Source organism: Elusimicrobiota bacterium (assembly GCA_016182905.1).
In the GTDB taxonomy this organism is placed as follows: Bacteria; Elusimicrobiota; Elusimicrobia; order UBA1565; family UBA9628; genus GWA2-66-18.
Genome location: JACPFR010000006.1, coordinates 1 through 44,334, shown reverse-complemented (window position 1 = coordinate 44,334; position 44,334 = coordinate 1). Strand labels below are relative to the sequence as shown.

The window sequence follows — 44,334 nt, the reverse complement described above, 5'->3', positions numbered from 1 at the left end:
GCCGCCCAGTCCCGCGCCGCCGCGCGGCCGGCCGCGGGAGCCGCGTCCGCCGCGGCCGAGACCGCCGCGCGCAGCGCGTCCGCGTCGGGCTCGCCCCGGAGGAGCGCGGCCAGGGCGTCGAAGGCGGCCTGCGGGCCGGCCGGGACGACGAGGCGGGGCGTCGCGACGGGCACGACCGCGAGGAGCGCCGGCGCGGGCGCCCAACCCGAGGCGGTCACGGCGTCGCGCAGGGCCTCGGCGGGCGGAAGGGGGGAGGGAAGCGCGGCGGAAACGGCCCGGATCCTCGGAGCGACGGCGGCGAGGGCGGGGGAGGCCCCTTGGAATGCGAGCGCCAAGGAGAGGGCGCACGCCGTGAGCCGGCGCGTCGTCCCGGGACGGGATTCTCGGCGAGAGGGGTATCCCATTGGACCTAAGCGTAGGCTCCAAAGACCTATATCCACAAGGAGCCTGGGGCCTATACTAGCATGGGCCGTTCGGCCCCGTCAAGTGCCTGATGTTAAGTCCTCGCTCACCGTCGGCAGATTAATCTTTAAAGCCTGGCACCATGTGTCGGATGTGTTAATATCCCCGAACTTATCCACCTATTCACACGCGCCCCGCGTACGTCTCAAAACGGCCCGCCGGAGCAGGGCTCAGCCCGTCGCGGACCGTTGGGCCTACGACGGCGTTCCGGTTTAAGTCCGGCTCATAATAATGCTAAACTCGGCCCGATGGAAACCCCGTCCACCGCCGATCCGGTCGAGCGCCTCTGGAAAACGGCGCGCTACCTGCCGCAGACCGTGCGTCTGCTCGGGACGCGCTACCGGACGCTCTTCCTCGCCCACGCCCAGCGCTGCCGCCCGCGCGGGCCGGCCGCCGTCGTCGCCGACGCCCTGGCGTTCGCGGATTATCTCTCCAAGCAGGAGCGCGTCGGGCTCCTCGCGCCGGAACGCACCGCGCTGCGCCGCGACGCGCGCGCGCTGCGCCGCCGCTTCCGCCTGCGCCGCGACGGCGACGAGGTCGAGGCGATCGAGAAGTGGAAGATACTGCAATGGCTGAGGCTCTGACCATGGCCCATCAAGGCACGACGGAATCCGGCTACCGCACCAAGCCCCTGCTCGACTTCGTGACGCGCACGATGTCCCGGGAGCGCGCCGCGCTGCGCGAGATCCGGGAGACGACCGAGGCGAAAGGCCTGCCCGCGATCAGCGTCGGACCCGACGAGGGCCGCCTGCTCCATTTCCTCGTCTCCGCCTGCGGCGCGAGGAAGATCGTCGAGGTCGGGACGCTCGCCGGCTACTCGGCGTGCTGGATGGCCGACGCCCTGCCGCAAGGCGGGATGCTCCACACGATCGAGTACGAGCCCAAGCACGCGAAGGTCGCGAAGGAGAACGTCGCGCTCGCGGGCCTGACGGCGAAGGTGACCGTCCACACTGGCCCGGGCATGACCGTGCTCCCGACGCTCGAGAAGCACGGCCCTTTCGACCTCGTGTTCATCGACGCGGACAAGACCGGCTACGGCGACTACGCGCGCTGGGCCGCGAAAAACGTCCGCTCCGGCGGCTTCGTGATCTGCGACAACGCCTACCTGTTCGGGAACCTCCACCGCGACGACCTCGCGGCGGACCACGAGGACAAGCCGAAGGTCGCGCCGATGCGCGCCGCGTTATCGATGCTGGCGGACGAGGCCTTGTTCGCGTCCTGCGCGATGATCCCCACCGGCGAGGGCATGGCCGTCGCCGTCCGGCGCTGAGCATGCCCGTCGCGACGCGGAAAGGCTCCGCGCAGGTCCGGAAGGTCGAGGACCCCGCCGACGCCGAGCGCGATCACGGCTGGAACGTCGTCCTCTTCAACTGCGACTGCCACACGTTCGACCAGGTGGAGGGGATCCTCCTCAAAGCCGTGCGCTGCTCCCTCTCCCAGGCCCGCGCCTTCTCCTGGGAGGTGCACTCGAAAGGCTCCGCCGTCGTCTATCAGGGCGCCCTCGAACGCTGCGAGGCCGTCGCCGACGTCATCGCCTCCATCGGCCTCCAGGTCAAGCTCTCCCAATAACGCGACGACGCGGGGTCCGACCCCTTTTTTGCTAGATTATCGGGAATGAAGGCGAGCGAGGCGTCGCTGAAGCTGCCGCACCGGCCGCTGGGCAAGACCGGGCTGTCGATCTCCGAGATCGGCTTCGGGGGCTGGGGCATCGGCAAGTCCATGTGGGGCCCGACGGACGACCATGAGTCCATGGCCGCCCTGCACGCCGCCCTCGACTCGGGCATCAACTACTTCGACACGGCCTACGCCTACGGGCACGGGCACTCCGAGCGGCTCATCGCGCGCCTCTTCAAGGAAGCGGGCCGCCGCGCCGTCGTCTCCACCAAGGTGCCGCCGAAGAACATGGAGTGGCCCGGCCATCCCCGCTCCCGGCTGGCGCTCGTGTTCCCGCCGGACTGGGTGCGCCTCAGCGTCGAGAGGTCCCTGCGCAACCTCGGCACGGACGGCGTCGACCTCTACCAGTTCCACGTCTGGCACGACTCCTGGCTGAAGGACCCGATGTGGCCGGCACTCGCCGCGGAGATGGCGAAGCTCAAGGCCGAGGGGAAGGTCCGCAACTGGGGCGTCTCGATCAACAACGACGACCCCGAGTCCGCGATCGAGCTCGTCTCGACCGGCCTCGTCGGCGTCGTGCAGGTCCTCTTCAACATGTTCGACCAGCGCGCGGCCGACAAGCTCCTTCCCTTGTGCCGGGAAAAGGGCGTCGGCGTGATCGTGCGCTGCCCGTTCGACGAGGGCAGCCTGACCGGGATGCTGACGCCGGAGACCCGCTTCGCGCCCGAGGACTTCCGCTCGCATTATTTCGGCGGGGAGCGCCTGGCGGAGACCTGCCGCCGCGCCGACCAGCTCGCGCGCGTCGTCATAGGCCCCAAGGCGGAGACGCTCGCGGCGGCCGCGCTCAAGTACTGCCTGAGCTTCGACTCGGTCACGACCGTGATCCCGGGCATGCGCCGCGTCTCCCACGTCACCTTCAACGCCCGCGCCTGCGACGGCAACTACTTCGACGCGGCCGAGCTGGCCGCGATCGCCAAGCACCGCTGGATCCGCGACTACTACCTTTAGAAGGCGCATTTAGCCTTGAATTTGTAACACGTTCCCGGTACTCTCCTCATGTTGATGCCCTCACGATCGCTCGCGACGACCCTCGCGGCCCTCGTCTTTTTGGCTCCGCCCCTGCTGGCGGCCGATAAAGGCGCGGCCCGCCGTCTTCTGATCGAGGGCGACGCGCTGTACCGCCGCGGCGACTTCAAGGACGCGATGCGCTCCGTCAACGAGGCGCTGCTGGCCGACGCGCGCAACGGCGACGCCTACGAGCTGCGCGCGCGCCTGTGGCACGCGGCCGGCGACCTGACCCGGCAGAAGGCGGACGCGGCGAAGGCGCTCGAGCTCCTCGGCGTCGGCACCGGCTCGCTGGCGGTCGACGAGCTCGTCGCGCAGGGCGGGGCGCAGTTGCTCCTCGGCCGCGTCGACAAGGCGCTGGAGAGCTTCAACGCCGCGCTGAAGGCCGACCAGAAGACGCCGAAGGCGCTGTACGCCCGCTCCCGGGTGTGGCGAGAGAAGGGGGACTGGGCCAAGTGCCTGGCCGACCTGAACGACGCCCTCAAGCTCGAGCCCAAGACGGCGCTGTGGCTGTTCTCCCGGGGACGCACCTACTACGACAAGGGCGACGACGCGAAGGCGGTGGCGGAGCTGACCGCGGCGCTGCGCTCCAACAAGAATTTCACGATGGCGTTCGCGCTCGTCGGCTCGGCGATGGCGCGGCAGGGCGACCTCAAGCGCGCGGCGAAGGCCTACGACCGTGCGATCTCGATCGATCCGGAGTACTCGTACGCGTACCTCGGCCGGGCCGCGCTGAAGCTGCGCAAGGGCGACGAGGCCGGCGCGCTGAAGGATTTCGAGGAGGCCGTCCGCGCCGACGCGCAGGATTACGCGCCCTACTTCAACCGGGGCGAGCTGCATTGGCGCGGCGGGAGACGCGAGCAGGCGCTCTCGGACTACCGCAACGCGATGACCTCGGCGAAGCTCACGCCCGAGGCCGCGGTCGCGATCGGCGACCGCTACCAGTCGCTGCAGCTCTGGAAGGACGCCGTCGCCTCCTACGGGCGCGCCTACGACCTCGGGTCCGGCGTCCCGGCGCTGAGCCGCCGCGCGCGCGTCTTCGAGGCCGACAAGGACCTCAAGAAGGCGCTCGCCGACCTCGACGCGGCCGTCAAGCTCGAGCCGGAGAACGCGCAGGTGATCGCCGCGCGCGGAGGGCTGCTCGCCCGCATGGGCCAGGACGCCCACGCGCTGCAGGACCTCACCCGCGCCGTGCGGCTGGACCCCGTCGACCCCGAGATCCTGGTCGCGCGAGCGAGCTTCTACGCCCGCGTCGACAAGCCGTCGCTGGCCCTCGAGGACTTCACGAAGGCGATCAGCGCCGACGGGAAGCACGCCGAGGCCTACAACGGGCGCGGCGCGCTGTACGCCAACGCCCTCAAGGAGCCGGAGAAGGCGCTGCAGGACGTGATGAAAGCCGTCGCGCTCAAGCCGCGCGAGCCCGGCTACCATTACAACCTCGGCTCCCTGCGCCTGCGCAACCGCCTGTACCTGAAGGCGATCGACTCCTTCAACACCGCCCTCGCGCTGAAGGGACCCGCCGCGCGCGTCCTCGAGCGCCGCGCCGACGCCGAGTTCCAGATCGGCGACCATTCCGCCGCCATGCGCGACATCGAGGCCGCCCTCGAGAAGGACCCGCGCAACGCCTCGATCTACGACACCCTCGGCCACATCCGCCTGCGCCAGCGGGACTACGAGCAGGCCGTGCGCGACCTCAGCCAGGCGCTGCAGCTCGACAACAAGCTCGCGGGCGCCTACCAGCACCGGGGGCTCGCCTACGCCTCTCTGAACCAGCTGAAGGCGGCGACGGCCGATTTCAAGAAGGCACTCGAGCTCGAGCCTCGCTCGAAGGACACCTGGACCCACCTCTGCCAGGCGCGCCGCCTCGCGAAGGACCCGCGCGAGGCGCTGAAGTACTGCGAGCGCGCCATCGAGATCGACAGTCAGCACGGCCCCGCCTATCTGCAGCGCGCGCTCGCGAAGTTCGCGCTGAAGCAGTACCCCCGCGCGATCGAGGACATCGACACCGCCTGGGCGCTCGGCACGCGCCGCGCCGAGGGCCTGATCGCGAAGTCCATCTCCCACGCCGCCGCGCGCCAGTACAAGGAGGCGCACCGCGCGTATCTCCAGGCCGTCGGCATGGACGCCTACGTCCGCAGCCCCCACATCGGCTTCTCCGCCGGCCATCCCGAGGGGGACGACTTCCTCTCCGCGATCGTCGACCTCGACGCCCAGATGATCAAGGACCTCGGCGACCCGTACGTGTTCATCCTGCGCGCCGACTCGCTCCACAACTCCGAGCAGTTCGACAAGGCCGTGCTCGAGTACACGAAGGCGATGGAGATCGACGGCTCGATCGCCGACGCCTACGTGGGCCGCGGCGTCGCGCTGACCGCGCAGGACGCCCTCGAGGCCGCCCAGCAGGACCTGATCCGGGCGCTCGAGCTCGAGCCCAACGACGCGGGCGCGCGCGTGAAGCTGGCGATCGTGCTGACGATGCGCCGCAACTACCGGGCCGCCCTCGGCGAATTAGGAAAAGCTTTGCAAGTCGACCCAAAAAACGCCGAGGCCTACCTGCGCGCCGGCAACGTCCACTACTTCCTCAAGGATTACCCGAAGGCCCTCGAGAACTACTCGCTGGCGGTGAAGAACGACCCGCTCGACCCGAACGCCCTCAACGGCCTCGGCCTCGGCTACTTCGCGCTGAAGCGCCAGGACGAGGCGCTCGAGGCCTTCTCGCGCGCGATCGCCGCGAACTCCCTGATCGACCGCTTCTACCGCAACCGCGCCTCGGTGTGGACCGCCTCCCAGAAGTTCGGCAACGCCGCGGGCGACTTCAAGACCGCGAGCATGGTCAACACCGACCCCACCGTCATCGACGAGTACAAGCGGCTGATCGAGGAATCCGAATCCCGATCGGCCAAAGGAAAGTCGTCTTAGCGGGATTCGGATCCGGGCCCGGGGCGTTCTCGTTCGGCGGGACCGCCAAGCGGCCTACATGGACTTGTCATAAAAGCGACGCGCCGCCGACATTTGGTAATATCAGCGGAGTGCACGACATCTCCGAGCTGTTCGGCAAAGGGCGCCCGCTCTTCTCGTTCGAATTCTTCCTGCCCAAGGCGCCGGAGGACCTCGACAAGTTCATCGCGGACGTCAAGGAGCTCAAGGGCCTCGATCCGGACTACGTCTCCCTGACCTACGGCGCGGGCGGCTCCGGACGGGGCCGCACCGTCGAGGCCGCGGGCCGCATCCAGAACGAGACGGGCCTCACGACGGTCTGCCACCTGACCTGCATCGCGCACACGCGCGACGAGATCACCGCCGTGCTCGCCCGCCTGGAGGTCCTCGGCATCCGCCACCTCGTCGCGCTCCGCGGGGACGCGCCGAAGGACCAGCCCGTGGCGCCGCCCGGAGAGCGGGACTTCGGCTACGCCTCCGACCTCGTCGCCTTCGTCAAGAAGCGGGGGGGCTTCAAGATGGCCGTCGCCGGCTACCCCGAGACCCACCCGGAGGCGAAGTCGCCCGAGGACGACCTCGCCCGCTTCGCGCGGAAATGCGGCGAGGGCGCGGACTGGGCGCTGACCCAGCTCTTCTTCGACAACAAGGACTACTTCGCGTTCGTCGCGCGCGCGCGCGCGGCCGGGGTGACCGCGCCGATCGTGCCGGGCATCATGCCCGTCACCGCGTACGCCCAGCTCAAGCGGTTCCAGTCGATGTGCGGCGCCAAGATCCCCCACGAGCTCGAGGAGCGCATGGCCAAGGTCCAAGGCGACGCCGAGGCCGTCCTCCGCGAGGGCGTCGAGTGGGGCGCCCGGCAGTGCCGCGAGCTGCTCGACCGAGGCGCGCCCGGGATCCATTTCTACACCCTGAACCGCTCGCACTCGACCTCCGAGATCCTGGGGCGTCTCCGGCGCCGATGAGGGCCGCCGGCCTCACTGCGGCCGCGGTCCTGCTCGCCCTTCCCGCCGCCGCCCACGAATCCCCGGGGTACCCGTCCGAGGCCCCCGGGGCGAACATCGCCGAGATCCGGATCGAGCGCGTCAACGTGTTCGATCCGACGGTCCCCGGCGAGGACTGGTGGCCGTTCCGCCTCGCCAACAAGATCCACTACCCGACGCGAGAGTCCGTCATCCGGCGCGAGCTCCTGTTCGCGCCCGGCGAGGTCTGGGACCCGCTGCTGGTCATCCAGTCCGAACGCAACCTGCGCGCGAACGGGTCCTTCCGCCGCGTGGACATCATCCCGGTCAAGCGGCCCGGCGGGGAGGTCGACGCGGTCGTGCGCAGCCAGGACAGCTGGACCACGAACCCGCGCTTCGCGGCGGGCACGGAGGGCGGGGAGAGCTTCTTCGGCGTCGGCCTCGAGGAAGGCAACATCCTCGGCTACGGCAAGAGCCTCGCCTTCGACTACGGGCGCACCGGCAGAAAGACCACGAGCTCCTACAGCTACGGCGACCCGCGCTTCATGGGCACGCGCCTGGCGCTGAACGCCGGGTACTCCCGCGGCACCGCGGGCGACGCCGGCATCGCGTCGCTGACGAGCCCCTTCTACTCGCTCGACTCGCCGCGCGCCTCGGCGGTCTCCTGGCAGCGCTCGGTGTCGGAGAGATCCGTCTACCGGGACGCGGAGGAGTACACCGAGTTCCGCGTGCGCCGCCGCGTCGTCGAGGGCTCTCTCGGCCGGAGGCTCGAGGCGGACAAGATCTTCGTCCAGCGCGTCGAGGGCGGCTGGTACAGCGACCGGGCGCAGTACGAGAGCATGAGCGGCGCCGCGCCGGGGACCGTCCCCGGCACTTTGCCCGACAACCGGGAGCTGTCGGGCCCGACGATCGGCTACTCGTGGGTCCAGCCCGACTACATCAAGGAGAACTACATCGACCGGATGGAGCGCGTCGAGGACTTCAACCTCGGCAACGAGCTCTCCGCCCGCGCCGGCTGGATGTCGGCCAAGACGGGCTCCGACCGCGACCGCGTCATCTTCAGCGCCTCGAACCAGCAGGGCGTGAGCTTCGCCCCCGGCCGCTTCGCGATCGGACGGGTGGCCCTGACCGGGCGGACCGTTGCCGGGCGCTGGGAGAACTCTCTGGCGAACGCGGACCTCAACTTCTTCTGGAAGACGAACTGGCGCGGGGACCACACCTTGGTCGGGCATCTCGAGGGCGCCTTCGGGAAGTACCTCGACCGGGACAACGCGATCGCGCTCGGCGGCAGCACGGGCCTGCGCGGCTACAAGAACAACAGCTTCGTCGGCGGCCAGGCCGTGCTCGTGAACTTCGAGGACCGCTTCTTCTTCCCCGGCGAGTTCTTCCATCTCGTGCGCCTGGGCGCGGCCGTCTTCGTGGACAGCGGCGTCGTCGGCCGCGAGGGCGACGACCTCACGCTGCGGAACATCAAGTCCGACATCGGCATGGGCCTGCGCGCGGCCTCGACGCGCTCGCGCAGCGGCGGCGTGGGCCGCGTCGACGTCGCCTACGCGCTCAACCGCGGCCCCGGCGGCGGCTCCCGCTGGGTCATCTCGATCAAGGGCGGCCAGGCCTTCAACCTGTTCAACAGCGCCGCCCGCGGCGTCGAGCCCAGCCCTCCCTCGCGCCTCAACTGACCTCTCCCGTCCGCCCGATTTTGCTACGATAGCCCCCCATATGAGGAATAAGCTGCTCCTCGCGGCCGCCTGCCTCGCCTCCACGGCCTGCGGCTCCATCGACCGGTACGCCGTGCGCACGACCGCCTCCATGCTCGAGCGAGGGCGCAAGGCCGCCCTGGAGGAGCCCGATTACCAGCTGGGCCGCGACGCCGTCGCCTCCCAGCTCAAGCTGATCGAGGCGATGCTCGTCTCCGACCCCGGCAACGTCACCCTGCGCCGCCTCGTCGCCGAGGGCTTCGGCGGCTACGCCTTCCTGTTCGTCGAGGACGCCGAGCCGGAGCGCGCGAAGGGGCTGTACCTGCGCGCGCGCGACCACGCGCTGGCCGCGCTCGGGCAGAAGGCGGTCTTCCGGGGCCTGAAGGACAAGAGCATCGAGGACCTCGAGAAGGCGCTGAAGTGGGCGAAGAAGGAGGACGTGCCCGACCTGTTCTGGGCCGGCTTCGGCTGGGGGGGGTTCGTCAACCTCTCCAAGGACGACTCCGCCGCCCTCGCCGACCTGCCCAAGGTCACCTTGCTGATGAAGCGCGTCTACGAGCTCGATCCGGCCTTCCATTTCGGCGGGGCCGACCTGTTCTTCGGCGTCTATTACGCCTCGCGGCCGCCGATGCTCGGCGGCGACACGGCCAAGGCCAGGACCCATTTCGAGTGGGCGCACAAGATCACGCGCGGGAACTACCTGATGACGCACGTCCTCAACGCGCGCTGGTACGCGGTGGCGACGCAGGACCGGGAGCTGTTCAAGCAGCTCCTCGCGAAGGTCCTCGAGTCTCCCGCGGGCGTGCTGCCCGACGCTCGCCTCACGGACGAGGCCGCGAAGAAGAAGGCCGCTCAGCTCATGGAGAAGATCGATGATTTCTTTTAGATCCCTGGCTCTGACTTTCATCTTGGCGGCGCCCGCGGCGGCGCAGACCACGGTGATCAAGTTCGCGACGCTCGCCCCGGACGGCTCCACCTGGATGAAGGTGCTGACCGAGCTGTCGAAGGACCTCGAGAAGGAGACCGCGGGCAAGCTCAAGTTCAAGTTCTACGCCGGCGGCGTCTCCGGAGACGAGAAGGACGTGGTCAAGAAGATCCGCATCGGGCAGCTGCACGCCGCGGGCTTCACCGGCGTGGGCCTGGGCGACATCGCCCCCGAGACGCGGCTGCTCGACGCCCCGTGGCTGTTCCGCTCCCGCTCCGAGCTCGAGGCGGTGCGCGCGAAGCACGCCAAGGAGCTCAACGCCGCCGTCGAGAAGGGGGGCTTCGTCCTGCTCGGCTGGACCGACCTCGGCTCGGTGTTCGTGTTCACCAAGAACCCGATCGGCTCGCCCGACGACATGAAGAAGGAGAAGATGTGGGTCTGGGAGGGCGACCCCATCGCGCAGGCGGCCTACAAGGCCCTCGGGGTCAACCCGGTGCCGCTGTCCATCGTGGACGTCATGCAGTCCCTGCAGACCGGCATGATCAACGGCGTGTACGGCCCGCCGCTGGGCGTCGTCGCGCTGCAGTGGCACTCGAAGGTCAAGCACATCTACCCGGTGCCGATCGCGGAGTCCACGGGCGCGGTGCTCGTCTCCAAGAGGTTCTACGACGCGCTGCCCGCCGACCAGAAGAAGACTCTGTCCGACCTGTCGGCCAAGCACCTCAAGCGTCTCAACGACCTCACCAACGCCGAGAACGACAAGGCCCTCGAGGCGCTGAAGAAGCAGGGCCTCGACCTCGCCCCGGACCCCGGCCCCGCGACGCGCCGCCGGTACGAGGAGCTGGGCGCGGCCGCGCGCAGGGAGCTCGCCGGGAAGCTGTTCTCCGCCGAGCTGCTCGGGAAGTTCGAGAAGGAGCTCGCCGCCCTCCGTGCGCGATCAGCTAAGAAAAGCTGAGGCGAGTCTCGTCGCCGTGGAGGGCGCCGTATTAGTGGCGCTCCTCGCGGTCATGGTGACGCTCGCCTTCGCCCAGGTGGTCCTGCGCCATTTCGGCCTCGGCCTATTGTGGGGGGAGACGGTCCTCAAGCATCTGGTCCTCTGGACGGGCTTCCTCGGCGCCGCGCTCGCCGCCGCCTCCGAGAAGCACTTCGCCTGGGAGGCCGCGCACGTCGGCGCGCCGGAGAGCTGGAGGCCCTGGCTGCGCCTGACGGCGAACCTCGCGGGCGCGGCGATCACCGCGCTCCTGCTCCGGGCCTCGTGGACCTATTTCATCGACGACCGGGCCAACCCCTCCGAGCTCCTGAACGTCGGCGGGCTGGCGGTCCAGTCCTGGGTCGCGGCGGCGGGCATCCCCGCGGGCTTCGCGCTGGTGCTGATCCACATACTGTTCAAGAGCGCCGACGCCGCCGCCGAGGCGGCCGGGAAATGACGGCGCTCGCGCTGGCCGGCTTCGCCGCCCTCGCGCTGGCCGGCGTCCCCGTGTTCGCGCTGATGGGCGCGCTGGCGCTGTGGCTGTTCGACGGCGCCGGGATCCAGTCGTCGGCGGTCATCATCGAGCTCTCGCGCCTGGCCTCGCTGCCGTCCTTGATCGCCGTGCCGCTGTTCACCTTCGCGGGCTACCTGCTCGCCGAGTCCAAGGCGCCGCAGCGCCTCGTGGCGCTGGCCGAGTCGATGTTCGGCTGGCTGCCCGGCGGCGTCGCGGTCGCCGGGCTGTGCGCCTGCGCGCTGTTCACCGCGTTCACCGGAGCCTCGGGGGTGACGATCATCGCCCTCGGCGGCCTCATCTTCCCGCTGCTGCGCCGGCAGGGCTACCCCGAGAGCTTCTCGCTGGGCCTGATCACGACGACGGGGAGCCTCGGCCTCATGTTCCCGCCGAGCCTGCCGATCATCCTCTACGCCCTCGTCGGCAAGATCTCGATCGACAAGCTGTTCGCCGCGGCCGCGGTCCCGGGGCTCCTGCTGCTCGCGGCGCTGTCGCTCTACGCCTTCGTCGTGGCGAAGCGGGAGAACGTCAAGCCCATCCCGTTCTCCTGGCGGGCGCTGCGCGAGGCGGCGCACGCCGCCGCCTGGGAAATACCGCTTCCGCTCATCGTGATCGGCGGCATCTACGGCGGATTCTTCACCGCGTCCGAGGCCGCCGCGGTCATGGCCTTCTACGTGATGATCGCCGAGGTCCTGATCTACAAGGACGTGCCGTGGCGGAAGCTCCCGGGGATCGCCCGCGAGAGCATGATCCTCGTCGGCGCGATCCTGATCGTCCTCGGCTGCGCGCTGGGCCTGACGAGCTACATGATCGACGCGGACATCCCGGGGCGAATCTTCGCGTTCCTGCACGAGCACGTGAAGAGCCCGTGGGGCTTCCTCGCTCTGCTCAACGTCTTCCTGCTCATCGTGAACATGGTGGAGATCTTCTCGGCCATCGTCATCGTCGTGCCGATCATCGCCCCCGTCGCGACGCAGTACGGCATCGATCCCGTGCACCTCGGCGCGCTCTTCCTCCTCAACCTCGAGATCGGCTACATGACGCCGCCGCTCGGCCTGAACCTCTTCCTGTCGTCGCGCCGCTTCGATCGCCCGCTCCCGGCGCTGTACCGCGCCGTCCTTCCCTTCTGGATCCTGCTTGTCGGGGCCCTGATGGTCGTCACCTATTGGCCGGCCCTGAGCCTGTGGCTGCCCCGCCTTCTCAAACTCCAATGAACCCTAAACCGACACGAGAGCTGCTCCCCGAACAAAGGATCGCCCTGCTCAAGAAGATCCGCGAGTCGCACGCCTACCTCAAGGCGTACGCCGACATGGACTTCATGGGCCGCAAGGACCTCCGCGCCGTCCGCCTCCAGCTCGAGCTGCTCAAGCCCGAGCTGATCCTGCGCGAGCACAAGATCCGCTCGACCATCGTCGTGTTCGGCTCCGCCCGCATCCTGTCCGGAGAGGAGGCCCGCCGCGAGCTGAACGTCGCGCAGGAGAACCTCTCCGAGCGCCCCCGCGACGTCGAGCTCAAGCGGCTCGTCGTCCTCGCGGAGAAGAAGGTCGAGCTGTCCCACTGGTACGAGGAGGCCCGGCGCTTCTCGGCCCTGCTCTCCAAGGCCCAGCAGACGGGGCAGGACCTCGAGCACGTGATCGTGACCGGGGGAGGCCCCGGCATCATGGAGGCCGCCAACCGCGGCGCGTGGGAGTGCGGCGCGAAATCCATCGGCCTGAACATCACCCTGCCTCACGAGCAGGACCCGAACCCCTACATCACGCCGGAGCTGTGCTTCCAGTTCCACTACTTCTCGCTGCGCAAGATGCACTTCCTGATGCGCGCCAAGGCGCTGGTCGCGTTCCCGGGAGGCTTCGGCACGCTCGACGAGCTCTTCGAGACGCTGACCCTCGTGCAGACGGGAAAGAAGCGCGCCCTGCCGATCGTCCTCGTCGGCAAGACCTTCTGGAAGCGGCTCGTGGACTTCGACTACCTCGCCGAGCAGGGCATGACGAACTGGGCGGACAACAAGCTCTTCAAGATGGTGGACACGGCCGAGGAAGGCTGGGACCACATCCGCAAGTTCTGGAAGTCCCACAAGGAGACGCTCGCTGCCTCATGATCGGAGCGGCCGTCCTCGGCGTCCTGCTCGCCGCGCCCGTAAGCGCGCTGTCGCCTTTCGTCGAGCAGCTGCGCAAGGCCGAGGCGCGCAGCGCGTCGGACCCGGAACGGGTGGAGTACGCGACGCGCGCCCTGCGCGCCTGGCTGCCGGAGGACGGGCGCCCGCTCCTGGCCCACGCCCACTTCGCGCGCGCGGAGGGGGAGGCCGCGCTGTTCGACGACGCCGCGGCCGAGGAGGACCTCACGAAGGCCCTCGAGCTCGACCCCCGCAACGAGCGCGCGATCCTGATGCGCTCCCGCGCGCGCGCGGCCCTCGGGCGCGGCGTCGAGGCCGAGCGCGACGCCCTCGAGTTCCTCTCGACGCGGCACGACGACCCCGACGGCTGGCTGGCGCTCGGCGAGGCCCGCCTCGTCTCGGGCCCGCCGAAGTCGGACCGCGAGGCCCGCGCGGCCTTCGCGAAGGCCGCGCGGTTCCTCGGCTCCGAGGACCCGCGGCCGAGCCTCGGCGACGGACGCGCGTTCCTGTCGGCGCGGCGGCATCGGGAGGCGCTCGCCGCCCTGTCCGCCGCCGCCGAGCGTCCGCAGAAGCGCCGGGCCGAGATCCTGACCTGGCGCTCGCGCGCCTACTCCGCGCTCGGAGACTGGGAGAACGCGCACCGCGACCTGACCCGGGCGATCCCCGACCTCGAGCGCGCCCTCGACGACCGCCGCCGGGCGGGCGCGGTCCCGCGCGGCGTGAACGCCGCGCGGCTGACGCTCGCCGACGCCTATTTCCGCCGCGGCCTCGCCAACGAGGCGCTCAAGGCCAAGGACCCGGCCCTCGCCGATCACCGCACGGCCTGCGACCTCGGCCTTCGCCCGGCCTGCGCGCGCGCCGCCGCGCTGGAGAAGCCCGAGCCGAGATCCGCGCCCAAGCCCAAGGCGAAGAAGGCCCCGCGCAAAAAGAACCCCAAGGGCGACGCCGGCGAGCGGATCTATGCGAACTGAGATGGGGAACTGGAACGACGACGGATCGAACCACAAAGACACGAAGACACGAAGAACGGCAACGGATAGAGAAGTCGCCGGCCATGGCCGTATGCCGTCGACTCTAAAGCCGTTCGTTCTTTGTGCCTTCGTGTCTTTGTGGTTCATCCTCTCCGTTCAACCCGCGCGGGCGGGGGGGGCGCGGACGTCGCCGGCGGCGACGGCCCAGCTCGACGCGGGCCTGACCGCGCTGTACAGCCTCGACTACGCCGAGGCCCGCCGCGCCTCGCGCAAGCTCATCGAGCTCGAGCCGGACAACCCCTTCGGCTACCTGTTCGAGGCCGGCGCCATCTGGTGGCAGGCCTCCCAGGAGTACGGGCTGTTCAAGGATACGCCGACTTTGCAGGGCCTCTTCGAGCAGGACATCGAGGCCGGCGTGCGCAAGGCCGAGGACTACATCAAGTCCAAGGACAAGCAGACGCGGCTGGACGGCTATTACGTCTCCGGCATGACGCTCGGCGTGCGCGGCCAGTGGAACCTCATGAAAGGGAAGTGGCTCGACGCCTACTTCGACGGCAAGAAGGCGATGAAGCACCTCAAGAGGTGCGTGAAGCTCGACGACGAGTACGAGGACGTTTATCTGGGCCTGGGCGTGTTCGATTACCAGGCCGCCCACCTCCAGGGGATCGCCAAGCTCGGCGCGCTGTTCGGCCTGCGCGGCGACGAGAAGCGGGGCCTGGAGCGCATCCAGCGCGCGGCGGACAAGGCCGGCTTCGCGCGGCGCCAGGCGGCGCAGATGCTGACCTCGATCTACCTCGTCGACCTGCACGACGACGCGCGCGCGCTGCCCCTGATCCAGGGCCTGCGCAAGGACTTTCCCGGCAGTCCCTACTTCATATTCCTCGAGGCGGTGGTCCGCCACCGCCTCGGCGACTGGGACGGCTCGCTGGCGGTCGGCCGGGAGCTGCACGCGATCGTCGCCGCGGACCCGAGGGCCTTCCGCCGCAAGTGGCTGACCTTGGCGTGCGGCCTGTCCGGCTCCGACTGCCTCGCCAAGCCGGAGATGGAGCGGACCTTGGCCTGGCTCGACCACGCGATCGAGACGACGGCGAAGGAGAAGCCGGGCACGTTCCGGTCGCTGCTCCATCTGCTGCGAGGCATGACGCTCGACGTCCTCGGACGCCGCGACGAGGCCGTGAAGGACTACCAGCGCGCCGAGTTCCTGCCGCCGCTCGGGGATTCACGAGAGATCGCGCGCTCCTGCCTGGCATCGCCGTGCGACCGGGAGAGCGTCCTCAAGCGCCTTCGCGCGATGTCGAGGGAAGATTAGTCGGCCGCCCGAGACCGATGATCGCGCGCGGGGGCACGCCGCGTTCCCCCTTGTGCGCGGGCCGACGAGTAGATTAGACTACGGCGATGGCGAACATAATCATCGCGGACGATGACGAAGCCTACTGCACGGTCGTGGGCGACTTCCTCAAGGACCGGGGGCATCAAGTGTCGGTCGTGTACAACGCCGCCCATCTGAAAGCGCTTTTGCATACCGTCAAGCCCGATCTCATGATCATCGACATGCACATGCCGGGAGGCGGCGGCCCCGCCGCGATGGGCAACTTCCGTGAGACCGGCCTCCACGCGAAGCCTGTGATCATCTGCTCAGGGATGCCGGTCGAGCATCAGGAGAAGTGGGCCCGGGTTCAGGGACTGACGAATTTCATCTGCCGGCAGAAGCCGCCGCACCTCCCCGACCTCGGCAGCAGCATCGACGCGCTCTGCAAGTCGGACGCGCCTCCGGCCGCTCCCGCCGAAGACGCCTGAGCGCGCGCATGGCGAAGATCCTGCTCATCGACCTCGACTGATGCCAAGGACCAAATGGCTGTTGATGGTGGATGACGACCCGGCGATCCTCGCCATTCTCGAGGGAGCGCTCGCCCACCCGGGGCTGACCATAACGACCGCCTCCGACGCCCTGCAGTCCTTCCTCCAGGCGCGCGACATCAAGCCGTTTCTGATCATCTCCGACATCCAGATGCCGGGCTACGGCGACGGGACGAAAACGCTCAAAATGCTGCGCGAGGATCCGCGGATCCCCCGGGTGCCGATCATCTTCATGACGGGCATGGACCTCAAAAAGGCGCGCGAGCTTCTGCCGGCCGGAGATCCGACCATCGGGCTGATCGCCAAGCCGATCGACCTGGCCAGGCTGCGAGAATACGTCTGGAAGCTCGCGGGCATCACCGCTCCGGAGGCCCTGCCCCCGGGGACGGCTCCCTGAAAGGCGCCCTCCGCACCAAGAACGGCCGCATATTGAATTTGTAACGCATAGGCGCTATCCTACCGCCTATGGTGAACGTCAGCCTTTGGACCGGACTCCTCTCGTCCGCAGGCGTGCTGGCATGGATCGTCACGCGCCCCGGCGCCGCCCGGAACATCTACGATCCGCACGGCCTGCTCATCGTCTTCGGCGGCCTCGCGTCGGCGATGCTCATCAATACTTCTCTCCCGCAGATCCTAGGGGCCCTGCGCGCCGTCGCCTGGGTGCTGTTCCCCGGGGGCCTGCCCTCGCCGACCGAGGCCGCGGCCGAGCTGGCGCGCCTCTCGCGGCGGGCGCGCGCCGAGGGCGGCATCCTCGCGCTTCGCGGAGAGGGTGGAGGCTTCGCGGGCGGCTTCCTCAAGTACGCCCTTGAGACCGCCGCGGCCTGCGGGGAGACCAACGGCTCGCGGGAGATCCTCGACATCGCCATCCGGCGCCGGCGCATACAACGGCAGGAAGACGCCAACGTCCTGAGGACCATGGCGACTCTCGCTCCGATGTTCGGCCTGCTGGGCACTCTCGTCGGCATGCTGCAGGTCCTCAATTCGATGTCCGAGCCGACGCGCCTGGGCCCGGCCATGGCCCTGGCGCTGTCCTCGGCGTTCATCGGCATCGGCATGGCCAACTTCATCTGCGTCCCGCTGGCCGGCCACATCCGCTCCCAAGCGATGCGCGAGACGATGATCCTTGAAATGATCGTCGAGGGCGTCCTCGATATCTCGATCAGCCGCCCGACCTTCCAGGTGGAGCTGCGGCTGGCGGCCTACCAGGACCTGGAGATCGGCGCGGAGGCGGACGCGGAGGCGGCGACCTGAGGCACCCGAGCGGCGGCTCCTGGGACGAGCGCGAAGAGGATCTCGAGAACCAGCTCAACCGCGGCGCGCTGTGGGCCATCACCTACGGCGACCTCATGAGCTATCTCATGATCTTCTTCCTGCTGCTCTACGTCGCCACCGCGACGCGCAGCGTGGGCGTCCAGATGAGCGTGAAAGCCGCCGAACAGCGCTTTTCCAACGACGCCCAGAGCATCCAGCAGATGTTCACCCGCTACGGCACCCAGAAGATCGCCCGTCTGGAAATCGGCGAGAACAAGATCCGCATCGTCTTCATGGCTCCCGTGCTCTTCGACTCCGGCGACGCCTATCTCAAGAAGGATTCCCTGCCGATTCTCCAGGAGATCGTCTCGACCCTCAATGACCTGCCCAATGCGATCCAGATCGAGGGCCACACCGACGACCGTCCCCTCGGCAAGGGCGCGAAGTTCGACACGAACTGGGAGCTGTCGGCCGCGCGTGCCTTCGCCGTCCTGCGCTTCCTCGAGATCAACGGCATAGCGCAGCAGCGCCTGTCGGCGATCGGCTACGGAGAGTTCCGTCCCGTGGAGACGAACGCGACGCCCGAGGGCCGCACGGCCAACCGCCGCATCGAGATCAACATCCTCCGCCGCGAGAACTAGGCCGGACCGGCGGGCTTGGCCGCCGGGCCGGCGCGCGGCACGAGGAACGCGAAGCGGCTTCCGTCGCCGGGCTTCGATTCCACCCAGATGCGGCCGCCGTGCAGCTCCACGATCTTGCGGCAGATGGCCAGGCCCAGGCCGTAACCGGCGCGGGAAGCCGCGTCTCGGTCGAGCTGGCTGAATTTCTCGAACACCGCGTCGAGCTTGTCGGCGGGGATGCCCGGGCCGCTGTCCTGGACCGAGAATTCGACGTCCGGGCCGACCACGCGGGCCGCGAGCGCGAGGCGCCCGCCTTCCGGGGTGAACTTCAACGCGTTGCCGGCCAGGTTCATGAGCACGCGCTCGAGGAGCGGCGCGTCGCAGGTCAGCTCGGCGTCCGGCGCGGACGCGGCCGTCAGCACGATGCTCTTGCCGTCGGCGGGGATCTGATAGAGCTTGCGGACGGCATCGAGGATCGACTCCGCCTTCGTCTTCGCCAGGTTGATCCTCATCGTGCCGGACTCGATCTTGGCGGTGTCGAGGATGTCCGTGATCAGGCCGGCCAGCCGCTTCGAGGCCTGCGCGCCGAACTCCGCGTAGCGCTTCTCGCGTTCGCCCCCGTTGGGCAGGTTCTTCATGAGGGTGACGATGCCGTCGATCACCGTGAGCGGCCCCCGCAGGTCGTGCACGAGGGAATGGAAGAATTCCTCCTTCATGCTCTCCAGCTCATGCTCGACCGTCACGTCGCGCAGGAGCACGAGGATGCCTATCTGGACCTTTTCGCGGGATACGGTCAGAGCCTGGCAGGAATAGTACCGATTCCTCTCGCCCTCCTTCGCCTGTATTTCGACGTGGAAGAACTCGCCCATCTTGTTGCCCGCGCGAGCCGCGTCGATCAGCTTCATCAGCTTGGGCGATTTGCCCACGATCGTGGAGACTTCGAGCTTGCCCGTCGCGTCGACGCCCATGATCCTGGCGGCGAGGGCGTTGATGTACAGCACCTGCCCGTCGTGGGCCGCCAGGAGGACGCCATCGGGGATATTCTTGACCAAAGCGTCGATCTTGGCCTTCTCCTCCAGGAGCTTCTCGACCTGCAAGCCCTGGTAGCGGCTGACCTTCTCCGTCATCGCGTTGAAGGTCGAGCGAAGACGCTCGAACTCGCCCAAGCCGAGGGGGGGGACGGGACGGGAGAAATCATTGGCGGACACCCGCTCGGCCGCCGCGAGAAGAAGCTCCACAGGCCGAACCAGGCGTTTGCTCAGCATGTAGGCGCCCGCGGCCACCAGCACGAGCACCGCGAGGAAGAAGGCCGCCGCTCGCGCCGCGACCTCGGATTCCTCCGCGTAGGCCTCCCGCCGCAGCTGCAGGCTGACCGCGTGCCATCCCAAGGCGGGAACCGGCGCCGCGGCGGCGACCCATGCGCCGCCGTCGCCCGCGACGTCATCGAGCCACCCACCCCCGCTCCCGCCGGGCCAGCGCCAATCCGCCGCCGGAGGAGGCGCGCCGACGCCCGGGATCGGGCGGCCCTCGGCGTCGACGAACAGCAGGCGGCCGGCGTTCGTGGTGATGCGCTGCATGCGCTTGGCCAGGGCGGTCAGCGAATAGATCAGGTACAGGCTGCGTCCGTCGGCCAGCGGATGGACGGCGGGAACGAAGGCCCGGCCGCCGGCGGAGATCGGCGCGCCCAGCGACACCAGGCCCGTCTTCTTCGACTCGCGCAAGGCGGGATCGCCCGAGCGATCCTCGGGGCTGGTCGAGAACAGATCCGGGTCCGCCACGCGCACGACTTCGCGCCCCGCGGCATCGACGAGCGACATCAGCGCGATGGAGGAGTCCGCGAGCGCGGCGCGCCTCACGGCGCCCTCTTCGAGCCGCGTAAGGCCGCGAGCACGGTCGAGCTCCTCGACGACGCCGAGCGCCCGGTTGAGCTGCTCGAGCGTGCGCTCCGCCTGTTCTCCCGTCAGCGCCGCCAGACGCCCGTGCATGACGCGGGCGTTGTCTCGCACCGCCCTGCGCCCGGACATCATCCATCCGCCGAGCCCGGCGAGCGGCAAAGTCGCGAAGAGCATCAGGATGAGGAAGAGGCGCGGGAAGAGCTTCACGGCCTGTCTGAGGGGCGCGCCGGCGCGGGCGCGAAGGCCAAGATCAAGCAGGCGCCGTGCCCGCTCGCGGCGTTCGACGCCTCCGCGTCGCCGCCCCAGCGGCGCAGCGCGCGACGCACCGCCGCCAGTCCCAGTCCCGCGCGGCCCTGACGGGGAGAGACGAACGGCTCGAACCTGCGCTCGAGCCAAGCGAGCGGGTAGCCCGGACCGTCGTCGCGGAATTCGAGCCGTACCGCCCCGGACTCGGACGCGGCCAGCTTGACGCGCAACGTCGCGCCGCGAGGAAGCGCCTCGAGCGCGTTGCGCAGCACATGGTGCAGAGCCAGGCGCAGCTGCTCCGGGTCGTGAGGGGAGTCGGGCATCTGGCGGGAACCCTCGCGCGCCAGAGTGATTCCGCGGCCGCGGAACGCGGCGTCCCAGGCCGCTAGAGCCGAATCGAGGACCGGCGAGATCGGGGCCGTTTCGGTCGACGCCGGCGAGTCGGAAAGCGCCAGTTCGATCGTCGCCAGGGAATCCGCCGCCTGGCTGAGACTCGAGCCGGTCAGACGCAGGAGGGCGCGCTGCCCCGTCGACATCGGCCCGGACGAAAGACGGCGCAGGTGACCGTAGGCGGCCTGAAGGGGCGGCTTCACGAGGCGAAGCAGTCTCGCCCAGCCCGGTTCGAGGGCGAACTCCATGGCCGGATATACGACGCCGGAAGGCTCTTCGAGGCCGCCCTCCGATTCGATGCCGGCCGGCGGCAGGGAGGGAGAGAGCGCTTCGTGAAGCTTCCGCTCCAGCTCATGAGCGTTCAGCTCGAGCGCGCGCTCGCGCCCCAGCGCCGTCGCCCGCAGCTCGGACAGTTCCCGGCGCAGCGAAGCGATGACGGCCGAAGCCGCATCCAAATCGGCGCGCAAGGACGGGACGGCCTCGAGCGCCTGCCTGCGCTCCAGATCATCGCGCTGGATGCGGCTGAGCGCTTGGTCCAGGCGTTTACGCAGCGCATCGACCTCGGAGACGGCCTTCGCGTCGCGGACTCCGGATTCGGCGGCGGCCCGGTCGAGCTTCGCGTGCGCGGCAAGAAGGTCGCGCCTCAAGGCCTGCTCCATCGAGCGGCGGGACGCCTCGGCGTCCGACCCGAAGGCCTCGGCCTTGCGCCGCAGGGTCTCCAGGCGCACGTGCTCGGCGCTCAATAGCGCCACGCGCTCCTTGAGCCCGACGACCTGCCGGGCCAGCTCCGCCGCGCGGCGGCCCGAATCCGCTTCGCCCTCGGCGCGGGCCTCCTCGAGGTCGCGCGCCGTCGGCCGCTCGGCCAACTCCGAGCGCAACCGCCCGAGCTCCTCGAGCAGCGAGGCGCCCTGCGCGCGAGAGGCCTCCAGCTCCGCCGACAGGCGGCGCAGATCCTCGCGGGCGGAGGCCAAGGCCTCGCGCCTGACGCCTTCCGACGCGGGAACGAGAGGCGCGGCGGGCGCCTCGCCGGCGCCCGTGAGGCGGCGCAGGTCGTCGAGCGCGCCGGCCGCCTCATCCAGCCTGCGCCGGGCCTCCACGAGCGGGTCGCGGCGAGGCGGCATCAAAGCGTATCCTCCGCCCCGGCGCCCTGCTCGAGCCTGACCTGCCCTTTGGCGGCCAGGTCGAGAACGATGTCGAGCAGCTTTGCGCGGGCGGCCACGACCTTGTCTTTCGGCTGGGGAACCGAGGCTTCCTCGCGGACCAAGCCGCGAGGCCCCTCCGGGAGCTCCGACAGGACGCGGCTGATGAGGCCCTGAGGGGCGCCGCGCAGAGCCGTTCCCCACAACGCGTACGGCACGGCGCCCATGACGCGCCGCAGGTCGGTGGGAGACAGCGCCGCGAAATCCTCGAACGTGAACAGCAGGCTTTCGACCGACTCGACTCCGGGCCGATCCTTGTCGGCCAGGCGCTCGAGAAGCTGCGCGCGCTCGTCGCCGGGGAAGCGGCTCAAGATCGACGCGAGGCGCTGAGAACCGCGAATGCCGTTGGCGACCGATATCCTCAGCCGGTCCTCGATCTCGGACAATCGGTCCGGGTCCACGGCGTTCAGCTTCAGAATGGCCGACGACGCCTCGGCCTGGACGCCGGCCGGCAGCTTCGAGAACAGCCGCGAGGCCGTCTCCGGGGACAGCTTGGCGAGATAAGCGAAAATCTGAGCGAGATCGGCGGGCGCCTCATCGGCCAGTATGCGCGCCGCGTCCGCCGCGTCGGCCGTCTCCAGAAAGTCGAACCGCCGTCCCAGCGCCGTCATGGGAGCCGCCGCGAACCCGCCTCCGGCGCCGGCTTCGATGAGCCCCGCGGGCGAGCCGGGCATGAGCTCGGGCAGGGGTTCACCCATGCCCGGCTCCGCTTCCGCTCGGCCGCGCCCAGAGGTCAGCTCCTTGGCGAAAACGCGCGCGCCCCGCACGAACGCCGCGGCGAGGATGAGGATGAGGAGCAGCGCGCCGAGCAGGCCGGACGCCGCGAAGGCGAGCGCTCGCCAGTCCCCCGGCGTGGAGAAAGCGGATTTCCAGGCGGGCCGCATGGGCGCCCGCACGATGCTCAGCCTGTCTCCGCGCGCGTCATCGATGCGCAGCAGCTGCGGCAGGATCTGCGCCGCGTCGCGCGCCTCGGTCTCCGTCAAGGCCGAGTCCAGGACGGCGGTGGCCTCGATCTTCTTGATCTCGAAGCCGGCGTCCCTCAGGCTGTGCTCGAAGTCCTTTTGGAAGGGCGCAATCGGCTGGGCCGCGCCGGGATCCTTCCCGGCGGCCGCGGCGCGCTCCCTGTAATAGCCGGGCAGGTCGAGCAGGCGCAGGGCTTCCTTGACCCCGCCCGAGCCGTCCTTGGAGATGGGAGTGAACATCTCGACCTCGGAGCGGATCTGCAGCCGCTCGCCCCGGACTTCGACGAGGACCTTCGCGCGGCCGGGACCGAGAATGCCGTCAAGCACGGCCATGGCGCGGCCCGAGAGCCTCTCGGAAACGAGGACCTCGTCCGAGGACGTCTCGGCCGCCTCGACCGAGACGCAGAGCAAGGCGGACACGGCAAAAAATGCAAGCGCGCGCATGCTTATATAGGATAACTCATGCGCGCGGCCTCGCGGTTAAGGATTTGTTATCGAGCGGGAGCCTGAAAAAGAAGCGGCTGCCGCGCTCCGGGGCGGACTCCGCTCCGACGACGCCTCCGTTGAGCTCCACGAGCGATTTCACGATGGACAAGCCGAGGCCGGTGCCGATCGCGGACAGGCTGTTCTTCGCCCGGGTGAACGGCTTGAAAAGGGTCGCGAGCGCCTCGGGAGTCATGCCCACCCCGTTATCCGCCACGAAGCATTCGACTCCCTCCGGGATCCGCATCAGGCCCACGGTCACGCGTCCGCCGCGAGGCGTGAACTTGACGGCGTTCGACACGAGATTCGTGACAGCCTGGGTGATCAGATCGGGATCGACGCGCAGCAAGGGGAGGCCCGGCTCGAGCTCGAGGATGAGCTTCTTGCCCTCTTCCTCGGCCCAGGGGCGCTGGAACAGCGCGGCGTCCTCGACGAGACGCGTCAGGTCGCACAGGCGCGGATGGAAATCCATGTTGCCGCGCTCGATCTTGGCCGTGTTCAGCAGACTGGTGACGAAATGAGCCAGGCGCGCCGCGTTCTGATGGATCCGCTCGAGCTGACGCCGCTCCTCCGCGGTGAGGCTCTTGGCCTCCGCCAGCAGCATGCGCACGTAGCTGTCGATGGAGAAAAGGGGAGAACGAAGCTCATGGGTCACCGAAGCGACGAAGGTCCGCTTCATGTCCTCGAGCTCGCCCAGGCGCACCGTCATCCTGTTGACGCCCTTGGCCAGCCGCGCGACCTCGTCGGAGCCTCCGTCCGCGATCCGGCGGCTCAGACGCCCCTCGCCGACGTCGGCGAGGGCGCGCTCGATGACGATTAGGCGGCGGGTCAAGGTCCAGGCGAGCGGGATGCTGAGCAGCACGCCCGCGAAAAGAACGATCAGCACCGCGCCGCCGAGGTCTCGAGCCAGGCTGGTTCGCGCCGCGGATATCCTCCGCTCGAGCTCCTTCGTCGAGAAGCTGAGGGAGACCACGACGGCGCCCTGACCCGACGCCGCCGGCGCCGTCACGAGCTCGACGCGCAGCTTATCGTCGCCCGCGACGGACTTGGCGCCTTCGGCGTCCTGCCAGCGCCCGGAGAAGTTGACGCGCGCCGATCGGATCTCCGGACGATCCCGGGTCAGGAACGAGACGTAGTCGAGCAGCATGAGCGGATCCTTGGCGAGCTGAGACTCGACGGCCATCGTCCTCACGCTTTGCGTCAGTATGTGTATCTTCTCCTCCTCGCCGCGGCGGAGGTGCGCGCCTTCGATCACGAAGAAGCTTCCGGCGGCCGCCACCGCCGTGACGGCGATGGCGATCAGCAGGACGGACGCGAGCTTGAACCGTATGCTCATCAGCGCGGCTTGCGGCGATCGAGGCGCTCGAGCGCCTTGCGCGCCTGCTCGTTCTCGGGATCGATCTGGATGATGCGCAGGAACATCGCGCTGGCCTGCAGGTACTCGCCGCGCGCGTAGTGCTCCACGCCCTTCTGATAGAGGACCTGCACGTCGCGCAGGTCCGCGCGCTTCGCCGCCGGCGCGGCGGGAGCGGCCGGCGACGGCCGGACCGGGACCACGGAGGCGGGCGCGGGCGCCGCCGTCGGGGCGGGCTCAGCGGCCGCCGGCTCGGGCTCCGCGGCCGCGGCCGGCGCCAGGCCGCCGGGCAGCTGCTTGCCGCTGGCGCGCTCGGCGGCCAGCTTCATGTAGGTCCGCAGGGACTCGATCTCCTTCTCCCGGGTCTCGAGCTTGAGCGCCGCTTCCCACATCCGGTTGGCTTCGAGATAGCGGCCCGCCATGTAGCGCAGCGAGCCCAGGCGCTCGAGCGCCGTGACGGATTCCGGCTCAAGCTCGATCACGTCCTTGAGCAGGGCCTCGACGCGGCCCTGGTCGCCGCGAGTGTGGGCGAACTCGACGCGATAAAGCAGCTCGTCGATGAAGCCGCGGGGATGATCGAGCGGCAGACGATCGGCCTTGAGCCCCACGGCCTTCTCCATCTCCTCGATGTAGTGGGCGATGAGAGCGTCCTCCGGCTTCATGCTGAAGGCATACGATGCGTGCAGCATCGCCACGCGATCCTCGCCGTTGAGTACGCCGCGCAGGGCCGCGATCAGGTGGGTGTCGAACTTGCCGCCGGGCTCGGGCAGTTCCGGGTAATACGAGGCGACCAGGCCGAGGCGGTTCGACAGCCGGATCAAAGCGGGGCTGAGAGGCTGCTTGAGGGCGAAGTCGCTGAGCTCCTTCTGCGCCGCGCGATATCTGCGCTGTTCGATGAGCGAACGCACTAGGGCCAGGCGAGGATCGCTCAAGTCCTGAGGCTTGAGCTCCTGCTTGTACTCGTAGCCGTAGTCGGGACCGTGCTCGCGCAGTCGCTTGGCCTGCTCGAGCAGCTCGCGGCTGATCTCCTCATCGCCGGTCGGCGCGCCGAAGTGAAAGGTCAGAGCGACGCGATGGGAGCCGGAATTGGCCTTGACCGCGCCCATCGGCAGGAGAAAGGCGTAGTCGGCCTGGATCTTATTGATGCGGTACGACACGCCCATCGTCATCTGGCGCCAATCGTCGCTGCCCACGCCGAGTGAGCCCCGGACGCCGAACTGGCCGTAGTCGAGACTCGGGAAATAGCGCTCGGCGGCGAAGACATAGTCGCGGCCGCTGGAGCCGGAGGCGGTCTTCTTCATGCGGACTTCTCCGATCAGACTCAACCACAAAGATTTATACGCCAATCCCAGGTTGATCGCGCGCTCGAGCTTGTCGCTGCCCGAGAACGCCACGTTGGGGGCGGCGAGGTGCTGAACCGCCAGGCCCGCCTGCCAGCGGGTCGGGAAGCGGTAGAGCAAGCCGAGATCGGCGTCGATGGTGCTCTTGCTCTTCGCGCCGCTGAGCACGGGGTCGGCGCCCTGGCCGCAGTTGATGCCGCTGCACGCATTGGATGCCTCGGGAGGCGCGGTGAACGCGCGCGTCAGATACTTGGCCGCGAAACCCGCCATCAATTGCGAGCCGGATTCGCGCTCGATCGGCTTGAAGCCGTAGGCCGCCGTGAGCGCCTGCTCGGAGTAGGCGCCGGCCAGCGAGAGACGGTCGAAGCCGAAGGCCAAGGTCCGGCTTTTCTTGCCGCGCGAGAGCGGGTGGGCGTACACGAACTGAGAGGAGCCGATCTCGGAACCGTCGCTCAGGCCCATGTACAGGCGCGAATAGGCGGCGGAGAACTGCTTGCGGTCGAGTTGGGCCAGGCCCGCGGGATTGTAGTGGAGCGCGTAGGCGTCGTCGGCCAGCGGAGCGAAAGCGTCCCCCAGGCCCGGCGCGCGGGCGCCGGCGCCGGTCTCCTCGAACGCGGCTCCGGCCGGCCTTGCAAGCATGCACGCGAGCAGGGCGCCGGCCAGCGTTCGCCTGAGAGTCACCGGACCACCACCAGGACGCCGGATTTGGCGGTCTGATCGATCGAGATGACGTAGATATAGACGCCGTTCGCGTAGCCGCGCGGATCCCAGGAAGCGAAAGTCGTGCCGGGTTCGATGGCGACGGAGGCCACCTGGCGGCCGCGCAGTTCATAAATACGGATGGTCCCCGCGGCATCCTGAGGATTGGCGTACTGGAAGACGGCGAAATCGTTCTTATTGTCGCCGTTGGGCGTCACGAAGCGGTTGACGCCCGTGAAGGAAAAGCCCTGCGGCGCGATGGGGGAGGCGACGCCGGCGCTGACGAGGAAAAGCGCCAATCCGACGATCTTATGCAGCATTCCCGGGAGTATATAGGGAAGATGCGAAGAGGATGTTACAGGGTTGCGAAATCCCCTGGAAACGCGCCGTTACTTGAGGATGACGATCGTGCCGGTGAAGGACTGCCCCTCGCCCTCGAGCTGATAGATGTAGATGCCCCCGGGCAGGGCGGCGCCGGGCTTCCATTCCAGGGTGTTCTGCACGGGACCGGGGGCAAGCTCCGAGACGACGACGCGTCCGCGCAGGTCGAGGATGCGGCCGGTGACCTTCGCGTCGCGGGGGTTGTCGAAGGTGAAGACGGCCGTGTCGTTCTTGCCGTCGCCGTTGGGCGTGACGAAGCGGTTGGAGAGGCCCGCCAAGTTGAAGGCGAAGCCCGCGACGCGCTCGACGGAGCGGAGCTGATACTGGCCGAAGTACTTCGTCTCCAGGAACACGTTCTGGGAGAGCGTATCGACCTTGCCGTACAGCTGCAGCCAGCGCGCCCCGTTCCACCAGTACACGCTGGCGTTCTGGGGACCGGCGGCGGCGCCCGTAAAGGAGGGGGAAAGCGAGCTGCCGGAGATCTCGTAGTGCATGCGCACCGTGCCCATGCCGTCGAGTCTGAAGTTGGGGTCGTGGATCAAGCCTCCGCGATAGGCCTTGAAATCGAGGGACTTGTACACCCGGCCGCCCAAGTCCTGCGGGCGGCTCGACACGATGATGGCGTAGGCGCTCGCCGAATCGCCGGCCGAGCCGACGAACGGCGCGATCTCCGCGGCGGGGATGCGGAAGTAGCTCTGATCGTCGGGGGCCACGACGAAGCCCTCGAGGGTCGCCGCCGAGCGGATCAGCGAGCGCCCGGACAGGGACAGGTCGGAACCGGTGCTCTCCGAGCGCACCGTGTAGTAGGGCGCGGTCGCCACGGCCGGGCCCGTCCAACTCGCCGTCCCCGTCGAGAGCGAGGCGACCTCGGCCCAGGTCCCGAGAACGATCGTCGACGCGCGGTAGACGCGATAGGAGGTCAGTTCGCCGATGGACGGAGCGGAGGGATCGACGAAGCCCGTCAGGTCGTCGTAGCGCACGACGGGCAGCCAACGGATCGTCACGCTGCCGGCTGACGAGCTGATGTCGATGCCGTACGGCGTCTGCGCCAGGCGTGGGATGATGTCGGCCGTGACGCTCGCCGACGGAGGGCTCTCCAGGGGCAGTCCCGGTCCGGAGGGAGCGCCCTTGTCCACCGCGCCGATGCGCAGGGCATAGGTCCCGTACGGCAGCCCCCCGATGAGCGCGCTCGTCGCGGACGCGGACGCCGTGCTCGACCAGGCGTCGGCGAAGTCGCGCGGGACCGTCGAATCGAGGGAAATCCGGTAGTAGTCCAGGTCGTAGGCCGTCCCCGAGCTCCAGGTGACCGTGAAGGTCGAAGCGCCTGTCTGAACCGCGGCCAGCCCCGACGGCGCGGGAGGGACCGCGTCGTAGATCAGCGCGAACGCCTGGCCGCCCGGCGTCACGGCCTTGACGTCCGCGTCCGAGATCAGGCCGGCCGAGTCCGTGCTCGTGATCAGAGCGTACACAGTGGCCCCCGGCTCGAGCCGGGTCAGGAGCAGGAAGTCCTGCGCCCCAGGCGAGCCGGGCGCGGGGGGGACCGCGCTGACCGACGGCGCGGGCAAGGAGCGAACGTCCATGGCGCCGCCCCACCACGCCGTCGTGCTGCCCCCGACGTCGTCCACCGAGAAGGTGGCGATGCGGATCGCGTAGCCCGCCGCCGGCGACGGCACGCCGAGGGCGTTCGAGTTGGAGTCCGGCGCCGTCCACTGCAGCAGCAACTGCCCTTCCGCGCCCGGCAGACCGACGAGGTCGGTGACGGGCGCGGGAGGCCAGATGTCGCGCGGAGTGATGCTGACGGCGAGGGAGTCCGGGGCGGCCAGGGCGCGCTCCGCCGTCAGGGCCGTGAGACACGGTCCCGCGACGGCCGCTCCGAGGAGGGCCGCGATCAGCCTCAGCCGTCTGAAGAGACTAGGGTCCACTGGACTCCGTTTCGATCAACAGCTTCACCGGCGCGTCGAGCCAGAAGCCGCTCGTCAGCCCCGACCGGATCATCGCCGCGTACTTCCTGCCTTTGTGCTTTTCCTCGTCCGGGACCGCCACGATCACCGAGGCCTGCCCGATCTCCGAAGCCCCCACGGTCACGACGTCGGTCTTCAGGCGTATCCAGGACGCATCCGGAACGGGCTCATACCCCTCCGGCATCTGGAAGCGGCTGTCCCAGGCCGCCACCTCCAGCCGCAGGCTCAACGCGTCCGCCGCGTAATTGGCGATGCGGATGGACTTCTTCGCCTCCTTGCGCGCGTCCCACGCTTTTCCGACGGGCACGCCGGTCAGGTACAGCTCCCGGGGCGTCACGTCGAAATCCAGCTGCTGCATGGCCTTCTTCTTCTTCTCCGCCTTGATGCTTTCCGGCCCCGGACCGATCGAGATCCGCACGCGGTTCTCGACGGCCACGCCGAACAGCCCGCCTCCGCCCTTGGCCTTGACGGTGACCTGGAAATGACGCCCCGTGAGAGCGGGGTCGTCCGGGATCGTCAGGAGCAGGTCGAAGAAGCCCACCGCCTTAGGTCCCAAGGTCAACCTGTCCGGCATGGCCTTCATCCATGACGGGTCCGGTATCGGCTCGTAGCCTTCGGCTAGTCGCGCCTTAAGAGGCTTCTCGAACTCGACGACCACCTCGGTCTGGGCGTCCCCGCGGTTCTCCACGCCGAACGGCACGCGCGCGGCCTCGCGCAGGTTGTAGGTCCTGCCCGGCTGCGCGCTTTCCAGGATGACGTCCCCGAAACGCGCCGACAGGCCGATCTTCGCCTGCGCCGGTCCCGGCGGCCGAAGCGCCGCGAGCAGCGCCGCGATCAATAGTCGCCTCATCAGTTCGGCCCTCCTCCCGTGACCGTGATCTGCACGAGCTTCGCGGTGAGGTCGGTCGTGGTCGGCGGCAGCGTGAACTTGAGCCACAGATGCGCCCGGCTGGCCGGCCCGTCCACCGTGAACGTCGGCAGGGCGTCCATCGTCTTGTAGCCCGCGTTCGCCGCCAGCAGCACGTACTGCACGTCGCCGCTGCCCTCGGTGCCCACGCCCGCCGACGCCGTGCCCAGCACGTCGCTGCCCGTCGCGCCCGGCACCGTCCCGGTGAACGCTCCCGACAGCCCCGCCAGCGTCGCCGCGTTCGTCACGCTCGTATCGCTGAACACCGCCCACGCCTTGAGCGCGTCGTTCTCGTTCGTCGCCGTGTTCGCGTCCAGCGTCCAGCCCCCGGACAGCACCGACGCCGCGATGGTCAGGTCCGTCGCCGCGTAGCTGCTGTTGACCTGCACCGTCGCCGGGCTCACCGTGAAGGTGCTGCCGCTCAGGTTCACCGTACCCAGGTTCAGCACCACCAGCGCCGTGTCGATGTCCACCGCGTAAGCCGCGCCCGGCACGATCGTCACCGTCAACGAGTCGCTCGCGTCAGCCCACGCCGTTCCCGCCAGCCCCAGGCTCAGCGCCAGGGCTCCCAGCCACCGTCTGCCTTTCGTTCTCATTCTCTTCTCCTTGTGCGTCATGATTTACGGGTTCGGGTCGGGGTCCGGATCCCGAACCGCACGTGCGAATATGCGTATCTCCTGCGCCGCCCCGTTGGTCGTCGCCAACGGGGTCGCGATCTTGTGCCAAAGCGTGCGCGTGCCGCCGACGGGCACCGTGACGCAGGTCCCGCCGCCCAGCGCGAAGACCGCCGCCGTGCAGGCCTGCTCGGCGTCGGCGAGCCTGTCCTCGGCGGCGAAGTCGCCGAGCCCGGGCTCGGCCGGGGCGATCAGGCTCCACAGCGCGTAGCGGTCCACGCCCGGGGTCGAGCCGACCGTCCAGAGGCTGCCCGGCGTCACCGTCGTCACCCGGAGGAGGTAGGTCTCCTTGACGTTGCCGGTGTTGGTGAGCACCGTCGAAGTGGTGATCAGTATCGTCGCGTTCATGGGGGTAAGTCCCGGCAAGGTGATCGTGCGCGTCGACATCTCCACGCCGAGCGCCAGCGGCACCATCGTCGAGCCCGCCGCCGCGTAGTTGACCGCGCCGGCCGAGTTGATCGTGCCCACGCGGTAGTAGTAGGTGACCTCGCCGCGCAGGGAGTCCACGGTCAAAGTGGAGAGGGCGACATTGGGAGTTTGAGAGGACGTCCAGAGAGGGGTGAAGTCGGGGCGTGTGGACACTTCGAGGCGGTAGCCGGCGGCGGAATTCGACGAGGCGTCCGGCGGGGCCAGCGCCAGCGGCAGCCAGTTGACGATCATGCTGGTCACGTCGATCCGGTAGACCGTGCTGCCGCTCGCGAGCTTGGTCAAGGTCGCCGTCGACAGCGCGGTCTGCGCGTAGACCGTAGCGCTGCCCCACAAGGCGCCCGTGCGCAGGAAGTAGGTCGTGTTGGGGTCGAGGGACTGCGGCGCCAGGCGTACCGCCTGGGACAAGGTCGCCGAGGCGTACAGCACGCCGCTGAAATCCGCCATCGTCGACGCCTCGACGACGTAGCCGTCCGCGTTCACGAGCCCATACTGCACGCCGACGCTCGACAGCCCCACGGTGAAGATCGCCGGGCTGCTCGGAGGCAGGAGCTCCGGCCAGTCCACGAGCGAGTCGGGATCGTTCTCGTAGGCCGGCCCCCTGCGCGGGCCGCGGGCGGCGCGCATCGTGACGCGCGAGGCCGGATCCAGCGCCGCACCCGACACGTTGACGCCGGTCGTCGCATCCTCGAAGTTCGCCAAGGTGATCGTCGAGACGAAGGTTCCGCCCAGGAAGTGGATCGCGGTAGCGCCCGAGGAGAGGCCGCGGAAGGTGACCGAATCGACTGTAAGGCTGAACAAGGCGCCCTGAGTCGATACTTCTATGCCGCGCGCGGCCCCGCTGAAGGTGACGCTGCCCAAAGTCACGACGCCCGCATTACCCGGGTTCAGCGCCAGACCCCGGCCCAGGGCGGGGGAGGTCAAAGCGCTGGTCGCGAGCGTCAGGTTGACGCTGCCGCCCGCCAGGGCCAGGGCGGAGCCGGCCGTGTTCGTCGCGATGAAGACGGAGCCGCCGATCACGGTTCCTGTCGAGCCCGATATGAAGGCGGCGGTGGAGCCCTCGACATAAGAGTCCAGGATGGTGTTGGAGGAAGAGGCGGCGACGTAGAGGCCGTAGCGGCCCGCCGTGACCGACGCGGAGGTCATGGTGCTGAGGATGACGGTGTTGTAGTCGGCGCCGGTGTCCAGGCGGGCTCCGTAGCCGGCCGGGTTCAGCATCCGGGAGCCCGTCACCGTGTTGCCGTCGGAGGCGGTGACCCAGAGCGACGCGTAGGCGGCGGCGTTGGAGACCATGGTGCTCTGGGTGATGACGTTGCCGTTCGCGCCGGTCGTGAGGCCGGCGCCGTAACCCGCCAGGTTCTGCATGTAGGAGCTCGTCACCGTGTTGCTGACGGAGGCGACGATAGCGAGCGCGACATCGCCCGCGCCGCCGGCGATCATGGTGCTCAGGCTGACGGCGTTGAAATCGGAACCGAGGTTCAGGCGGGCGCCTTCACCGGCCAGGTTCTGCGCGTAGCAGCCCGTGACCGCGTTCCAGTCGGCGCCGCTGAGGTGGAGAGCGTAGGTGGCCGCGCCGCCGGAGACCATGGTGCTCTGGCTGAGGGTGTTGTAGTCGGACCCGGTGAACAGGACGGCGGAGGTCCCCGCGATATTCTGGATGTAGGAGCCGGCCACCGTGTTGCTGTCGGAGCCGTTGACATAGAGGGCGTAGCGCGTCGAGATGTTGGAGACCATGGTGCTGAGGCTGATGGTGTTGCCGTCGGCTCCGCTCAGGTTGGCGCTGTAGCCCCCCAGGTTCTGCATGTAGGAGCCCGTCACCGTGTTGCTGCCGGCGCCGGTGAGAAAGAGCGCGGAGAAGTTCAGGCTGTCGGCGACCATGGTGCTCTGGCTGATGACGTTGAAGTCGGAGCCGGCGTCCAGGTGGAGGCCGCCGCCCACCGTCGACAGGTTCCTCATGTAGGAGCCCGTCACCGTGTTGCCGTCGGAGGCGACGACGTGGAGTCCGTAGTACAGCGCGGCGCTGGAGACCATGGTGCTCTGGATGACGGCGTTGTAGTCCGAGTCGGCGGAGAGATAGGCGGCGTCGCCGGCCAGATTTTGGACGTAGGAGCCCGTGACCGTATTGTGCTCGGCGCCTAGGAGGTGGAGCGCGTAGGACGCCGCGCTCTTGGCCTGCGCGCTGCTGTAGGACACGACGGTCATCGTGGAGCCGTCGAGCCAGATGCCGTGCGCGCCCCACACGGTCACCGAGCTGTAGCGGACGGCGCTCCAAGAGCTGATGCGCACGCCCGCCGCGTAGATGCCGAGGCTCCCGCTCGTGCTCACCGAGACGCTCGACAGCTGGACATGGGAAGATGACGCGAAGACGCCATACGGGATGTTCTGGTCCACGCGGATGTCGAGGCCCAGCACGTTGACCGAGGCGTTCTTGATGACGAACGCCGCCGTGGACGAAGCCGGCGGGTCCAGCAGCGCCGGCGAGCCCACGGCCGGGTCCGTGAAGATCGAGATCGACGAGCCGCCCATGGTGAAGCCTTCCACCAGCACCTGCTCGCCGTAGGTCGCCCCGTCGCGGATGACCACGCACGAGTGGCCGGTCAAAGTCGACGGCAGGGCCGCCACGCCCGCCGAGATGGTCGCGTACGCCCGCCCCGCGCCCACGTTCCTGGTCACCACGCAGCCCGGGTAAGAGGAATCCTCCCAGTACACGAGCGAGTTGGGGTCGTTCTCATAGTCCTGACCCGTGCGCGCGCCGTAGTGGGCGTTCATCGTGATGCGCGACGCGGGGTCCAGGGCCGCGGCGCTCACGTTGGCGCCGACGCTCGCGTCCTCGAAATTGGCGAGCGTGAAGGTGGAAGTGAAGGTCCCGCCCAGGAAGTGGACGGCGGTGGCGCCCGAGGCCAGGCCCCGGAAGGTGACCGAGTCGACCGCGAGCGTGAAGAGCGCGCCCTGCGTGGATATCTCGATGCCGCGCGCCGCGCCCGCGAAGGTCACGCTTCCGAGGCTCACGACGCCGACATTGCCCTCGTTGAGCGCCAGCCCGCGGCCCAGGGAGGGGGCGAGCAAGGTGCTGGTCGCGAACGTCAGGTTGACGCTGCCGCCCGCCAACGCCAGGGCGGAGCCGGCCGTGTTCGTCGCGACGAAGACGGAGCCGCCGATGATAGTCCCCGTCGAGCCCGAGATCAGGGCGGCCGTCGAGCCCTGGATGTAGGAGCCGTGCACGGACACGGTCGACGCGGCGGTCAGCGTCAGGCCGACGCCGCCGGCCGTGATCGTCGAGAGGCTGATCGTGTCGTAGATCCCGTAGATCTCGAGAGCGTCGCCGGCGGCGTTCGAGATCACGCAGCCGGCGATGTCGCTGAAATCGGCGTTGTCGAGCAGGAGCCCGCGGTAAGCGGCGGCCGCGCTCGTGAAGGTGCTTTGGCTGAAGGCGTTGAAGTTCGAGGCGTTCGAGATGTAGGCGCCGGCGCCGTTCTCGCCGCCAGCGTACGACTGCAGGACGGTGTTGCGGGACGCCGCGTCCATGAGCAGGCCGACGCGATTGACGCCCGCGGAGATCATCGTGCTGAGGACGACCGTGTTGCGGTTCGCTCCGGAGACGAGCCCGGCGGCGTTGCCGCTTGGATTACTCGCGAGGCTGCCCGTGATCGTGTTCGACGAGGCGCCGTTCAGGTAGAGAGCGTAAGCGGCGCCGGAGTTGCTCGCCATCGTGCTCGCGCTGATCGTGTTGAAGACGGCGCCGGCATCGAGGACGGCGGCCGAGCCCGCCGCGTTGCCGATATAGCTTCCGGCGATCGTGTTCGACGAGGCGCCGGACAGGAAGAGCGCGTAGCCGCCGGAGGCGGTCGACATCGTGCTCAAGCTGATCGTGTTGTAGGCCGCGCCCGCGTCGAACACGGCCGCGGTTCCGCCCGGGTTGCGCGCCGTGACCGACGTGAACGCGTTGGAAGAGGCGCCGTTGGCGTAAAGCGCGTAGTAGGACGCGCTCGCCGCCTGGACCGTGCTGAAGGAGACCTCGGTCTTCCGCGCAGTCGAGTCGAGCCACAGGCCGTGCGCGTTTCCCACGGCGATGCTGCTGCCGCTCACGGCGCTCCATGAGCTGATCCTGACGCCCGCCGCGTAGAGGCTCGCGCCCCCGCCGACGGTCACGGAGCTGAGCGTCACGTGGCTCGAGGACGCGCTGATGCCGTAAGGGACGCTCTCCGCGACGACGACGTCGAGGCCCGTCACGTTGACCGAGGCGTTGGCGATCAGGAAGGCCGCCGTGGACGACGCGGGAGGCGAGACCACCGGCCGAAGGCCGGACGCCGGATCGGCCATGATCGTGATCGACGAGCCGTTGTTGGTGAAGTTCTGCACCGTCACCTGCTCGGCGTAGGTCGCCCCGTCGCGTATGACCACGCAGGAATGCCCGGTCAAGGACGAGGGCAGAGAGTCGAGAGCCTGAGTGATCGTGGTGTAGAGGCCGTTCGTCTTGTGGACGTTGCGCGTCGTGGTACAGCCGGGATACGCCTCGGTGTCGACGAGGACGGCGTACGGCCCATAGCTGTCGTTCTCCGCCCGGTCGGCGGCGCTGAAGACCACCTGGTTGGTCGCGGCGCAGGGGGAAGAGCCGGCGCAGGTCGCCGGGCTCGTGGAACGGGTGAAGTCGAGACGGTAGGCCGTCAGCGTCTCCAGGCCGGTCGAGCCCTCGTTGCCGGTCAGCGCGACATAGGGGGACGCCGTCGCGACCGTGGCGACGGCGACGCGCCAGCTGGCGCCCGCGTCCGTCGTGTAAGACACGCTGTAGGCCGAGCCGGGGAAGACGACGTCGTCGATCCACGCGCTGTCCTGGCCAAGACTGAGCGTCCCGTCCTTCACGTAGCTCCAACGGAAAGTATGCGTGCCCGCCGTCACGTCGATCGAGGCCTGCCCCCAGGCGACCGTGCCGCTCCACGCGGCCTGGAGCTGGCCGTCGATGTAAAAGCGCAGGAAATCGAAGTCGGCCTCGGAGCTGACGCGCCGGAAGAAGGTCAGCGAGCCCGCGCGCACGCGGCGCACCAGCTCGACGCCCGTCGACTGGCCGTGCGTGATGGTCCCCGCGCGCAGGCTGAAGGCGCCGCTGTTGGCCGAGTCCGCCGTCGCGTACCACGCCGCCGGGCCGGTGGAGATCCAGCGCTCCGGCAGGCCGCTCTCGAAGCGATCGGAAGCGAGGCTCGGGCGCGTGCTCAGGCCGCTGAGGAAATCCTGCACGGATATCTGGACGGTGACGCCCGAGGCGAGGCGCAGCGGCGCGCCTTCCGCCAGCGGCGCGCCCCCGAGGTCGAGCGCCGCGAAGCCCGACAGCACGGGCGTGCTCGGGTCGAAGCGGAAAGGGCCCAGGTCGCGGGTCGCGCCCGCCGTGTCCGAGAGCGTGAAGGGCTTGACGTGCAGGTAGAAGGCCGCGCCGCCGGCGGGGGGGCCGGTGCTCAGAATGCCTGAGTTCCACACGGGCTCCGCGTCGTTGAAGGCGTGCGTGGCGCTCGCGTCGAAGACGTAGCGGTAGTAGCCGGCGCCGGCGAAGGAGGACGAGAAGGTGAACGAGCTTGTCGCGTACCAGGTGCCGGTGGAGCGTATCGAGACGACGTCGTTCGCGTTCGCGCTCACCGCGGTGTCGACGAGCACCGCGTAGGGGCCGTAGATCGCGTTCGCCGCGAGGTCGCCCGCCGCGAACAGGACCTGGTTGGTGGCCGCGCAGGGCGCGACGCCGGCGCAGGTCGCCGCGTTCTGAGAGTCGACGAAGGCCGGGATGACGGCCGAGAGCGTCTCCAGGGCCGTCGAGCCGTGCGCCGCCGTGTAGGTCATCGAGGCGACGGCGGGCGTCAGGCGCTGCACCGAGGCCGCCCCGGCCAGGCTCGTGCCCGCGTAGAGGCGCCCCGAGAAAGCCGCCAGCGCCGGAATGCTCTGCGACGTCCCGTCGTAGGCCCGCTTCCAGGCGGTGCCGTCGAAGACCAGCAAGTCGCCCTGGCCCGAGGACCCGCCGACGCCCGCGTAGAGCAGGCCGTTGAAGACGCCCAGGCTCTCGACGTTGGTCGTCGCGCCGTCGTGCGAGACGCTCCAGTCCGCCTGCTCGCAGGCCGCCGGCAGGCCCGTGGCCTTGGGGTCGCAGACCAGTATGTCGCCCTCGCCCGCGTCGTCGCCCATGGCCGCGTACAAGCGGCCGCCGTAGACCGCGAAGGCGTTGACCTTGTCGAGGGCGCCGTCGTAGCTGGAGGTCCAGGACCGGCCGTCGAAGACCATGACGTCGCCCGCGCCGTTGCTGTAGACCGAGCCGAAGCCCGCGTAGAGGCGGCCGGAGAACTCGACGAGCGCCGTCGCGGCGTAGGCCGAGCTGTCGTAGGCGACCGACCAGTCCCCGCTCTCGCAGGAGGAGGCGGCGCCCGTGAGCGCGGGGTCGCAGACGAGCACGTCTCCGTTTCCGGAGGTGTCGCCCTGCCCGGCGTAGAGCCTGCCGCCGTAGGCGGCGAGGGCCCCGATCTGGTAGGCCGACCCGTCGCGGCTCAGAGACCAGGTCGTCCCGTCGAAGACGTCAATGTCCCCGTTGCCGCCGGTGCCGCCGTAGCCGGCGTAGAGCCGGTCGTTGAAGACGAATAGAGCGTCCACCCGGTAGTTGGCGTTATCGCGAGACAGCGTCCAATCCGCCGTCTCGCAGTCCGTGGGCGACCCGCTCAACGCCGGGTCGCAGGCGTACACGTCACCGTCGCCGAAGCCGTAGCCCTGCCCCGCGTAAAGACGATCGCGGAATACGGCCAGGCTCTCGAAGCTGTCGTTGAGCGTCGCGGAGCTCGCCGCCGCGGCGAAGGCGGCCCAGCTCGCGCCCCCGTCGGTCGAGTAGATCACGCCGAAGCCGCCGGACGGCGCCGGAGACTCGCCCGCCGAGGCGCTCGTCGCGACGTGCAGGCCGCTGAGCGGGTCCTGCACTTGGATCTGCACCGTCACCCCCGCGAAGAGGTCGACGAGTTGGGTCTCGCCCATGAGCCCGCCCGTGGAGCTCACGACGCGGTACGCGCTGAAGGCGGGCGAGACGGAGTCGCGCCGATACGGTCCGAGCGCGCGCGGCGCCCCGGAGGCGTTCGCGATATTGTACGGGAGGACGTGCAGATAGTATTGGGTTCCCGGCGCGGCCGCCTCGAAGACCACGGGGCCGTCGGCGCCGTTCCACAGGGTCTCGCTCTCCGTCCAGGAATGCGAGGGGGAGGTCGTCCAGGCGCGGCGGTAGGAGGACGCGTTGGCGAAGGTCGAGACGAAGGTGAAGGTGGCGTAGCTCACCCAGGCGCGCGTCGACGGCCCGGAAACCGCTCCCGCGTCGGGCGTGGTCGCCACGATGACGGCGTAGGGGCCCGCCCAGCGCGCGTTGCCCGCGGCGTCCATGACCGTGAAAGCGACCTGATTGGTGGCGCCGCAGGGATAGCCCCCGCCGCAGGTCTCGGTGTTGGTCGAGTTGGCCAAGGTCGGCAGGACGGCCGAGAGCGTCTCCAGAGCGGTGGAGCCGTCGGCGCCGGTGACGGTCGAAGACGAGACCAGCGGGGCGAGAAGATAGACGTCGGCGGCGGCGTCGCCCGCGTAGAGCCGGCCGTTGAAGGACTTCAGGGAGCGCAGCGACGTGGGCAGCCCGGCGACCGTGACCCAGGAGGCGCTGGAGCGCGTCAAGACGGTCGTGTTCAAGGCCGAGGCGTAGAGCTGGCTCCCGAGTCGGCCGAAGTAGACCGTGTTGTTGCCGGAGTACTCCTGGACCCAGTCGCCGCTCTCGCAGAGCTCGGCGCGCCCGGAGAGCGAGGGGTCGCAGGCATAGATCCAGGTACTGCCGCCCAGGAACAGCCGGCCGGCGTGGGCGACGTGGTCGCCGCCGTTCGGCGTCGGCGCACCGGCGTCCGTCCAGTCGCCCGCGTCGCAGACGTCCGCTGCCCCCGTCGCGCCGGGCGTGCAGGCGAACAGCTTCAAGCCGGCGCCTACGTCCATCTGGACGTAGAGCGCGCCGTTGAACACCGTCAAGCCGTAGGCGTTGGGGCCGGTGCCGTCGCGCGCGATCGACCAGTCCGCGGCCTCGCAGGTCGACGCGTCGCCGGTCGCGGCCGGGGCGCAGACCAGCAGGTCGCCCGCGCCCGTCGCGCCGGCCTGGGCCGCGTAGAGGCGCCCGCGGAACTCGGCCAGGCTCAGCATGTAATTCTGCGCGCCGTTGTAGGAGACGCTCCACGTCGTCCCGTCGAAGACCTCGACGTCGCCCTCGCCCGCGTCGTTGCCGTAGCCGGCGTAGAGCCTGTCGTTGAACACGGCGAAGGAGGCGACCTCGTCGTTGCTCGTGTTGCGTGAGAGGCTCCAGTCCCCCGTCTCGCAGGTCGCCGCGTTCCCCGTGGCCGCGGGGTTGCAGGCGTAGACGTCGCCGTCGGACGTTCCTTGACCGATGCCCGCGTACAGGCGGTCGCGGTACACGGCCAGGCGCGACGTGTTGTTGGCGTCGGAGTACGAGAGCACCGGGGCGCCCAGCGCGCTCCAGGTGCGACCGGCGTCCGTCGAGAAGACGACGCCGGGACCGCCCGAGGCGGGCGGCCCGCCGGGGAAGGCGCCCGTGCTCAGCAGGAGCCCGCTCATGGTATCCTGGAGACGGATCTCCACGGTCGCGCCGGCGAGCAGGTCGATGGCCTGGCTCTCGCCCATGAGCCCGCCGCTGGAACTGTAAAGACGGAACTGCGAGGCGACGGGCGGCGCGCCGTCCGACCAGAACGGTCCCATATCGCGCGGCGTCCCCGAGCTCCCGGCGAGGTTGTAAGGCAGGACGTGGAAGTACCAGTTCTGCCCCGCGGGGGCGGCCTGCAGAGCGATCCCCGCGGAGGGATTCCAGAGCGTCTCGGCCTCAGTCCAGGTGTGCGCGGCCGAGGTGTCCCAGACGTAGCGGTAATAGGCCGCCGAGACGAAAGGGCTCGCGAATGACATCGTGCTCGTCGCCAGCCACGTCCCCGTGGAGGGGCCGACGACCTCGCCCGCGCTCGGCGTCGTGGAGACGATGAGCGCGTAGGGTCCGAAATGAGAGACGGAGCCGGCGAGGTCGACGACCCCGAAGAGGACCTGGTTGCGCGCCGAGCACGGGAACGCGCCGCCGCAGGCCGTCGCGGCGGTCGAGCCCGACAAGGTCGCGATGAGCGCCGAGGCGCTTTGCGCCGCGATCGTGCCGTCGGCGCCGGTGACCGTCATCGAGGAGACCCGCGGCGCCAGGCGCAGGACGACGCCGTCGGGAGAGACGTCGCCTTGTCCCGCGTAGAGGTCCCCCGAGAACGGCATGAGAGCGTAGATGTTCTCCTGGAGGCCGTCGAACACCGGCTTCCAGGCGCCGCCGGCGCGGACCAAAATGTCCCCGTTGCCCGCCGCGCTCCCCAGCCCGGCGTAGAGGAAGCCCTTGTAGGCGCGCAGGCTCGAGACGGAGGCGGCCGCGCCGTCGTAGTCGAGGCTCCAGTCCCCGCTCTCGCAGGCGTGGGGCTGGCCCGTCAAAGCCGGGTCGCAGACGTAGATGTCGCCTTGGCCCGTCGCGGCGCCCATCGCGGCGTAAAGGCGTCCGCCGAAGGCCTCGAGGGCGTGCACGCGGGCGGCCGCGCCGTCGCGGCTGAGGCTCCAGTCGCCGTTCTCGCAGGCGAGCGGGTCCCCGACGGTCCGCGGACGGCAGACGTAGACGTCGCCTGCGTCGCTGAAGTTGCCCTGTCCGGCGTAGAGCAGGCCGTTGAAGACGGCGAGCGAATGGAAGGAGTTGCGCCCGCCGTCGTAGGACAACGACCAGTCGGCGGGGTCGCAGACGGCGGACGCGCCGGTCTTCGCCGGGTCGCAGACGAGCACGTCGCCTTCCCCGACTTGGACGCCGATGCGGGCGGCGTACAGCTTCCCTTTGTACGCCGACATGGCTCCGATGCCGTACCCCGCGCCCAAATTGCTGTCGAAGCTGCTCGTCCAGGAGGCGCCGTCGAAGACCTGGATGTCGTCCTGCCCGAGGCTGTTGCCCAGGCCCGCGTAGAGCCGGCCCTGGAACACGGCCAAGGAGTTCACCGCGGCGTGCGCGTTGTCGCCGCTGAGCGCCCAATCGCCCGCCTCGCAGACGCCGGGCAGGCCCGTCGCCGCGGGGCTGCAGGCGTACACGTCGCCGTTCCCGGCGGCGGTCCCCTGTCCGGCGTAGAGGCGGCCTTGAAAGACCTCCAGCGACAGGAAGGCGGACGCCGCGCCCGCGTAGCTCGCGGCCGAGGAGAAGCCGATCCAGGAGGCACCCCCGTCGTTGGTGTACAGCGCCCCGGCGCCGCCGGGTGCCGCGGCCGCCTCGCCGGGAACGGCGAAGGTGGACAGGAGAAGTCCGCTGAAGGAGTCGGAGACGGCCGTCAGGAAGACGGTGGCCCCGCCGGACAGAGCCGTCAACTGCGCTTCCCCGAGCACACCCCCGGTGGAGCTGATGTGGCTGAAGCCGGAGCCCGCGGGACCCACGGCGTCGAGCCAGAAAGGTCCGAGCACGCGCGGCGGACCGGAGGAGTCGACGACGTTGTAGGGCAGGACATGGAGATGCCAGTCCTTGCTGTCCACCACCGCGGGCGCCGTCAAAGTGCCGGTCGCCGGCGACCAGAGCGGCTCCGTCCCGGTCCAGGCATGGGCGGCGGAGGTGTCCCAGTGGTAGCGGTAATACGCCGCGCTCGAGAAGGAGGACTCGAAGGGCACGCCCACGCCCGCGTACCAGGCGCCGGTGGAGAAAGGGGAGGCGACGTCCCACGCGCTGGGCGTGGTCGCGACGATGACGGCGTAAGGGCCGCTCTCGCGGATATTCCCGGCCATGTCCTCGGCGACGAACAGCACCTGGTTGGTCGCCGCGCAGGGCGCCGCCGCGGCGCAGGTCGAGCTGTTGGTCGAGAGGTTCAACTCCAGGTTCAGGATCTTCAAGGTCTCCGCCGCCGTCGAGGCGTCGCCGCCCGTGAGCGCCAGGTAGGGGGCCGCGCCCGCGGCCGTCGTCTGCACCACCGACCAGGTCGCACCCCCGTCCCGGGAGACGCGCGCGCTGAACGCGACGACCGGCGGCAGAGAGACGGCGTCGAGCCAGGCGGCGTCGGCGCCGGAGGTCTCCCAGCCGTTCTTGGAGTAGCGCCAGCGCAAGGTCGCGGTGCCCGGCGCCACGATGAAGGCGGACGGGCCCCAGAGGTACTCGCCGCTCCAACTCCCGCGCGTGCTTCCGTTGACCATGAACTCGAGGACGTCCTCGCCGTTCTCTGAGCTGACGCGGCGGTAGAAGGTCGCGCCGCCGCCCAAGGTCGTCAGTGGAACCTCCAGCCAGGTGGACTGGTCGGCGGCGATGCCTCCGGAGCGGGCCGCGAAGGTCCCGGCGTGGACGACGTCGCCCTGCACGGCCCAGGCCGCGTCCCCGCCCGTCGTCCAGCCCGCGGGCAGGACGCCATCCTCGAAGCCGACGACGCGCGAGACGGGCGACGCGCGCAGGCCGGCCAGCACGTCCGAAATCGTGACCTGGACCGTGACGCCGGAGCTCAGGTCGTTGTGCTGGATCTCCGCGAGCGCGCCGGCGGTGGAATTATAGGAGCGGAACAGCGAGGCTCCGGGCGGGGTTGCATCGCGCCAAAACGGGCCGATGTCGCGGGCGATGCCGGGGACCCCGCCCGCGTCGTAGGGCAAAGCGTGCAGATGCCAGTTCTGCCCTTCCGTCGCCGCCTGGACCGTGAGGGTGCCGGGCGGATCCCAGCGCGCCTCGCTGCCCGTCCAGGCGTGGCCCGCGTTGGCGTCGAAGAGCACCCGATAGTAGGCGGCTCCGTCGAAACTGGAGGAGAACGTGAACGAGCTCGAGGAGTACCAAGTCCCGGTGGACTGGGCGGCGACGATGGCGTCCGCCGCGGAGTAAGGGGCGACGTAGGTGGAGCCCGCGAGCGCGTAATGCGCCGCCGAGGCCAGGTTGAGCGAACCGACCCGGAAATAATACGTCGCGCCCCCGGGCAGGCTCAGGACGCTCAAGGTGCTGAGGCTCACGCCGAAAGTCTGCGAGGAACGGACGACGCCGCTGAAATCCGCGGCCGTGGAGGCCTCGAGAACGTAGCCCAGAGCCGAGTTCGAGGAGCCCTGCACCGCCGCGTCGGGCAGCGGGCCCCAGTTCGCCGTGACGCTGGAGACGAACACCGCGTGAACGCGCGCGGCGCTCACCGCCGGCGCCAAGGTCGCCGTCGTGGCCCCGTTGGACAAGGTCGAGAAGTTGCCGGCGGGGTCCGCCGTCCAGACGCGCAGGTAATGCGTCGTGTTGCCGCTCAGCCCGGCGAGCAGGTACTGCTGAAGGGCTCCGGGGAAGACGCCCGCGGTGGAGAGGCTTATTTGCGCCGCCGTGGTGGAGAAGGCGACGGCGGAATAGGTCGCGTGCTGGATGTAGAAGGACGAGCCGGCGAGGAGCGTCCCCGTGTCGCCGTCGTCGCCCGGCGCCGGCCAGGAGAGGAGCAAGGTCGTCGAACTGCCCTGCACCGCGGCCGCGGCCAGCTCGTCGACGGCGGAGGGGGGGACGCGCGCGTCGATGATCGCGAGATTGGCGTAGCCCGTCAAGGGCGCGCCGGAAGTACGCGCCATGCGCAGGTAGTAGCGGCCCGAGACGGTGTTCTCCGGGTCGAGCGCGAAGTCCCACTCTCCCTCCTGGCCGTCGGCGATCAGGTTCGGGTTGCTGGGCGTGGGGTCGCTCTCGACATAGGAGCCCGCGACGTCCGAGTTGGGCAGAAGAGTCGCCGCGAGCGTCGTGCCGTCCGCGGGCGCCGGGTTGTCGAAGAACACCCAATCCGAGTCGGCCGCGGACGGCGCGCCCTCCGTCGCGGGGGCGGGAGTGACCGTGCCCTCGACGAGCGCGTCGGCCTCAAGGCGCACGCGCCCCACGCCGCCGCCGCCGCCGCCCGCGCCGCCGGCGTTGCTTCCGCTCTTCGCGCCGGCGCTGCCCGCGCCTCCGCCGGACGCCGTGACGGTCGCGGCGTTGTTGAAGGAGAGCGCGCGGATGAGGACGCTGCCGCCGGAGCCCGCGCCGCCTCCGCCGTACGGCGAGTTGCTGTAGCTCCCGCCGTTGGACGCCGCGCCGCCGTTCGCGGCGATCGTGCCCGAATTGACGACGCTCGACGAGAGGATCAGGATGATGCCGCCGCCGGAGGCGCCGGCCGCGCCGTTTACGGGACCCTCGTTGCTGGCGCCGCCGCCGCCGCCGCCGGAGCCCAGGAACAGCTGCGACAGCGCGGCCGAGCCGTAAAGCCCGCCGCCGCCGCCGCCCGAGCCGCCGCTGTTCATCTTGAAGGTGGAGGCGCCGCCGCCCGCGCCGGTAAAGGCGCCGCTGCCGGCCGCGCCCCCGCGGCCCGTGCAGCCCTCGCAAGAGCCGCTGCCTCCGCCCGCGCTGCCGGCCGCGCCGCCGTTGCCGCCGGCGGCGTAGTTGCCCGCCCCGCCGCCGCCGCCCGCGACGACGCCCGTG

At 69.6% G+C, this 44,334-nt stretch carries 29 protein-coding genes; 18 read left to right on the top strand and 11 right to left on the bottom strand.

The window, feature by feature from the left end; translation table 11 throughout:
* Positions 1–404: hypothetical protein (locus tag HYV14_02630; GenBank protein ID MBI2384889.1), on the bottom strand; the 404-nt coding region annotated here is incomplete at its 3' end.
* A 306-nt stretch (positions 405–710) separates the two neighbouring features.
* Here HYV14_02630 and HYV14_02625 point away from each other — a divergent pair.
* The 18 genes from HYV14_02625 to HYV14_02540 all read left to right on the top strand — a co-directional run bounded on the left by HYV14_02625 (position 711) and on the right by HYV14_02540 (position 17,973).
* A complete protein-coding gene (locus HYV14_02625) occupies positions 711–1,046 on the top strand; it encodes a hypothetical protein (protein MBI2384888.1) in 336 nt (111 codons plus the stop codon).
* Positions 1,031–1,732 (top strand): O-methyltransferase, encoded by a 702-nt coding sequence (locus HYV14_02620; GenBank protein ID MBI2384887.1) that lies wholly within the window; start codon positions 1,031–1,033, stop codon positions 1,730–1,732. The genes HYV14_02625 and HYV14_02620 overlap by 16 nt, the downstream gene beginning before the upstream one ends.
* 2 nt (positions 1,733–1,734) lie before the next feature.
* On the top strand, positions 1,735–2,031 hold the full coding sequence (locus HYV14_02615) for an ATP-dependent Clp protease adaptor ClpS (GenBank protein MBI2384886.1): 297 nt from the start codon (positions 1,735–1,737) through the stop codon (positions 2,029–2,031).
* A 72-nt stretch (positions 2,032–2,103) separates the two neighbouring features.
* On the top strand, positions 2,104–3,084 hold the full coding sequence (locus HYV14_02610) for an aldo/keto reductase (protein ID MBI2384885.1): 981 nt from the start codon (positions 2,104–2,106) through the stop codon (positions 3,082–3,084).
* A gap of 54 nt (positions 3,085–3,138) precedes the next feature.
* Positions 3,139–6,060, top strand: coding sequence for a tetratricopeptide repeat protein (locus tag HYV14_02605; GenBank protein MBI2384884.1), 2,922 nt, complete (start codon positions 3,139–3,141; stop codon positions 6,058–6,060).
* A 119-nt stretch (positions 6,061–6,179) separates the two neighbouring features.
* Entirely contained in the window at positions 6,180–7,040 is an 861-nt protein-coding gene (metF, locus tag HYV14_02600) for a methylenetetrahydrofolate reductase [NAD(P)H] (GenBank protein ID MBI2384883.1), read from the top strand.
* A complete protein-coding gene (locus tag HYV14_02595) occupies positions 7,037–8,716 on the top strand; it encodes a BamA/TamA family outer membrane protein (protein MBI2384882.1) in 1,680 nt (559 codons plus the stop codon). The genes metF and HYV14_02595 overlap by 4 nt, the downstream gene beginning before the upstream one ends.
* A gap of 40 nt (positions 8,717–8,756) precedes the next feature.
* Positions 8,757–9,620, top strand: coding sequence for a hypothetical protein (locus tag HYV14_02590; protein MBI2384881.1), 864 nt, complete (start codon positions 8,757–8,759; stop codon positions 9,618–9,620).
* The gene (gene dctP / locus HYV14_02585; protein ID MBI2384880.1) at positions 9,607–10,614 is read left to right on the top strand and encodes a TRAP transporter substrate-binding protein DctP; all 1,008 of its coding nucleotides are present in this window, start codon (positions 9,607–9,609) and stop codon (positions 10,612–10,614) included. The genes HYV14_02590 and dctP overlap by 14 nt, the downstream gene beginning before the upstream one ends.
* Before the next feature lie 34 nt (positions 10,615–10,648).
* Complete coding sequence (locus HYV14_02580; GenBank protein MBI2384879.1) at positions 10,649–11,086, top strand: TRAP transporter small permease subunit; 438 nt, start codon at positions 10,649–10,651, stop codon at positions 11,084–11,086.
* The gene (locus tag HYV14_02575; GenBank protein ID MBI2384878.1) at positions 11,083–12,354 is read left to right on the top strand and encodes a TRAP transporter large permease subunit; all 1,272 of its coding nucleotides are present in this window, start codon (positions 11,083–11,085) and stop codon (positions 12,352–12,354) included. The genes HYV14_02580 and HYV14_02575 overlap by 4 nt, the downstream gene beginning before the upstream one ends.
* The gene (locus HYV14_02570; protein MBI2384877.1) at positions 12,351–13,238 is read left to right on the top strand and encodes a TIGR00730 family Rossman fold protein; all 888 of its coding nucleotides are present in this window, start codon (positions 12,351–12,353) and stop codon (positions 13,236–13,238) included. The genes HYV14_02575 and HYV14_02570 overlap by 4 nt, the downstream gene beginning before the upstream one ends.
* On the top strand, positions 13,235–14,224 hold the full coding sequence (locus HYV14_02565; GenBank protein MBI2384876.1) for a hypothetical protein: 990 nt from the start codon (positions 13,235–13,237) through the stop codon (positions 14,222–14,224). The genes HYV14_02570 and HYV14_02565 overlap by 4 nt, the downstream gene beginning before the upstream one ends.
* Positions 14,225–14,315: 91 nt before the next feature.
* Positions 14,316–15,533, top strand: coding sequence for a hypothetical protein (locus HYV14_02560; protein ID MBI2384875.1), 1,218 nt, complete (start codon positions 14,316–14,318; stop codon positions 15,531–15,533).
* Between the two features lie 86 nt (positions 15,534–15,619).
* A complete protein-coding gene (locus HYV14_02555) occupies positions 15,620–16,021 on the top strand; it encodes a response regulator (protein MBI2384874.1) in 402 nt (133 codons plus the stop codon).
* 40 nt (positions 16,022–16,061) lie between these two features.
* Entirely contained in the window at positions 16,062–16,478 is a 417-nt protein-coding gene (locus HYV14_02550) for a response regulator (protein ID MBI2384873.1), read from the top strand.
* Positions 16,479–16,546: 68 nt separating this feature from the next.
* Complete coding sequence (locus HYV14_02545; protein MBI2384872.1) at positions 16,547–17,332, top strand: MotA/TolQ/ExbB proton channel family protein; 786 nt, start codon at positions 16,547–16,549, stop codon at positions 17,330–17,332.
* Positions 17,333–17,427: 95 nt separating this feature from the next.
* Positions 17,428–17,973: an OmpA family protein gene (locus tag HYV14_02540; protein ID MBI2384871.1), complete on the top strand. Its 546-nt coding sequence runs from the start codon at positions 17,428–17,430 to the stop codon at positions 17,971–17,973.
* Here the strand turns inward: HYV14_02540 and HYV14_02535 are convergent.
* The 10 genes from HYV14_02535 to HYV14_02490 all read right to left on the bottom strand — a co-directional run.
* The gene (locus HYV14_02535; GenBank protein ID MBI2384870.1) at positions 17,970–20,054 is read right to left on the bottom strand and encodes a HAMP domain-containing protein; all 2,085 of its coding nucleotides are present in this window, start codon (positions 20,052–20,054) and stop codon (positions 17,970–17,972) included. The two genes, HYV14_02540 and HYV14_02535, sit on opposite strands and share 4 nt — an antisense overlap.
* Positions 20,051–21,604 (bottom strand): hypothetical protein, encoded by a 1,554-nt coding sequence (locus tag HYV14_02530; protein ID MBI2384869.1) that lies wholly within the window; start codon positions 21,602–21,604, stop codon positions 20,051–20,053. The genes HYV14_02535 and HYV14_02530 overlap by 4 nt, the downstream gene beginning before the upstream one ends.
* Entirely contained in the window at positions 21,604–23,088 is a 1,485-nt protein-coding gene (locus tag HYV14_02525) for a hypothetical protein (GenBank protein MBI2384868.1), read from the bottom strand. The genes HYV14_02530 and HYV14_02525 overlap by 1 nt, the downstream gene beginning before the upstream one ends.
* 16 nt (positions 23,089–23,104) lie before the next feature.
* Positions 23,105–24,463 carry a HAMP domain-containing histidine kinase gene (locus HYV14_02520; GenBank protein MBI2384867.1) on the bottom strand — a complete coding sequence of 453 codons (1,359 nt, stop codon included), beginning with the start codon at positions 24,461–24,463 and terminating at the stop codon, positions 23,105–23,107.
* Positions 24,463–26,502 carry a hypothetical protein gene (locus HYV14_02515; protein MBI2384866.1) on the bottom strand — a complete coding sequence of 680 codons (2,040 nt, stop codon included), beginning with the start codon at positions 26,500–26,502 and terminating at the stop codon, positions 24,463–24,465. Before HYV14_02515 ends, HYV14_02520 begins: the two co-directional genes overlap by 1 nt.
* The gene (locus HYV14_02510; GenBank protein ID MBI2384865.1) at positions 26,499–26,840 is read right to left on the bottom strand and encodes a gliding motility-associated C-terminal domain-containing protein; all 342 of its coding nucleotides are present in this window, start codon (positions 26,838–26,840) and stop codon (positions 26,499–26,501) included. The genes HYV14_02515 and HYV14_02510 overlap by 4 nt, the downstream gene beginning before the upstream one ends.
* A gap of 69 nt (positions 26,841–26,909) precedes the next feature.
* Complete coding sequence (locus tag HYV14_02505) at positions 26,910–28,823, bottom strand: hypothetical protein (protein MBI2384864.1); 1,914 nt, start codon at positions 28,821–28,823, stop codon at positions 26,910–26,912.
* Positions 28,813–29,712 carry a hypothetical protein gene (locus HYV14_02500; protein MBI2384863.1) on the bottom strand — a complete coding sequence of 300 codons (900 nt, stop codon included), beginning with the start codon at positions 29,710–29,712 and terminating at the stop codon, positions 28,813–28,815. The genes HYV14_02505 and HYV14_02500 overlap by 11 nt, the downstream gene beginning before the upstream one ends.
* On the bottom strand, positions 29,712–30,365 hold the full coding sequence (locus HYV14_02495; protein ID MBI2384862.1) for a hypothetical protein: 654 nt from the start codon (positions 30,363–30,365) through the stop codon (positions 29,712–29,714). Before HYV14_02495 ends, HYV14_02500 begins: the two co-directional genes overlap by 1 nt.
* Before the next feature lie 24 nt (positions 30,366–30,389).
* Positions 30,390–44,334 (bottom strand): right-handed parallel beta-helix repeat-containing protein (locus tag HYV14_02490; GenBank protein MBI2384861.1); only part of this gene is annotated, 13,945 nt, incomplete at its 5' end.

Bases quoted from the DNA above. Each gene is read 5' to 3' on its own strand.
- HYV14_02625 (MBI2384888.1), top strand. From the start codon at position 711: ATGGAAACCCCGTCCACCGCCGATCCGGTCGAGCGCCTCTGGAAAACG.
- HYV14_02620 (MBI2384887.1), top strand. From the start codon at position 1,031: ATGGCTGAGGCTCTGACCATGGCCCATCAAGGCACGACGGAATCCGGC.
- HYV14_02615 (MBI2384886.1), top strand. From the start codon at position 1,735: ATGCCCGTCGCGACGCGGAAAGGCTCCGCGCAGGTCCGGAAGGTCGAG.
- HYV14_02605 (MBI2384884.1), top strand. From the start codon at position 3,139: ATGCCCTCACGATCGCTCGCGACGACCCTCGCGGCCCTCGTCTTTTTG.
- HYV14_02595 (MBI2384882.1), top strand. From the start codon at position 7,037: ATGAGGGCCGCCGGCCTCACTGCGGCCGCGGTCCTGCTCGCCCTTCCC.
- HYV14_02590 (MBI2384881.1), top strand. From the start codon at position 8,757: ATGAGGAATAAGCTGCTCCTCGCGGCCGCCTGCCTCGCCTCCACGGCC.
- dctP (MBI2384880.1), top strand. From the start codon at position 9,607: ATGATTTCTTTTAGATCCCTGGCTCTGACTTTCATCTTGGCGGCGCCC.
- HYV14_02575 (MBI2384878.1), top strand. From the start codon at position 11,083: ATGACGGCGCTCGCGCTGGCCGGCTTCGCCGCCCTCGCGCTGGCCGGC.
- HYV14_02570 (MBI2384877.1), top strand. From the start codon at position 12,351: ATGAACCCTAAACCGACACGAGAGCTGCTCCCCGAACAAAGGATCGCC.
- HYV14_02565 (MBI2384876.1), top strand. From the start codon at position 13,235: ATGATCGGAGCGGCCGTCCTCGGCGTCCTGCTCGCCGCGCCCGTAAGC.
- HYV14_02560 (MBI2384875.1), top strand. From the start codon at position 14,316: ATGCCGTCGACTCTAAAGCCGTTCGTTCTTTGTGCCTTCGTGTCTTTG.
- HYV14_02555 (MBI2384874.1), top strand. From the start codon at position 15,620: ATGGCGAACATAATCATCGCGGACGATGACGAAGCCTACTGCACGGTC.
- HYV14_02550 (MBI2384873.1), top strand. From the start codon at position 16,062: ATGCCAAGGACCAAATGGCTGTTGATGGTGGATGACGACCCGGCGATC.
- HYV14_02545 (MBI2384872.1), top strand. From the start codon at position 16,547: ATGGTGAACGTCAGCCTTTGGACCGGACTCCTCTCGTCCGCAGGCGTG.
- HYV14_02540 (MBI2384871.1), top strand. From the start codon at position 17,428: ATGAGCTATCTCATGATCTTCTTCCTGCTGCTCTACGTCGCCACCGCG.
- HYV14_02530 (MBI2384869.1), bottom strand. From the start codon at position 21,604: ATGCCGCCTCGCCGCGACCCGCTCGTGGAGGCCCGGCGCAGGCTGGAT.
- HYV14_02525 (MBI2384868.1), bottom strand. From the start codon at position 23,088: ATGCGCGCGCTTGCATTTTTTGCCGTGTCCGCCTTGCTCTGCGTCTCG.
- HYV14_02520 (MBI2384867.1), bottom strand. From the start codon at position 24,463: ATGAGCATACGGTTCAAGCTCGCGTCCGTCCTGCTGATCGCCATCGCC.
- HYV14_02510 (MBI2384865.1), bottom strand. From the start codon at position 26,840: ATGCTGCATAAGATCGTCGGATTGGCGCTTTTCCTCGTCAGCGCCGGC.
- HYV14_02500 (MBI2384863.1), bottom strand. From the start codon at position 29,712: ATGAGGCGACTATTGATCGCGGCGCTGCTCGCGGCGCTTCGGCCGCCG.
- HYV14_02495 (MBI2384862.1), bottom strand. From the start codon at position 30,365: ATGAGAACGAAAGGCAGACGGTGGCTGGGAGCCCTGGCGCTGAGCCTG.